General features: G+C 55.7%; 45 protein-coding genes and 1 rRNA gene. 22 read left to right on the top strand and 24 right to left on the bottom strand.

The genetic code is table 11. The annotated features are described in order from the left end of the window. Window positions 1–235: 235 nt before the first annotated feature. Window positions 236–742 carry a phenolic acid decarboxylase gene (locus tag APT89_RS00290; RefSeq protein WP_028014722.1) on the bottom strand — a complete coding sequence of 169 codons (507 nt, stop codon included), beginning with the start codon at window positions 740–742 and terminating at the stop codon, window positions 236–238. 99 nt (window positions 743–841) lie between these two features. Between APT89_RS00290 and APT89_RS00285 the strand changes: the two genes are divergently transcribed. Continuing rightward, complete coding sequence (locus APT89_RS00285) at window positions 842–1,723, top strand: LysR family transcriptional regulator (protein ID WP_060571566.1); 882 nt, start codon at window positions 842–844, stop codon at window positions 1,721–1,723. Between the two features lie 32 nt (window positions 1,724–1,755). Further along, window positions 1,756–2,550, top strand: a complete 795-nt coding sequence (locus APT89_RS00280) for an SDR family NAD(P)-dependent oxidoreductase (protein ID WP_060571565.1) — start codon at window positions 1,756–1,758, stop codon at window positions 2,548–2,550. Between the two features lie 5 nt (window positions 2,551–2,555). Here APT89_RS00280 and APT89_RS00275 read toward each other — a convergent pair whose 3' ends face one another. Continuing rightward, window positions 2,556–3,083, bottom strand: a complete 528-nt coding sequence (locus APT89_RS00275; protein WP_028014725.1) for an NlpC/P60 family protein — start codon at window positions 3,081–3,083, stop codon at window positions 2,556–2,558. 240 nt (window positions 3,084–3,323) lie between these two features. Between APT89_RS00275 and APT89_RS00270 the strand changes: the two genes are divergently transcribed. Then, window positions 3,324–3,986 carry an HAD family hydrolase gene (locus tag APT89_RS00270; protein WP_028014726.1) on the top strand — a complete coding sequence of 221 codons (663 nt, stop codon included), beginning with the start codon at window positions 3,324–3,326 and terminating at the stop codon, window positions 3,984–3,986. Window positions 3,987–4,046: 60 nt separating this feature from the next. On the opposite strand, the gene APT89_RS00265 is transcribed toward APT89_RS00270, so the two are convergent. Beyond that, a complete protein-coding gene (locus tag APT89_RS00265) occupies window positions 4,047–5,072 on the bottom strand; it encodes a TerC/Alx family metal homeostasis membrane protein (protein WP_028014727.1) in 1,026 nt (341 codons plus the stop codon). 576 nt (window positions 5,073–5,648) lie between these two features. On the opposite strand from APT89_RS00265, the gene APT89_RS00260 reads away from it, so the two are divergent. The 5 genes from APT89_RS00260 to APT89_RS00240 all read left to right on the top strand — a co-directional run bounded on the left by APT89_RS00260 (window position 5,649) and on the right by APT89_RS00240 (window position 12,473). Next, window positions 5,649–6,203 (top strand): fimbrial protein, encoded by a 555-nt coding sequence (locus APT89_RS00260; RefSeq protein ID WP_041911870.1) that lies wholly within the window; start codon window positions 5,649–5,651, stop codon window positions 6,201–6,203. A gap of 55 nt (window positions 6,204–6,258) precedes the next feature. Continuing rightward, window positions 6,259–6,942: a fimbrial biogenesis chaperone gene (locus APT89_RS00255; RefSeq protein ID WP_060571564.1), complete on the top strand. Its 684-nt coding sequence runs from the start codon at window positions 6,259–6,261 to the stop codon at window positions 6,940–6,942. Between the two features lie 37 nt (window positions 6,943–6,979). After that, complete coding sequence (locus tag APT89_RS00250) at window positions 6,980–9,487, top strand: fimbria/pilus outer membrane usher protein (RefSeq protein ID WP_041911868.1); 2,508 nt, start codon at window positions 6,980–6,982, stop codon at window positions 9,485–9,487. 11 nt (window positions 9,488–9,498) lie between these two features. Then, window positions 9,499–10,542 carry a fimbrial protein gene (locus APT89_RS00245; RefSeq protein WP_041911867.1) on the top strand — a complete coding sequence of 348 codons (1,044 nt, stop codon included), beginning with the start codon at window positions 9,499–9,501 and terminating at the stop codon, window positions 10,540–10,542. A gap of 107 nt (window positions 10,543–10,649) precedes the next feature. Further along, window positions 10,650–12,473 carry an integrin alpha gene (locus APT89_RS00240; RefSeq protein ID WP_041911866.1) on the top strand — a complete coding sequence of 608 codons (1,824 nt, stop codon included), beginning with the start codon at window positions 10,650–10,652 and terminating at the stop codon, window positions 12,471–12,473. A 53-nt stretch (window positions 12,474–12,526) separates the two neighbouring features. Here APT89_RS00240 and APT89_RS00235 read toward each other — a convergent pair whose 3' ends face one another. After that, window positions 12,527–13,723 carry an NAD(P)/FAD-dependent oxidoreductase gene (locus APT89_RS00235; RefSeq protein ID WP_041912099.1) on the bottom strand — a complete coding sequence of 399 codons (1,197 nt, stop codon included), beginning with the start codon at window positions 13,721–13,723 and terminating at the stop codon, window positions 12,527–12,529. A gap of 228 nt (window positions 13,724–13,951) precedes the next feature. Here APT89_RS00235 and pitA point away from each other — a divergent pair, with 228 nt between their 5' ends. Then, window positions 13,952–15,451, top strand: coding sequence for an inorganic phosphate transporter PitA (gene pitA / locus APT89_RS00230; RefSeq protein WP_028014734.1), 1,500 nt, complete (start codon window positions 13,952–13,954; stop codon window positions 15,449–15,451). 53 nt (window positions 15,452–15,504) lie between these two features. Here pitA and uspB read toward each other — a convergent pair whose 3' ends face one another. Further along, window positions 15,505–15,840, bottom strand: a complete 336-nt coding sequence (gene uspB / locus APT89_RS00225) for a universal stress protein UspB (protein ID WP_003861224.1) — start codon at window positions 15,838–15,840, stop codon at window positions 15,505–15,507. A gap of 283 nt (window positions 15,841–16,123) precedes the next feature. Between uspB and uspA the strand changes: the two genes are divergently transcribed. Next, window positions 16,124–16,561 (top strand): universal stress protein UspA, encoded by a 438-nt coding sequence (gene uspA / locus APT89_RS00220; protein ID WP_003861223.1) that lies wholly within the window; start codon window positions 16,124–16,126, stop codon window positions 16,559–16,561. 60 nt (window positions 16,562–16,621) lie between these two features. Here uspA and rsmJ read toward each other — a convergent pair whose 3' ends face one another. Next, the gene (gene rsmJ, locus APT89_RS00215) at window positions 16,622–17,374 is read right to left on the bottom strand and encodes a 16S rRNA (guanine(1516)-N(2))-methyltransferase RsmJ (protein ID WP_041911864.1); all 753 of its coding nucleotides are present in this window, start codon (window positions 17,372–17,374) and stop codon (window positions 16,622–16,624) included. 7 nt (window positions 17,375–17,381) lie between these two features. Further along, the gene (gene prlC, locus APT89_RS00210; protein WP_060571563.1) at window positions 17,382–19,424 is read right to left on the bottom strand and encodes an oligopeptidase A; all 2,043 of its coding nucleotides are present in this window, start codon (window positions 19,422–19,424) and stop codon (window positions 17,382–17,384) included. A gap of 179 nt (window positions 19,425–19,603) precedes the next feature. Between prlC and APT89_RS00205 the strand changes: the two genes are divergently transcribed. From APT89_RS00205 to APT89_RS00195, 3 genes are all read left to right on the top strand, one after another. Continuing rightward, entirely contained in the window at window positions 19,604–20,446 is an 843-nt protein-coding gene (locus APT89_RS00205) for a 23S rRNA (adenine(2030)-N(6))-methyltransferase RlmJ (protein ID WP_041911862.1), read from the top strand. Between the two features lie 71 nt (window positions 20,447–20,517). Continuing rightward, a complete protein-coding gene (gene gorA, locus APT89_RS00200) occupies window positions 20,518–21,870 on the top strand; it encodes a glutathione-disulfide reductase (RefSeq protein ID WP_041911861.1) in 1,353 nt (450 codons plus the stop codon). A 183-nt stretch (window positions 21,871–22,053) separates the two neighbouring features. Continuing rightward, window positions 22,054–23,703 carry an alpha,alpha-trehalase gene (locus tag APT89_RS00195; RefSeq protein ID WP_028014741.1) on the top strand — a complete coding sequence of 550 codons (1,650 nt, stop codon included), beginning with the start codon at window positions 22,054–22,056 and terminating at the stop codon, window positions 23,701–23,703. Window positions 23,704–23,750: 47 nt separating this feature from the next. Here APT89_RS00195 and APT89_RS00190 read toward each other — a convergent pair whose 3' ends face one another. Beyond that, window positions 23,751–25,343: an STY4199 family HEPN domain-containing protein gene (locus tag APT89_RS00190; protein WP_060571562.1), complete on the bottom strand. Its 1,593-nt coding sequence runs from the start codon at window positions 25,341–25,343 to the stop codon at window positions 23,751–23,753. Window positions 25,344–25,490: 147 nt separating this feature from the next. Between APT89_RS00190 and APT89_RS00185 the strand changes: the two genes are divergently transcribed. Together APT89_RS00185 and APT89_RS00180 are read left to right on the top strand one after the other, a co-directional pair. Next, window positions 25,491–26,030, top strand: a complete 540-nt coding sequence (locus APT89_RS00185; protein ID WP_028014743.1) for a GNAT family N-acetyltransferase — start codon at window positions 25,491–25,493, stop codon at window positions 26,028–26,030. A gap of 71 nt (window positions 26,031–26,101) precedes the next feature. Then, complete coding sequence (locus tag APT89_RS00180) at window positions 26,102–26,440, top strand: lysozyme (RefSeq protein ID WP_028014744.1); 339 nt, start codon at window positions 26,102–26,104, stop codon at window positions 26,438–26,440. On the opposite strand, the gene APT89_RS00175 is transcribed toward APT89_RS00180, so the two are convergent. Both APT89_RS00175 and APT89_RS00170 read right to left on the bottom strand, forming a co-directional pair. Continuing rightward, the gene (locus APT89_RS00175) at window positions 26,419–27,021 is read right to left on the bottom strand and encodes a response regulator transcription factor (protein ID WP_041911858.1); all 603 of its coding nucleotides are present in this window, start codon (window positions 27,019–27,021) and stop codon (window positions 26,419–26,421) included. The genes APT89_RS00180 and APT89_RS00175 overlap by 22 nt on opposite strands. Before the next feature lie 173 nt (window positions 27,022–27,194). After that, window positions 27,195–27,953: an SDR family NAD(P)-dependent oxidoreductase gene (locus APT89_RS00170; RefSeq protein WP_028014746.1), complete on the bottom strand. Its 759-nt coding sequence runs from the start codon at window positions 27,951–27,953 to the stop codon at window positions 27,195–27,197. Between the two features lie 119 nt (window positions 27,954–28,072). Here APT89_RS00170 and APT89_RS00165 point away from each other — a divergent pair, with 119 nt between their 5' ends. The 3 genes from APT89_RS00165 (at window position 28,073) to APT89_RS00155 (ending at window position 31,633) form a co-directional block, all read left to right on the top strand. Beyond that, the gene (locus APT89_RS00165; RefSeq protein WP_028014747.1) at window positions 28,073–28,972 is read left to right on the top strand and encodes a LysR family transcriptional regulator; all 900 of its coding nucleotides are present in this window, start codon (window positions 28,073–28,075) and stop codon (window positions 28,970–28,972) included. Between the two features lie 51 nt (window positions 28,973–29,023). Next, window positions 29,024–30,049: an inner membrane protein YhjD gene (gene yhjD, locus APT89_RS00160; protein WP_060571561.1), complete on the top strand. Its 1,026-nt coding sequence runs from the start codon at window positions 29,024–29,026 to the stop codon at window positions 30,047–30,049. A gap of 261 nt (window positions 30,050–30,310) precedes the next feature. Beyond that, window positions 30,311–31,633: an MFS transporter gene (locus APT89_RS00155; protein WP_047363569.1), complete on the top strand. Its 1,323-nt coding sequence runs from the start codon at window positions 30,311–30,313 to the stop codon at window positions 31,631–31,633. 59 nt (window positions 31,634–31,692) lie between these two features. On the opposite strand, the gene APT89_RS00150 is transcribed toward APT89_RS00155, so the two are convergent. Further along, window positions 31,693–33,735: an AsmA family protein gene (locus APT89_RS00150; protein WP_060571560.1), complete on the bottom strand. Its 2,043-nt coding sequence runs from the start codon at window positions 33,733–33,735 to the stop codon at window positions 31,693–31,695. A 65-nt stretch (window positions 33,736–33,800) separates the two neighbouring features. After that, window positions 33,801–34,574, bottom strand: a complete 774-nt coding sequence (pdeH, locus tag APT89_RS00145; protein ID WP_041911854.1) for a cyclic-guanylate-specific phosphodiesterase — start codon at window positions 34,572–34,574, stop codon at window positions 33,801–33,803. Window positions 34,575–34,803: 229 nt separating this feature from the next. Between pdeH and APT89_RS00140 the strand changes: the two genes are divergently transcribed. Next, window positions 34,804–35,733: a sugar kinase gene (locus APT89_RS00140; protein WP_060571559.1), complete on the top strand. Its 930-nt coding sequence runs from the start codon at window positions 34,804–34,806 to the stop codon at window positions 35,731–35,733. Between the two features lie 47 nt (window positions 35,734–35,780). Here the strand turns inward: APT89_RS00140 and APT89_RS00135 are convergent, their stop codons facing one another. The 9 genes from APT89_RS00135 to bcsR form a co-directional block, all read right to left on the bottom strand. Beyond that, entirely contained in the window at window positions 35,781–37,274 is a 1,494-nt protein-coding gene (locus tag APT89_RS00135; protein WP_041911852.1) for a M16 family metallopeptidase, read from the bottom strand. Between the two features lie 226 nt (window positions 37,275–37,500). Continuing rightward, window positions 37,501–38,787, bottom strand: a complete 1,287-nt coding sequence (locus tag APT89_RS00130; protein WP_028014754.1) for a dicarboxylate/amino acid:cation symporter — start codon at window positions 38,785–38,787, stop codon at window positions 37,501–37,503. A 159-nt stretch (window positions 38,788–38,946) separates the two neighbouring features. Continuing rightward, window positions 38,947–40,953: a biofilm formation regulator HmsP gene (gene hmsP / locus APT89_RS00125; protein WP_028014755.1), complete on the bottom strand. Its 2,007-nt coding sequence runs from the start codon at window positions 40,951–40,953 to the stop codon at window positions 38,947–38,949. A 119-nt stretch (window positions 40,954–41,072) separates the two neighbouring features. Beyond that, window positions 41,073–44,555, bottom strand: coding sequence for a cellulose synthase complex outer membrane protein BcsC (bcsC, locus tag APT89_RS00120; protein ID WP_060571558.1), 3,483 nt, complete (start codon window positions 44,553–44,555; stop codon window positions 41,073–41,075). After that, window positions 44,537–45,643 (bottom strand): cellulose synthase complex periplasmic endoglucanase BcsZ, encoded by a 1,107-nt coding sequence (gene bcsZ / locus APT89_RS00115; protein ID WP_060571557.1) that lies wholly within the window; start codon window positions 45,641–45,643, stop codon window positions 44,537–44,539. Before bcsZ ends, bcsC begins: the two co-directional genes overlap by 19 nt. A gap of 6 nt (window positions 45,644–45,649) precedes the next feature. Further along, window positions 45,650–48,070 carry a cellulose biosynthesis cyclic di-GMP-binding regulatory protein BcsB gene (gene bcsB, locus APT89_RS00110; protein ID WP_060571556.1) on the bottom strand — a complete coding sequence of 807 codons (2,421 nt, stop codon included), beginning with the start codon at window positions 48,068–48,070 and terminating at the stop codon, window positions 45,650–45,652. A gap of 10 nt (window positions 48,071–48,080) precedes the next feature. Next, window positions 48,081–50,696, bottom strand: coding sequence for a UDP-forming cellulose synthase catalytic subunit (gene bcsA, locus APT89_RS00105; protein ID WP_060571555.1), 2,616 nt, complete (start codon window positions 50,694–50,696; stop codon window positions 48,081–48,083). Continuing rightward, complete coding sequence (gene bcsQ, locus APT89_RS00100; protein ID WP_028014760.1) at window positions 50,693–51,445, bottom strand: cellulose biosynthesis protein BcsQ; 753 nt, start codon at window positions 51,443–51,445, stop codon at window positions 50,693–50,695. Before bcsQ ends, bcsA begins: the two co-directional genes overlap by 4 nt. Before the next feature lie 11 nt (window positions 51,446–51,456). Next, window positions 51,457–51,645, bottom strand: a complete 189-nt coding sequence (gene bcsR, locus APT89_RS00095; RefSeq protein ID WP_028014761.1) for a cellulose biosynthesis protein BcsR — start codon at window positions 51,643–51,645, stop codon at window positions 51,457–51,459. Between the two features lie 174 nt (window positions 51,646–51,819). Between bcsR and bcsE the strand changes: the two genes are divergently transcribed. Genes bcsE through bcsG form a run of 3 tightly spaced genes read left to right on the top strand, consistent with a single transcriptional unit; the run spans window position 51,820 to window position 55,245 of the window. Further along, a complete protein-coding gene (gene bcsE, locus APT89_RS00090) occupies window positions 51,820–53,382 on the top strand; it encodes a cellulose biosynthesis c-di-GMP-binding protein BcsE (RefSeq protein WP_060571554.1) in 1,563 nt (520 codons plus the stop codon). Continuing rightward, window positions 53,379–53,573, top strand: coding sequence for a cellulose biosynthesis protein BcsF (gene bcsF, locus APT89_RS00085; protein ID WP_072201618.1), 195 nt, complete (start codon window positions 53,379–53,381; stop codon window positions 53,571–53,573). The genes bcsE and bcsF overlap by 4 nt, the downstream gene beginning before the upstream one ends. Next, window positions 53,566–55,245 carry a cellulose biosynthesis protein BcsG gene (gene bcsG / locus APT89_RS00080; protein ID WP_060571553.1) on the top strand — a complete coding sequence of 560 codons (1,680 nt, stop codon included), beginning with the start codon at window positions 53,566–53,568 and terminating at the stop codon, window positions 55,243–55,245. The genes bcsF and bcsG overlap by 8 nt, the downstream gene beginning before the upstream one ends. Before the next feature lie 194 nt (window positions 55,246–55,439). Here the strand turns inward: bcsG and birA are convergent, their stop codons facing one another. The 3 genes from birA to rrf form a co-directional block, all read right to left on the bottom strand. Then, the gene (birA, locus tag APT89_RS00075; protein WP_060571552.1) at window positions 55,440–56,402 is read right to left on the bottom strand and encodes a bifunctional biotin--[acetyl-CoA-carboxylase] ligase/biotin operon repressor BirA; all 963 of its coding nucleotides are present in this window, start codon (window positions 56,400–56,402) and stop codon (window positions 55,440–55,442) included. Beyond that, entirely contained in the window at window positions 56,399–57,427 is a 1,029-nt protein-coding gene (gene murB, locus APT89_RS00070) for a UDP-N-acetylmuramate dehydrogenase (RefSeq protein WP_060571551.1), read from the bottom strand. Before murB ends, birA begins: the two co-directional genes overlap by 4 nt. A 124-nt stretch (window positions 57,428–57,551) precedes the next feature. Then, window positions 57,552–57,667 (bottom strand): 5S ribosomal RNA (gene rrf / locus APT89_RS00065). Window positions 57,668–57,671: the final 4 nt, after the last annotated feature.

Below are 57,671 nucleotides of genomic sequence, written 5' to 3'. Positions count from 1 at the left end.
AGGTATCGTTCATTTCTTAGGGAAAAATTAAGATGCGTAATTAAGATGTAACTAAATCAATATTAATTCATTTATAAACAATAGCTTATGTAATTATGAATTATTTATTTCGTGATCAAACTCAATTTTTACAAAATGTTATTTTAAACCAAACATCAACAAACAAAAAAAATCCCGGTTATTTCTGTAAAAGCAGAAATAACCGGGAACTTTTCTTTTTAGTTAATTGTCGCGCTTATTTTAAGTTATCGGGAAAGTTTTTCGGTAACTCGCTGGCCGCGCAGGCAATCACGCTTTCGTTGTTCGCACCGCAGTCGCGTACAAAGGTGATGGTGGCAAATTCGTCAATCACTTCTGTTGGATATGCAGGCCCCGCATCGCGATAGCTGTTCATCAGCGGAATATGGTCGTTCTGGAAGCAGACGGTTTTTTCCGGGTTGTTCATGACCCAACGCGGGAAGAAGATGGTGCCGTGGAACAGTTTGTCGCCCAGGTTCACAATCAGGCTAACGTCCGTACCGGTTGGCTCGGTCCAGGAGATTTTATAGATGCTCTCCCCTACCCGCACGATGTAAGCCTGCTGATCTTTAACCCAACGGTTCGCCACCAGACCGCTGTGAATACGGTAGTCGAGAGTAGTCTCGTTTTTGACGTAAATTTCGTAATTCCAGCCGTTGTCATAGGTATAAACCAGATGTTTGCCAACGAAGCCGCTTAAGTCGTGTTTATCGAATGTGTTCATAAGATGTCTCCTTCGTTTTGATGAGACGATCTTAAGCCTTCAAAAAATGAATGAATAACGCTATGTTTTAATCAAATCCATCCAAATTTTAGATAAATTATGCACAAGACGACGCTGGAACAGTGGGCCTTACTGGAAAAAGTGGTGGATGCGGGCAGCTTTGCCAAAGCTGCGGTAGAAACCCACCGCAGTCAGTCCTCGGTGAGCTATAACCTGTCGCTGCTGCAGGAGCGGCTGGGCGTGGCGCTGCTGGCGCCGGAGGGGCGCAGGGCGGTGTTGACCCCGGCCGGAGAACTGCTTCTCGGCCAGGTGAAACCGCTGCTGAAAGCGTTTTCGTATGTCGAGACGCGCGCGGCGACCCTTCGTAACGGGATGCGCACGCGGCTGGACCTGGTGGTGGACTCGATTTTCCCACGCCGCCGCCTGTTCGCCATTCTGCGTCAGTTCCAGCAGCAGTATCCGCAAACTCAGGTCCGCCTCACGGAGGTGCTGGAAAATACCCGCGCCGATGCCATGAACAACGAGGCCGATGTGATGGTTTTAACCCGCCGCCAGGACATTACCGGGCTCGGCGAATGGCTGATGAACATTGACTTTGTCGCCGTGGCGCATCACCGGCATCCCCTCTTTAGCCTCGACGCGCCGCTGAATGATGAGATGCTGCGCCCGTGGCCGCTAATCCAGATTGCGGACAGCCAGAACGCCGCGCGGGCTGCCGGCGAGTCGTGGACGTTCTCGACCATCGACGCTGCCATAGAGGCGGTCGTCTCGCAGGTCGGCTACGGCTGGCTGCCAGAGGAACGCATTCAGCCCCAGCTGGAGCAAGGCGTACTGAAACTCCTCCCGCTGAGCCACGGCGTTCGTCGGGCCACACCGCTGCATCTGATCGTGAAGCGCACCCTCGCCCCGCTGGATGAGCAGGTCGAAACCCTGCTGCGCCTTTTTAGCCAGGAGCCGTCATCATCACCTGCTACGCTTTAAGGTCCGAACGTTAAAACGATAAGGAGCTGATGATGAAAATCGACTTTGCGGGGAAAGTGGCCCTGGTCACCGCCTCAACCGGCGGGATCGGGTTTGCCATTGCCAGAGGCCTGGCAGAAAGCGGCGCGGAAGTGATCGTTAATGGCCGCAGCACCGACTCGGTGAACAAAGGTATTCAGCAGCTGCAGCAGGTTGTGCCTGGCGTGCAGGTGCGTGCCGCCATTGCCGATCTCAGCACCGCGGAAGGGGTTGAGTCGCTGCTGAAGGTCGCGAGCGACGTCGATATTCTGGTGAACAACGCCGGGATTTACGGCCCGCAGGATTTCTATGGCACCGACGATGAAACCTGGGAGCGCTACTGGCAGACCAACGTGATGTCCGGCGTGCGCCTCTCCCGCGCCCTGCTGCCGGGCATGGTGAAAAAAGGCTGGGGCCGCGTGGTATTTATCTCCTCCGAGTCAGCCTGCAATATCCCGGCAGACATGATCCACTACGGGGTGACCAAAACGGCACAGCTTTCGCTGGCGCGCGGGCTGGCGAAGTTCGTGGCGGGAAGCGGCGTGACGGTGAACAGCGTGCTGCCGGGCCCGACGATGTCCGACGGTTTCGCTGAAATGATGAAAGATGAAATCGAGAAAACCGGTAAATCGCTGGAGCAGCTGGCGAAAAAATTTGTCATGACCAACCGCCCCAGCTCGGTTATCCAGCGCGCCGCCACCGTTGAAGAGGTGGCTAATATGGTGATTTATGTCTGTTCGCCGCAGGCCTCCGCCACCTCGGGCGCGGCATTGCGCGTCGATGGTGGCGTGGTGGATGACATTATTTAATGTCGTCAGGCGGCGCTGCCCGCGACACGACGGGCGGTAATGTAACGATCCTGCCAGTAGTCATCAGTCAGGGTTGAGACCGTTACGCCCTGGCTGCTGGAGGCATGAATAAACTGGCTGTTACCGATATACACGCCAACGTGTCTGCGGTTCGGTCCCGTCTGGAAGAAGACCAAATCTCCCGCCTTCAGACGGTATTGCGCTACCTGTACACCGCGATGGATCTGCTCACTCGTCGTGCGCGGCAGATAAAGATGCGCCGCATCGCTGAACAGATGCTGCATAAGCGCGGAGCAATCCACTCCGCGGTGCGTGGTGCCGCCCCACTGATAGTGAGTCCCTTTCCATTTCTGGTATTGATCCAGTATCCGGGAGCGGAGTGGGCCTGTCTCCTGGTGAAGCAGGGCCGACTTCACCGGCGATTCCGCAAATGTGCTATCGGCGGAGATCATCGATGCGGGCAACTGAAAACTCAGTGCGGAAAACGAAGCAAAACTTAACGTGAGGATTGAAATAAGCGATCTGAATGTCATATCTAAACAGGAGCTAAGAGTGAATTTTTCCTTACCTGTGGAGGCCAACGTTCCCCCGAAATATCTTTCGATGTGGCGATAATATAGACTACTCACTTTTTCACCAATCATTATTGAGGCCAAAATTGGACTCACTTTCAGATCGCAAGATTGAGAAAAAAAAGGGTGGTGATGTAAGGACTGTTCAGATAAAGCAGGTAAACTGATCGACAGAATGTGTAATTCAGCTAAGACGTATTTATGACCAATATGATTGCCGACGAGACGGTGGCGAAATCCAGCGTGCTCTCTGTCTTTGACTTTGACGGGACGCTCACGCACCACGACAGCTTTATCCCTTTCCTGCGTTTTGCCTTTGGGAAACGCTACTTTGCGGGTCGTCTGGTGCGCATGGCGCTGCCCACGCTCCACTGCGTGCGCCGCAAGCTGACGCGTGATGAGCTGAAGGAAGTGCTGATTAAAACGTTCCTGACAGGCGTGGACGAACACTGGCTACGCCAGCAGGCGGAAGCCTTTTGCGAAAAATACTGGAACAAGCTGATGCGCCCCGAAGGGGTTCTGGCGGTGGCGGCTGAGGTGAATTCCGGCGCGGAAGTGACGATCTGCTCTGCGTCGCCGGCGCTGGTGCTCCAGCCGTGGGCGGACAGGCTCGGCATTAAGCTGATTGGCACGCAGCTGGAAGTGAAGGACGGCAAGCTGACGGGACGCATTACGGGCAATAACTGCCGCTGCGCCCAGAAAGTGGCGAGGCTGGAGAAGGTGTATGGCGATCTGAACGACTATCATCTGCGAGCCTGGGGCGACACCCGCGGCGACCACGAACTGCTGGCCGCGGCGCAGGATCCTCACTGGCGGCACTTCCATCACCCACGCAAGCGCCGGAATTCACCGATTAAGGGTTAGGTGCGGTCTGTTGCCCTCACCCCAGCCCTCTCCCACAGGGAGAGGGAGAAAAGCGGTGCATCAGGCCTCACGTTTCCCCGGGAACATCACGCTCGCAATAATCCCCAGCGCCAGCACACCCAATACCACAAACAGGCTGGCCGTCGCGCCAATGCTGTAACCGTGGTGCCAGAAGTGATCGGTCGCATTCAGACCCAGCTTGAACGCCACGAAGAACAGCAGCAGCACCACCGCTTTCTCCAGGTGCACCAGATACTGCTTGAGCGCTTCCAGCACAAAGTAGAGGGTACGCAGGCCGAGAATGGCGAACATCATGGCGCTGTAGATAATCAGCGGCTCGCGGCTTACCGCAATAATCGCCGGTACGGAGTCAAACGCGAACATCACGTCAGAGAGTTCTACCACCGCCACGCAGAGCAGCAGCGGCGTTGCATAGCGCTTCGCCTTCTTCACGCGGCCAACCGTTACGTCCTGGTTTTCCGGCTTTTCAAGCTCCGCATCCACCTCTTTCTGCGTCAGGATAAACGCGTTGCTGCTGATTTTGGGCCAGACGGGATAGAAGCGTTTCACCAGGCGATAGGCAAGGTGACCCGAGTAATCTTCCACTTCGTCACTCTCTTCATTGCGCTTGAGCATCATCACCGCCGTCCAGCCGACGACCAGCGCAAAAATAACCTCCACGTACGGCCCCAGGCTCAGCAGGCTGGTGCCGATCGCCACGAAAATACCGCGGAAGACAATCGCCCCAAGCACGCCCCAGTAGAGCACACGGTGACGGTACTTATCCGGCACGCCGAACCAGGCAAAGATCGCCATCATCACGAACAGGTTATCGATGGAGAGCACCTCTTCCAGCGCGTAACCGGTGAGGAACAGGCTCGCCATCTCGGCGCCGTGGTGGATGTACAGAAAACCGGCGAAGGCCATCGCCATCGAGAACCAGAAAACGGACCACATGGCCGCACTTTTCAGCGAAACAGGTTTATCGTGACGGTGCATGAAGAGGTCGATAAACATCGCCCCAACGGCCATCACCACAAAGACAACAACGGTTTCAGTAGGGAAACCGAGATGAGCAGAAGCCATGAATCTATCCTTAACCTTCATCTGCGCGCTGGCAGAGGCAACGTTTGCAACAAAAAAAAGAAAACGCCCGTATCACCGGGCAAGAGAATAATAATAACACTTCTTGACGCCAGCCCGGCAATGTAAATGTGATGTTAAAAGCGCCAGGATTCCCCTTACATCTTCCGGGAAGGCAACGTGTTCTTCCGGAGATTATTCTTTCATTATTATGAAAGTTTTATTATCTGAGCTGAACCTGACATACGGCAAGTAGTAAATAAGCCGTAAAATTCTCACACTGAATTGCTGATAAAACCCTGATAAAAACAACATAACTCATTGATTTTAAAACAACCAAAGACAAATCATGATGTTCTCACTTTATTTTTTTTAAACGCTTGTTAACCTGACCCAGAAAAATATTCAGACTTCTTGTGATGGAAGTTTTTCACATGGACTGGTAAGCGATGATGAATATCCACCTTAATGTTTCATATTAGCGGAATATCCACATCCCGTGACCACAACAACGCTTTCGAGTGACTAACCCGAAATAATACTGTTCTACCTTTTACACACTGAGGAATATTTTAAAAAATGAATAAATCCGTTATTACCATGGGATTTTTATTGGCTGCAATTGCCAGTCCTTCCAGCCATGCAGCGCCAGGTAAAGGCGCAGGGACCATTGAATTCACGGGTATGATTACCGCGAGCACCTGTGATGTCGATATTAACGGTCAGGGGGGGAACCCAACGATCGATATGGGTACCATCTCGTCTTCAGCATTTAAAGAAAAAGGTGACGTTGCGGGTATTCACCGTATCCAGATAGAACTGTCTAACTGCGATACCGCCGTCCTTAAATCAGCCGGAGCACGATTTGGCGGTGCCTATGATGCTAATGATAATAATCTGCTCGCGCTTAAAACCGATGGCGACGCTGCAACGGGTTTGGGTATTGAATTCCTGAATGAAGATGGAACATCGTTAAAACTGGGCGACAACCCGAATAAATTTGTTCCTATTACCGGTGATGGCACCACGGGGGCAGCCACCCTGCTGTATTCAGCCCGTTATAAAGCATCCCTGGATGCTGTGACCGCCGGTAAGGCAGATGCGGTTGCGGATTACACCATTATCTATAAATAAATCATTCAACTCAGTTCCGGGCAATGAATAACAGCCCGGAACGCAAGGACGTTTTATGTTAAGGAAACGCTATCTGACGCTGCTGGCTCTGCTCTTTGGCTCTTGTATGTCACACGCCAGTGTGACCTTATCCAATACGCGAGTGGTATATCATGCGGACAAGAAAGAGAGCAATATTACAGTCAGAAATAATACTGCCAGCCCGTTCCTGGTACAGAGCTGGGTACAGGGCAAAGATTCACAGGGCACCAAAGCCCCGTTTATTGTGACGCCACCGCTTTTTCGCATGGATGCAGGTAAGACCAACGCGCTACGTATTATCTATAACGGCGCGCCTTTACCGCAGGATCGCGAGTCGCTTTTCTGGATCAACGTAAAATCGATCCCCTCCTCTTCCAGAGAGGATATTAATAAACTGCAGATAGCGGTAAATACCCGGATCAAATTATTTTATCGTCCGTCAAATTTAATGGATGAACCCACGGATATTAGTAAGAATGTGCAATGGTCTGTTAAAAATAACGAACTCATTGTACGCAACAACTCGTCTTATTACATTTCCTTTGCGGAGGTGAAGATCAATAACAAAGCATGGTCAGAGATTGACATGCTCGCGCCTAAAAGCAGCACAACATTCACGCTCAGGAACACGCCTTTGAAAAACAATGCCACCGTGCAATGGAAATATATCAATGATTATGGCGGCAACAGCCAGTTAATCACACAAAAAATAGAATAACGATTTTAAAACAATAACCTCACAGGGGTATTTTTTCATGACTATATTTTGGGGCATTCGTCCAGCGCTTTGCTTTGCCTGGATATTACCCAGCGCATTATACGCCAGTGATTACTTCGACCCGGCCTTTCTGGAAACGGGTGGCGCGCCGCGTACCGCCGTCGATCTTTCTCTCTTTGAGAACAAAGAGAGCCAGACACCCGGCGTTTATCGTGTTGACCTGTTTATTAACAATAAAATGTTCGACACGCGCGATATCACGTTTCGACTCGAAGAGAACGCGCAGCATAAAAATATCCTCGCACCGTGCCTCAGCGAGGAGACGCTCCAGTCGTTTGGTGTTAAAACGGCGGCATTCCCGTTGCTCCGGGACGATACCCAGGGCTGCGCGAATCTGTCGGCGATCCCTCTCGCAAGCAGCGAATTTGACTTCAGCGAGCAGGCGTTAAGGCTCAGCATTCCCCAGGCGGCCCTGGACAGCCACGCTCACGGCTACATCGATCCTGCGCGTCGGGAACAGGGTATTCCGGGCCTGATGCTCAGCTACAACTACAGCGGCGCCACGTGGACCTCGCACAACGGGACGGGAACCGATAGCCAGTACCTCAGCCTGCGTCCGGGACTGAACGTTGGACCCTGGCGTTTACGCAATTTCTCGACCTGGAGTAACAGCCAGGGGCAAGCTGGGCGCTGGGAATCGGTATATACCTATCTGCAGCGTGATATCAGCGCCCTGAATAGCCAGCTGATTGTCGGGGATAACAGTTCTACCGCAGAAGTCTTTGATAGCACCCCGTTTCGCGGCGTTCAGCTTTACTCGGATGAACAGATGCTTCCGGGCAGCCTGCGAGGCTACGCGCCGGTGATCCGCGGTATTGCTCGTACTAATGCCCAGATCACTATTTTTCAGAACGGCTACAGCATTTATCAAAGCTATGTCCCGCCCGGCGAATTTGTCATCAACGATCTTTACCTCGGCAGCAGCGGCGAGCTGAAAGTTGTGGTGAAAGAGGCGGATGGCAGCGAACAAGTCTCTTTAGTGCCTTATGCGTCGTTAGCGGTTATGCAGCGGGAGGGGCAATACAAATATGAAGTCATTAGCGGCAGCTATCGTTCCAGCAGCAGCGATGCTGAGAATGCCCTGTTTTCACAAGGGAGCCTGATTTACGGTCTGCCGTGGGAAACCTCGATATACGGAGGCATGCAGGCTGCCAGTCAATATCAGTCCCTGCTTTTTGGCATGGGTAAAAACATGGGCGATTTTGGCGCACTGTCATTTGATATTACCCAGGCCTGGGCCACCACTAAACAGGCAGAGAAAAACCGGGGACAGTCGCTACGCCTGCGCTATAACAAAAATTTGCTGTCTACCGGCACTAACGTTGCGATTGCGGGCTATCGCTACTCGACGTCCGATTTCTACACGCTCGGTGAAACCCTGAGCAGCTATCACTCGCAACCCTCGCGCCTGGATCGACGCCGTAGCCGTACAGAACTGACGCTAAACCAAAACCTGGGAGAAAACCTCGGCTATCTCTCCGCCATGCTGGTCAGCGAGGACTACCACACGAGCCAAAAACGCACGACCTCCGCCACGCTGGGCTATGGCAACAGCTGGAACGGGATCAGCTATAGCCTGAATTACAACCACTATCTGAACGTGACAAAAGAGGATAACCAGCGTCTCTATAACCAGGACAATCTGTTCAGCCTGAGCGTGAGCGTCCCTCTGGACAAATGGCTCCGCTCCACACGTGCCGGTTACACCTTCTCTGCGGCGGAAAAACGCTCGCCAGGCCACAGTGTTTCCCTGAGCGGCAGCGCCCTTGAGGACAATAACCTGAACTGGAGCGTACAGCAGAATATCAACCCAGGGAGCCAGGCAAACAGCAGCGATGCCTCGCTAAGCTATAACGGACGCTATGCGCAGGTTGGCGCCGGGTATGGCTATAGTCGGGACGCGCAGCGGCTGAATTACAGCCTGCGCGGGGGCGTGCTGGTTCATCCTCATGGCGTCACGCTGGCGCAGTCGCTGGGTGAAACGGTCGCTCTGGTTGAAGCGCCGGATGCCGCAGGTGTCAGCGTCCGTAACCACACTGGCGTGCGCACCGACCCCTGGGGCTATGCGGTGGTGCCTTACCTGACACCTTATCAGGAGAGCAATATCCAGCTGCGTCCCGATACATTACCTGACGATGTCGAGCTGGAAAGTAACAGCCATAAAGTCGTTCCCACCCGGGGGGCTATCGTTCGGGCACGTTTCACCACGGCGGTGGGTAAACGCCTGATGATGACGCTGAAAGATGCGCAGGGCAAACCCGTTCCGTTCGGTGCCATTGTTTCTCAGAATACCACCACAAGCATTGTGGGTGATGAAGGCAGCGTATTCCTCACCGGGATGGCAGAAAAAGGGACGTTAGACGTGAGCTGGGGTAAGAAACCCGATCAGCGTTGCCAGGTTCACTATCAGCTTTCTGGCCAGGAACCCACGATTAGCGGAATTGTGCAGTTAACGCAGACCTGCAAATCATCCGTTAATAAATAAAGGAATTAAAAATGAAAAAATTAACGTTACTCGCATGCCTGGCAGCAGGGGGATTGATGGGCGCGCCAGCTTATGCTGATGTTGTAGGAAGCTGCTGGCCGACATCAACCGTATCTGGCCAGGCGCACAAGTTTGATATTATCGAAAACCTTACTGCTGACGACGTACCCGGCACAACCCAATCCACGTGGAATAATAAAGGTAATTTTAATGGTATCTGCCTCTGTCAGGACTCCAGCGTGCCAGAAAGTATCTTATTTCGATTTACCAGTGCGAAACTGGGTACAGGAGGCGGCAAACGTAACGCAGACTTTATCTATTATCCTCTGGATGCGGAAAAAGGTATTAATATCGGTATAAATGTCGTTCTTGGTGGCGAGGATGAATTGCGGTATATCCCGGTTGATTTGAGTAATACCGCCGGTGTTGATAATGGACGTCCTGCGACAAATAACTGTGATGATAAAAACGACCATACTCTGTTCGCAACCGGCTCCAGCGGGACTGTCTCTCTGGAATTAACTAAACCGCTTCCTTCAGGCCGCATTGATATTCCTATGCAGGAATTAGTGACCATTTTTGCTAAAAAACAGACGGGGAGTTATGACACCTCCAGACCTTTTGTCACACTTAATTTCCAACTGTCAATTGATATTCCACCACAATGCATGATTAATGACGGGCAAACCATCAAGGTTCCGTTTGGCAGTATTACCGCGAATGAATTTAAGCCCGAGGCCACCAGTAAGCAAAAAAACGTGGATATTCGTGTGACTTGCAAAAACCCTGAAGATGAAAGCAAGGTGAGTATTAAGTTCCGCGCGTCCGATTTTAATGGCTCTGGTTTTATCAAGACCCATAATGATGAAGGTGAGCGCAATGATTTAGGGATAAAACTTGAACACAACGGGAATAAAATTGATGGCAGCAGTTCGGCCGTACCAACGCAGGAGGGGAATGTCACTATTATAGCAACACCTGTCCAACAAGGAGAAAAGTCTCCACAACCGGGAAAATTTGAAGCCACATCCACGCTGGATTTCGAGTTTAAATAAAGAAAAAACTTAATACAGCGTAGAAACCTCTTATTTCCCGGCAGCACATAGCGCTATACAAATGAGTTGCCGGGTATGAAAAATGGATTTGTATAAGGATATATACTATGAAACTCAAAACGAAAACGCGTGTAGCGCTTTGCGTTGCAGCTTTATCAGGTACTGGCATCACGGCATCACAGGTTATCGCCAGCGATATCGAGCCTTATTCTGTCCCTGTATCTATTAAGGGTGAAAAACAAAAAGACTATTTCGGTATGACGATGACCACGATCGGTAAGTTTTCCGATAAGGACAATGGTTCGCATATCGCGGGTGAAGATATTGTCATTACGGCTCCCTGGGGGGATGGCGCAAAAGGGATCGCGTACGTCATTTTCGGGACTTCCGGTGGGAAACCCATGCAGCAAGTCAATAACGTAGGTGAATTCGATCCGCAAAACGCGCTTAAAATTATCCACAGCAATAAAGCGAATAAGCCTGGCTCAGTGACGACAAAATGGATGGGCGTCGCGGTACGTAAAATAGGTGATATTAACGGCGATGGATATGATGATTTAGTCATCGCCTCCCACTGGCATGATCAGGTCTATATTATCTGGGGCGGACCGCATCACCGTACCGGCGCGCGTCTTTCTAATCAGATTGACCTCAATGATATCGACAACGGCGACGCTCGCCTGGGTATTCGCATCCGTACGGTGAATTCTTCAGGCAATGCGAATACCGGCGGCTGGTTTGGCGCCGCGGTAGGCCCAATTAAGTATAAAAATTCTGCAGTGGCTAACAAGATGGTCGATCTTGCTATCGGCGATATCGAAGGCACGGGCGGACGCGGCGGCGCCGTCATTATCTACGGCGCTCAAAAGCCAGGCGATCAGTGGCAGAACATTGATATTAAGCGCAACAACCTGGGCGACTGGGAGATCCCTGCCGCGACCGGCGCCTATATTCGTCCGCAGATGACCGCCACCAACGGTCCGGATAAACCCCTTAACTACAACCTTGGGCAGCAGATCAGCGATGTCGGGGATATTAACGGCGACGGCTTCAGTGATTACCTGATCGTCGACCCGGAATCGGTCAATGAAGGCCGTAAATCAGAGAACAGCGGCACTGATGGACGCGGCACGGCCTATCTCGTCTACGGCAGCAGCTTCAACCAGGGGAATCTCGACATCGCCTCGCTAAACTCGACGCAGGCAACCCGCATTCACGGTATGGGGGCGGCTTTCCTGGGTGGTCAGTCCGGCGGAGGTGAAGGAAGTAACGATCATAGCGCCTATACGCAGGATAAGCCCAATAACGGCACCATTACGCCATTAGGTAACTTCCTGAATGCTCACGCTAACGCTTTTGCGATTAGCGCCCCTGCCGACATGGGTATTGATAAAAAACGTTCCGGGCTGGTCTGGATTATTAAAGGTAAGGCCGACGGCAGTAAGCTGCCATCGTCTCTGTTCCTCGATGCGGCGCACACCCGACTGAACTACAACAAAACATTTAGCGTACATGATGGCTATGCTATTTACGCCGACAGGCCTGGCAGCAAGCTGGCAGGGTTCGGGAACAGCATTCTCGGTAATGTGGACTTGAACGGCGACGGTAAAAAAGACCTGGTGATCGGCGATCCGAATGCGGTGAACGGCAGCGGCACGCAGGTGGGCGCCGTGTACGTCATCAACGGCGGTAAAAGCCTGGATGACTACGCTGACGATGAAGAAGGCATGATCAATATTAATACGCTGGTGAGAGAAGGCGTTGCGAAAGTCTACTGGGGTAAAAATCAGTATGAAAAATTCGGCGCCTCCATTGCGGCCGGGAGCTTCAATGGCTTCACTCAGGACAGTCTCGCCATTGGTTCTTACCGTGATAACACCTGGACGGGCAAGGTCACCTTCCGCATTGCGGATTACGCCATACCGGATTAATGCTTACATCATCTGAATGGGCATCACCGCCGGGGAGGAGACTCCCCGGCAATTTATTGCGCACCTTGCAGCGCCTGCGCGCACGCCCAGGCGCTCGACCACGCCCACTGGAAATTATATCCGCCGAGCCAGCCGGTTACGTCCATTACTTCGCCAATAAAGTAGAGCCCCGGCACGTTGCGCGCTTCCATCGTGCGTGAAGAAAGCTCATTCGTATCAACGCCGCCCAGCGTCACTTCCGCCGTGCGATACCCCTCGGTGCCGTTTGGCTGAACGCGCCAGTTCGTTAGCGTATCCACCAACGTCTCCTGCTCGCGGCTGTTAAGCTGCTTGAGCGACACATCCGGGATTTGCCCCAGCCCCTGCAAACACTCCACCAGACGCTTCGGCAGCTGCATCGCCAGGGTATTTTTCAGGCTCTGATTCGGGTGCGCGGTACGCTGTTCGTTGAGGAACGCGTTCAGATCGCTGTCCGGCAGCAGATTCACCGAGACAAATTCCCCCGGCTGCCAGTAGCTGGAGATTTGCAGGACCGCCGGGCCGGAGAGACCGCGGTGGGTAAAGAGCAGGTTTTCGCGGAATACCGTCCCGTCTTCGGCAGTAATAACGGAGGGAACAGAGACGCCGGACAGCGTCTGAAGCTGCTCCAGCAGCGGCTTATGCAGCGTGAACGGCACCAGCCCGGCGCGGGTTGGCAGCACCTTCAGGCCAAACTGCTCGGCAATCTTGTAGCCGAACGGTGACGCGCCCAGCCCCGGCATCGACAGACCGCCGCTGGCGATCACCAGATTATCGGCGCTGACGGTTTCACCGTTCAGCAGCAGCGTGTAGCCCTGCTCGTCGCGGGCCACCTCCAGCACTTCAGTGCGCAGGCGCATGACCACGCCGCCCTTCTCGCACTCGGCCACCAGCATATCGACAATCTGCTGCGCGGAGTCGTCGCAGAAGAGTTGCCCGAGCGTCTTTTCATGCCACGCGATGCCATGCTTACCCACCAAGTCGATAAAGTCCCACTGGGTGTAACGCGCCAGCGCAGATTTACAAAAATGGCGGTTCTGGCTCAAATAGGCCGCGGGTTCGACATAAAGATTGGTGAAGTTGCAGCGCCCGCCGCCTGACATCAGGATCTTGCGGCCAGGCTTTTTCCCGTTGTCCAGCAACAGCACGCGACGACCCGCCTGTCCGGCCATCGCCGCACAAAACATACCCGCCGCACCGGCGCCAATAACCACGGCATCAAACCTTTCCACGTCAAAACCCTCTTCGTTAACTGCCGCGGATTGTAAAGTTTCCTCTGTGGTCACACCAGCGTAAAAAGATATTACAAAGCCATTCCATTGAAATTTAACGATTATCCTTTCAGGCACTTTTCCCAAATCAGGTGGTATGTCAAAAAAAGTCTATATTTCACTTTGCCCGTTGCGCATTTGTCCTGGATAATGCGCCGCGTTCATGTCCTCAAAATGGCGTAACGTCCTATGCTACATTTGTTTGCCGGCCTGGATTTACATACCGGGCTTTTACTATTGCTTGCTCTGGTTTTTGTACTGTTTTACGAAGCGATCAACGGCTTCCACGACACTGCAAACGCAGTAGCAACGGTTATCTACACTCGCGCAATGCGATCGCAGCTTGCGGTTGTTATGGCGGCGGTATTTAACTTTTTTGGTGTCCTCCTGGGCGGACTGAGCGTTGCGTATGCGATTGTGCATATGCTGCCAACGGATCTGCTGCTTAACGTGAGTTCCGGTCATGGCCTCGCCATGGTGTTCTCAATGCTGCTTGCTGCCATTATCTGGAACCTCGGTACCTGGTATTTTGGCCTGCCTGCATCCAGCTCTCACACTCTCATCGGTGCGATTATCGGTATCGGGTTAACCAACGCCCTGATGACCGGGACATCGGTTGTTGATGCGCTGAATCTGCCTAAAGTACTGGGCATTTTCGCTTCTCTCATCGTCTCCCCTATCGTGGGTCTGGTGGTTGCGGGTGGATTGATTTTCATCCTGCGTCGCTACTGGAGCAACACGAAGAAACGTGCGCGTATCCACCTGACGCCAGCAGAGCGTGAGAAGAAAGACGGCAAGAAAAAGCCGCCATTCTGGACGCGTATCGCCCTGATCATTTCCGCTATCGGCGTGGCCTTCTCTCATGGCGCGAACGACGGGCAGAAAGGCATTGGTCTGGTGATGCTGGTTCTGATCGGTGTCGCACCGGCGGGCTTCGTGGTGAATATGAACGCCTCGGGTTACGAAATCACCCGTACCCGTGATGCGGTCAACAACGTTGAAACCTATTTCCAGCAGCACCCTGAGCTGTTGAAAAAAGCGACCGGCGTTGACCAGCTGATCCCTTCTCCGGAAGCCGGTGCCACCACCGCGCCTGGCGAATTCCATTGCCATCCGGCTAACGCGATTAACGCGCTGGAACGTGCCAAAGGTATGCTGGGCAACATCGAAAGCTACGATAAACTGGCCGTTGAACAGCGTGGTCAGCTGCGTCGTATCATGCTCTGTATCTCCGACGTGACCGATAAAGTTGCGAAGCTGCCAGAGGTGAATGGTGACGACAAGCGTCTGCTGAAGAAACTGAAAAGCGATATGCTCAATACCATTGAGTACGCGCCAATCTGGATCATCATGGCCGTCGCGCTGGCGCTGGGTATCGGTACGATGATTGGCTGGCGTCGTGTGGCGACCACCATCGGCGAGAAGATCGGTAAGAAAGGCATGACCTATGCGCAGGGTATGTCCGCGCAGATGACGGCGGCAGTGTCTATCGGTCTGGCGAGCTACACCGGTATGCCGGTATCCACCACCCACGTACTCTCCTCGTCCGTGGCAGGTACCATGATTGTTGACGGCGGCGGTCTGCAGCGCAAAACCGTGACCAACATTCTGATGGCCTGGGTGTTTACCCTTCCGGCTTCTATCCTGCTGTCAGGCGGGTTGTACTGGATTTCGCTGAAGCTGATTTGATTGGCTGAAGGCGACAAAAAGCGGGTCAGGAAACTGACCCGCTTTTTTTATGCTCAGTGCCAAATCATCAACGCAATCATACTGACCACGACCAGCCCACACAGGGCGCTGGTCAAAATGAACTGACGACGCAGACGCTCGCAGCGACGGATAAACTCTTCATCGTGATGATCGCGGTAGCGCTGGTAGTAGATATACCCCACCAGACGCATCTGCTTGCTGGGCTGTCCATGCGAGGTGAAGAACCCTCCACCGTCCACATACTGATACAGCAACGGATCGCAACCACGAAGTACCACTAACAGCGCACGTAACGATGAGAAGTAGCGCGCCATATTCACTATGCAAACTACGCATAACGCCCAAAACAATGCGACGGTGCTAATCATACATCCTCCCCGGCGTCCGCCCACGAAGCAAGGCTCCTGAGCTACCGCACCCCAATGCCCTGACAGACAGTTCAGTGAAAGAATGACTAAAAGTCGATCCGGTTCGCGTTTTAATATCCGAACGGCTCATTAAATAGTGTAGGAGATCCGTTAATTTTTTTGCCACAAGGTTAATCGTTATCAACACCAAAGCTTGAAAAATATGTTTAACTGGGCCGTAATGAAAGCATCAGACGACGGCTTTCCCATTTAGTCATCGATAACTTAAGGAAGGAGTAACACTATGGCTTACAAACACATTCTTATCGCGGTAGATCTCTCCCCGGAGAGCAAAGTGCTGGTTGATAAAGCGGTATCTATGGCACGTCCCTACAACGCGAAAGTCTCCCTGATTCACGTTGATGTGAATTACTCCGACCTCTACACCGGTCTGATCGACGTCAATCTGGGCGATATGCAGAAACGCATCTCTGAAGAAACGCATCACGCGCTGAGCGAGCTCTCCACCAACGCGGGCTATCCGATCACCGAAACCCTGAGCGGCAGCGGCGACCTGGGTCAGGTGCTGGTTGATGCGATTAAGAAATACGATATGGATCTGGTGGTATGCGGTCACCATCAGGACTTCTGGAGCAAGCTGATGTCTTCAGCACGCCAGCTGATTAACACCGTTCACGTGGACATGCTGATTGTTCCGCTGCGCGACGAAGAAGACGAGTAAGTGCAAAAAAAGCGGCACTGAATGTAGGCCGGGTAAGGCGAAGCCGCCACCCGGCTTTTTTTATTCTGGCGTACCCGAATAAATATCAAACCGATGCCCTTTCGTGGTCACCGCGTTGGTCGTAGCAACGTCCGCCAGCGGCGGCGCGTAATCCGGACGCTTCACCACCACCCGCTTCGTCGCGAGCTGACGAGCAGGCTGCAGCAGGCCATCTGCGTCTAAATCCGGCCCCACCAGCGACTGAAATACCCGCATCTCTTTCTTCACCAGCGCGCTTTTCTGCTTATGCGGGAACATCGGGTCGAGGTAGACCACCTGCGGACGCGGGGTGATGTCCGTCAGCGCCGTCAGGCTTGACGCGTGGATAAGCTGCAATCGCTCCTGCAGCCACGGGCCGATTTCCGGGTCCGCATAGCCTCGCGTCAGCCCGTCGTCGAGCAGCGCGGCGACAACCGGATTACGCTCCAGCATCCGCACATGACAGCCCACCGACGCCAGCACAAACGCATCGCGTCCCAGCCCCGCCGTGGCGTCCACCACGTCCGGCAGATAGCTCCCCTTAATGCCGACCGCTTTGGCCACCGCTTCGCCGCGACCGCCGCCGAACTTACGCCGGTGCGCCATCGCGCCGCCAACGAAGTCGACAAAAATCCCGCCGAGCTTCGGTTCATCGCGCTTGCGTAATTCGAGATGTGCTGACGTCATTACCAGCGCCATCAGGTTCTCTTCATCGTGCTCCAGCCCCCAGCGGGCCGCCAGAACAGATAAGGCGCCGTCTCCGGCGCCCGTTTCATCCACTAAGCAGATCTTCACGTAACAATCAGCCTTTGATCCCGTAATGCTCAAGCATCGCATCCAGCTGCGGCTCGCGGCCACGGAAGCGTTTGAATAGCACCATTGGCTCTTCAGAACCGCCGCGGGTCAGGATGTTGTCAAGGAACGACTGGCCGGTTTCGCGGTTGAAGATCCCCTCTTCCTCGAAGCGAGAGAAGGCATCCGCCGCCAGCACGTCGGCCCACAGGTAGCTGTAATAGCCCGCCGCGTAGCCGCCCGCGAAAATGTGGCTGAACGCGTGCGGGAAGCGGCCCCAGGTAGGCCCTGGAATAACGGCAACCTGCTTTTTAATCTCGGCCAGCGTTTCGAGGATTTTCGCCCCCTGCTCCGGGCTGAACTCGGCGTGCAGGCGGAAATCGAACAGGCCGAACTCCAGCTGACGCAGGATAAACATCGCCGCCTGGTAGTTTTTCGCCGCCAGCATTTTATCCAGCAGCTCTTTGGGCAGCGGTTCGCCGGTCTCATAGTGGCCGGAGATAAACGCCAGCGCGTCCGGCTCCCAGCACCAGTTTTCCATAAACTGGCTTGGCAGCTCGACCGCATCCCATGGCACCCCGCTGATACCGGCGACGCCGGCGGTTTCGATGCGGGTCAGCATGTGGTGCAGGCCGTGACCGAACTCGTGGAACAGGGTGATCACTTCGTCGTGGGTGAACAGCGCAGGTTTGCCGCTTACCGGACGGTTGAAGTTACAGGTCAGATAGGCGACCGGTTTTTGCAGGGAACCGTCTGCTTTACGCATCTGGCCCACGCAGTCGTCCATCCACGCCCCGCCGCGCTTGTTCTCACGCGCGTAGAGATCGAGGTAGAAGCTGCCGCGCAGCTCGTTTTTCTCGTCATACAGTTCGAAGAAGCGCACGTCCGGATGCCAGACGTCAATATCAGTACGCTCTTTAGCGGTAATGCCGTAAATGCGTTTCACCACTTCAAACAGGCCGTTGACGGCTTTGTTTTCCGGGAAGTACGGGCGCAGCTGCTCGTCGCTGATGCTGTAGAGGTGCTGCTTCTGTTTTTCGCTGTAGTACGCGATATCCCACGGCTGCAGCTCGTCCACGCCAAACTCCGCTTTCGCGAAGGCGCGCAGCTGGGCCAGCTCTTTCTCACCCTGAGGACGAGCGCGTTTGGCCAGATCGGTCAGGAAATCGAGCACCTGCTGCGGGTTCTCGGCCATTTTGGTGGCGAGGGATTTATCCGCGTAGCTGTCGAAGCCCAGCAGCTGAGCCAGCTCGTGACGCAGGGCGAGGATTTCCGCCATCACCGGGCTGTTATCCCATTTGCCCGCGTTCGGCCCCTGATCGGAGGCGCGGGTGCTGTAGGCGCGGTACATCTCTTCACGCAGGGCCTGGTTGTCGCAGTAGGTCATCACCGGCAGATAGCTCGGGATATCCAGCGTTAACAGGAAGCCTTCCTGCTCTTTCGCTTCGGCCTGGGCTTTCGCCGCCGCCAGGGCGCTTTCCGGCATACCCGCCAGCTCCGTTTCGTTGGTAATCAGCTTCGTCCAGCCCATGGTGGCGTCAAGGACGTTGTTGCTGTACTGGTTACCCAGTTCGGACAGGCGCGCAGCGATTTCACCGTAGCGAACCTGCTTCTCTTTTGGCAGACCGATACCGGACAGTTCGAAATCACGCAGGGCGTTATCAACCGATTTTTTCTGCGCCGTGTTCAGTTCGGCATAATGGTCGCCGTCGCGCAGGTCGCGGTAGGCTTTGTACAGCCCTTCGTGCTGACCGACCCAGGTGCTGTACTCAGAGAGCAGCGGCAGGGTTTGTTCGTAGGCTTCACGCAGCTCCGGGCTGTTTTTCACCGAGTTCAGGTGGCTCACCGGGGAGAAGATACGCCCCAGCACGTCGTCCACTTCGGCCAGCGGCTGACACAGATTCTCCCAGGTGTACGGCGCGCCCTGCGCAACCACGCTTTCTACCGCCGCGCGGCAGTTGTCCAGCGACTGGGTAACGGCTGGAACCACATGCTCAGGGAGGATTTTAGAAAACGGTGGCAACGAAAAAGGCGTCAGTAATGGATTGGTCATAAACGCTGTCCTGTTGAAATAGGTGAATGAAGCGCGCATCCGGCGCTGTGCATATTGTTTTCAGTAATGGGGTTAAGTGTAGAGGATTTCAATAGCTGCGCTTACCGGGCCTGCGGGTAATCTGTGCCGTTCTGCTGTAAACTGTGGCAAATCGTCAATTCAGCGGAATACCATTACCCATGCTCAGTTATCGCCACAGCTTCCACGCTGGCAACCATGCCGACGTCCTCAAACACACCGTTCAGAGCCTGATCATTGAATCGCTTAAAGAGAAAGAGAAGCCGTTTCTCTATCTGGACACCCATGCGGGCGCGGGCCGTTATCAGCTGAGCGGCGAGCATGCCGAGCGTACCGGCGAATACCTTGAGGGCATCGCCCGCATCTGGCAGCAGGACGACCTGCCCGCCGAGCTGGAGCCTTACATTGGCGTGGTGAATCACTTCAACCGCAACGGCCAGCTGCGCTACTACCCTGGTTCACCGCTGATTGCCCGCCAGCTGCTGCGCGAGCAGGACAGCCTCCAGCTGACCGAACTGCACCCGAGCGACTTCCCGCTGCTGCGTTCGGAATTTCAGAAAGATAACCGCGCCCGCGTCGACAAAGCCGACGGCTACCAGCAGCTGAAAGCCAAGCTGCCGCCGGTTTCCCGTCGCGGCCTGGTGCTGATCGACCCACCGTACGAAATCAAAACCGACTATCAGGCGGTAGTGACCGGCATCAACGAAGGCTACAAACGTTTTGCGACCGGAACCTATGCCCTGTGGTACCCGGTGGTGCTGCGCGCGCAAATCAAGCGCATGATCAAAGACCTTGAGGCGACCGGCATTCGTAAAATCCTGCAGATTGAGCTGGCGGTACGCCCGGACAGCGACCAGCGCGGCATGACCGCTTCCGGCATGATCGTCATTAACCCGCCGTGGAAGCTGGAAGCGCAGATGAACAACGTGCTGCCGTGGCTGCACAAAACGCTGGTGCCAGCCGGAACGGGCCACGCCACCGTCAGCTGGATCGTGCCGGAGTAATTGCAGCCATCGGTGGAAACTATTGATTTCAGGTATACAATCGCGGCAATTCACGATTAAGGACAAAAGCTATGACTAAGCATTATGACTACATCGCCATCGGCGGCGGCAGCGGCGGCATCGCCTCCATCAACCGCGCGGCCATGTACGGCCAGAAATGTGCGCTGATTGAAGCCAAAGCGCTGGGCGGCACCTGCGTGAACGTGGGTTGTGTACCGAAAAAGGTGATGTGGCACGCGGCGCAAATCCGTGAAGCGATCCATATGTACGGTCCGGACTACGGCTTTGACACCACCATCAACAATTTCGACTGGGACAAGCTGATCGCCAGCCGTACCGCCTACATCGACCGCATTCACACCTCGTACGACAACGTGCTGGGCAAAAATAACGTCGACGTGATTCACGGCTTCGCCCGCTTTGTGGACGCGAAAACGATCGAAGTGAACGGCGAGACGATCACCGCCGATCATATCCTGATCGCCACCGGCGGCCGCCCGAGCCACCCGAATATTCCGGGCGCGGAATACGGCATCGACTCTGACGGCTTCTTCGAGCTGCCTGCCTTGCCTGAGCGCGTTGCCGTGGTGGGCGCGGGCTACATCGCGGTTGAGCTGGCTGGCGTGATTAACGGCCTGGGTGCAGAAGCGCACCTGTTCGTGCGTAAACACGCACCGCTGCGCAGCTTTGACCCGCTGATCGTCGATACGCTGGTTGAAGTGATGAACACCGAAGGCCCAACCCTGCACACCAACGCCGTGCCTAAAGCGGTCGTTAAAAACGCGGACGGCAGCCTGACCCTTGAGCTGGAAGATGGCCGCAGCCAGACCGTTGATTGCCTGATCTGGGCGATTGGCCGTGAACCGGCGAACGACAGCTTTAACCTGGCGGTGACCGGCGTGAAAACCGACGAAAAAGGCTACATCGTCGTCGATAAGTTCCAGAACACCAGCGTACCGGGCATTTACGCCGTCGGTGATAACACTGGTGCGGTTGAACTGACGCCGGTGGCCGTTGCGGCGGGCCGTCGTCTCTCCGAGCGTCTGTTCAACAACAAGCCGGACGAGCATCTGGACTACAGCAATATCCCGACCGTGGTCTTTAGCCACCCGCCAATCGGCACCGTCGGCTTAACCGAGCCGCAGGCGCGCGAGCAGTACGGCGACGACCAGGTGAAAGTGTATAAATCCGCGTTCACCGCGATGTATACCGCCGTCACCTCTCACCGTCAGCCGTGCCGCATGAAGCTGGTCTGCGTGGGTCCGGAAGAGAAGATTGTCGGTATCCACGGCATCGGCTTCGGCATGGATGAGATCCTGCAGGGCTTTGCGGTGGCGCTGAAGATGGGTGCGACCAAGAAAGACTTCGACAACACCGTGGCGATCCACCCTACGGCGGCGGAAGAGTTTGTCACCATGCGATAATGCAGAAGCCCCTCTCCGGAGGGGCTTTTTTTATTCACATACATAAATCGTTGCAAAACGAATGCTCCGAAAAGAGTGATCTACCGCACATATCCCTCCACATCTACCGAAGCGAATGTCTACGCTTATAGGACGCCCGGAGAAACCTGTCTTCAGAACACACAACCGGAGGTCCCTATCACCATGTTCAACCAGAAACTACAGGCTACCGAGAACATCGAATTCGAGATTGCAGAAGAGCTGCGCTACGAGACCGATCCCTGCGAGTTAAAACTGGATGAGATGATTGAGGCGGAGCCGGAACCCGAAATGATCGAGGGGCTACCCGCCTCCGATGCCCTGACGCCCGCCGATCGCTACCTCGAACTGTTCGAGCACGTACAGTCGACGCGGCTGTTTGCGGACAGCAAAACCTTCCCCGACTGCGCGCCGAAGATGGATCCGCTGGATATTCTGATCCGCTACCGCAAAGTCAGACGCCACCGGGATTTCGACCTGCGCCAGTTCGTTGAGAACCACTTCTGGCTGCCTGAAACCTACAGCACGGAATATGTCTCTGACCCCGGCCTGTCGCTGAAAGAGCACATTGATAGCCTGTGGCCCGTCCTGACGCGCGAACCGCAGGACCATATTCCCTGGTCGTCCCTGCTGGCGCTGCCGCAGGCCTATATCGTGCCCGGCGGGCGATTCAGCGAGACCTACTACTGGGATTCTTACTTCTCCATGCTGGGGCTGGCGGAAAGTGGCCGTAACGATCTGCTGAAGTGCATGGCGGATAACTTCGCGTGGCTGATCGAACGCTACGGCCATATCCCTAACGGCAACCGCACCTATTATCTCAGCCGCTCGCAGCCGCCGGTCTTTGCCCTGATGGTGGAGCTGTTTGAAGAGGACGGCGTGCGCGGCGCGAAGCGCTACCTCGACCACCTCAAAATGGAGCATGCCTTCTGGATGGACGGCGCGGAGTCGCTACTGCTTAATCAGGCCTACCGCAGCGCGGTGCGCATGCCGGACGGCTCGCTGCTGAACCGCTACTGGGACGACCGTGACACCCCGCGCGACGAATCGTGGATTGAAGACGTAGAAACCGCCCGCCACTCGGGCCGTCCGCCGAATGAGGTCTATCGCGATCTTCGTGCGGGAGCAGCGTCTGGCTGGGACTACTCCTCCCGCTGGCTGCGCGATCCGGCGCGGCTCGCCAGCATTCGCACGACGCAATTTATCCCCATCGATTTGAACGCCTTCCTGTTTAAGCTGGAGAGCGCGATTGCCAATATCTCGGCGTCGAAAGGGGATAAAGAGACGGCCGAGCTGTTCCGCCAGAAGGCCACCGATCGCCGCGCGGCGGTGAACCGCTATCTGTGGGACGAGGAGAGTGGCTGTTACCGCGATTACGACTGGCGACGCGAGCAGATGGCGCTGTTTTCTGCCGCCAGCATTGTGCCGCTGTATGTTGGAATGGCGACGCACGAGCAGGCAGAACGTTTATCTGACGCGGTAAAAGCGCGTCTGCTGACGCCGGGTGGAATTCTGGCAACCGAGTACGAAACCGGCGAGCAGTGGGATAAACCCAACGGCTGGGCGCCGCTGCAGTGGATGGCGATTCAGGGGTTCAAGCAGTACGGTAACGACTCGCTGGGGGATGAAATCGCCTGGAGCTGGCTGCATACGGTGAACCACTTCTACAAGACGCACCACAAGCTGATTGAGAAGTACCACATCGCCAGCAGTACGCCGCGCGAAGGGGGCGGCGGGGAGTATCCGCTACAGGATGGCTTCGGCTGGACGAACGGCGTGGTGCGACGGTTGATTGGGTTGTATGGGGAGCCTTGAGAGGGGTGCGATCTGGCCCCTCTCCCCTCTGGGGAGAGGGGAAAACGTTAACGAATCACCTCATAAATGGCGGTCTGAATAGACTGCCATTTTTTCGTGGTGGCATCCGGCTGTGACTGCGCCCGTCGCGTTGCCATCTCAAGATCGTGCTTCTGGCGCTTCACCACGGCCGGCACGGTACAGAAGGCTTTCAGATACTCTTTACGTATTGACGTCAGGGACTCGCCGCTTGACATGGCGTGGCTGAGCGTATTGATGAAACGACGACACGGCTTCTCTTCTGCCATGTTCTGCCGATAGCGCAGCATAAGCTCCAGAACGTCGTCATAGCCTGCCGACATCGCCTCTTCGGTCCATGACAGCTTCCAGTCCATCCCACCCTGCAAAAAGAGCAGCGCCACGCGGGTATCGTTGCGGTTAATCGCCGAACGGAAATTACTCTCGTCCCAGGTCACTCCCATGCGCGTCAGCGTCTCGCGCGAGGAAGGGGTTTCGCGCATCTCCTGCGGCGGAGCCGCCGCTTGCGCCGTATTTTCGGCCGCAGGCTGCGGTTTGCTGCTGGTCACCAGCCAGAAGCCGCCTACCACGATGGCAATCACCATCACGCCGACCGCTCCCCATAGCGCACCGGAGATAAGCTGCTCACGCTGTTCGGGCGTGCGCGGAGCGCGTTGGGTCGGCTTTTCAATCGTGTCGCGGACTTCAAACAGATCCCCACCGGTAACCCGATCCATTTTTTGCGCCTTTTCCCAGAACGCGTGCAGCTCGCTGGCATCCACCGCCATGAATCCGGCCGGGTTGACGCGCGTTCTCCCCTCCTCAAACGCGCGTTGAACCGGACGGGAGATCTGCATGTAGTAGTTATCCAGCAGCTGAATTTGCGCCGAACTTAACGTTTTCTGCACCGTAATGCTGTTGCGGATTTGCCGGATGTCGTCGAGGAAGGTTTGCAGCGTTTTGCGCGGCTCCACCATGAGCGTCAGCATGGACGGGTCGTTAAACAGCGAGGCGTAATAGCGGCTGAACTCTTTTTTATCCACCAGCATTTGCGCCAGTTCACTGAACATCATGCCGCTCAGGACATCGTTGATTTCGCCATGCTTCAGCCAGCGCCGTACGCGGTCAGCGTTAAATAAGGTTTTAAGATGATTATTGAGCCGCACCTGATCGGGCCAGGCCTGCTGAATGAGGCCTTTAATCATTAACTCAATTGCGCGTACCTGCTTGTGCGCCTGCTGTTGCTGGAGTTCACTTCCCGGGGCCAGCTCGGTGCTGTAGGTCAGAAGCGGCTGCTGCAGACGAAGATGTTCCAGCGTAGTCACAAACCGCATCGCCGCAATAAGCTGGTTTTCACTGACATCCTGCCCGCTTTCGTACTGCGGGACGCGCTGCTGCAGCAGGCGCAGCTGCAGCGTAAATTCCGACATCTCGGCATCATTCAGGTTAAGCTTCTTCGCAACCGTAGCCCATCCCCCAAGGCCTAAACGCGCGCTGTCCAGCTGTTCCAGAAACCAGCGTGGATCTTTTCCCTCAGAAACATGTACATTCAGAAGAAGCAAGATTTCCACCGACGCCTGGCGAATGACCGCCAGACAGTGTTCAAACTGTTCGCGGATATGATGTGATGTGCTGAGAGTCATTGTTTTCCTTAAGCGACAGCGAAGACATCCGGAATGGGCACTAACGGCCGTTTTTCTTTTTATTTATACGCGCTTAACCATACCTGACTTTCTGTTGAAATAAAGTGACAACCCTAAAATCATTTAAAATGCTTCAGGAGAATCTTAATGCCAGTTTTAATGACCTCACGCCTGAACTGCTCGCCCCTGCAGGAACAAGACTGGCCCTTTTTTCTGGCGTTGCAGCAACACCCCGAAGTCATGCGCTTTGTGGCGGAGAACCGCCCCGTCGCAGCGATCCGGGAGGCGTTTGATTCGCGCCTAACGCCCTGGACGCCAGGCAGCGCGCACTGGCTGTGCCTCGTCGTACGTGATGCCCTCTCACAGGCCCCGCTGGGCGTTACCGGGTATATTCATCGGGAAGAAGATTGCGCCGAAGTGGGCTTTCTTTTTGCCCCCGAGGCGCAGGGCAAAGGTTACGGCTTCGAATCCCTGCAGGCGCTTTGCGATTACGCCTTTCATCAGGGCGGTATTCGTCGGCTCACCGCCACCGTCACCGCGGGAAACGTCGCCTCCAGGCGCCTGCTGGAAAAAGCTCGCTTCCAGCTGGAAGGCGAGCTACGTGAAAGCTATTACCTTTCCGGTCGCTGGCAAAATGACTGGTTATTTGGGTTATTACGGCAGGAATACCTGAACAATAATTCCTGATCAACAGCCATTTGGCGGATATTGCTCGTACCGCGATTCCTCTACAGTATCGCCATTAAGAGGAAACGAATATGAACGGTCATGCGCTAAATATATCTTCTGCCGCCATAGAATTAATAAAGAAACATCAAGGGCTTTCACTGGAGAAATATCGTGATGAAAAGGGTGTATGGGTTATCGGCTATGGGCATGTGATCCGCGAACGGGAAAATTTTCACGGCCTTATCACGCCTCTTCAGGCGGAATATTTACTCCATGAAGATATTCAGCTTTGTGAAACGCTGCTGCGGGAAAAGTGTATACATCCATTAACCCAGCAGCAGCATGACGCGCTGGTACTGATGATACTGAGTTTCGGCGTGACGTCTTCACTCCCGAAAGCGCTGCTTCAGGCCGTCGCCCGGGTGTAGTACATGGCTGCCTGGGTTCGGTTTTTTACCTCCAGCCGGCGAAAAAGCGCTTCCAGATGCGCTTTTACCGTGGCCGCACTAATGTTGAGATTGCGACCAATCTCTTTGTTTGATTCGCCCGCCGCCAGCAGCTTCAGCACCTCACGCTGACGCTCGCTTAAGAAAAGTAACGCCTGCGCTGACGATTGCTGGCTGACCCACTCAGCGGGAAAGCAGACCATCCCTCTGGACACGGAATCCAGCACGGCGGCAAACCGCTCAGGGTTAGCGTTACGGGGGATAATAGCCATCACGTTTCGCTGCATGAGTTGTTCAACCCATCGGGTCTCTTTTTTTGCCAGAACCATCATCACCCGTACCGACGGGAAGCGATGCATGATTTCATCCAGGAAAGAACTCCCCTCATCCTGAATTAAATTGCCGTCAATCATGACGATAGCAGACGGTGACGCGGATATTTGCGTCCATAAATCATCTGCCTGACAAGCCCCCGTTATATTTATTTCAGGAATTAATTTCTGCAAACCGTGTATCGCTCCATGAATAAATATCGACTGCCTGTCAAACATGATTACTCGCATCGTATTTCTCCCTCTGAGAATAGCGAAGGGGGATTCTACATAGACGCTATTTAAGAAAAAACTCAATGAATGGAGAGGTTACAAATCCACCAGTGGTTTTTATATTTATCCGCATTTTGACACATCCATATTAAGGATTTCCTTAAGGGGTTCCCTCCCCTTAACATCAGACATCACAGGAACATACCGCCTGACACTTCAATACGTTGCGCGTTCATCCAGCCAAGCTTATCGCTAAGCAGCGCCGCAATGGCATCCCCGATATCGTCCGGCAAACCTACCCGCCCCAGCGCCGTCTGCGACGCCAGCATCTGGTTAAGCTGCGCGTTGTCGCGCACGCGCCCACCGCCAAAGTCGGTTTCGATCGCGCCTGGTGCGATAATATTGACTGAGATACCGCGCGCTCCAAGCTCCTTCGCCTGATAGCGGGTGAGCACTTCCATCGCCCCTTTCATGGCCGCGTAGGTTCCTGAGCCTGGCTGGGTGAAGCGGGCCAGTCCGCTGGAGACATTGAGGATCCGCCCCCCGTCATTAAGCAGAGGCAGCAGGCGCTGCGTCAGGAAGAAAGGCCCTTTGAAGTGAATGTTCAGCGCCTCATCAAACTGGGCTTCCGTCGTTTCGGTATAGGGTGCGTATAAACCCGTTCCGGCATTGTTTAATAAATAATCAAATGTTTCGCGCTGCCAGACGCTCTTCAGGATCTCCTGAAGCTGTTGAGCAAAATTTTCGAAACTGGCGATATCCCCGACATTGAGCTTTAATGCCGCCGCCTTGACGCCTTTTTCCTGAATTTCGCGCACAACTTCCAGCGCTTCCTGCTGGCTACGATTGTAGGTCAGGATAATTCCTGTGCCGTCAGCAGCCAGCTTTAACGCAGCGTTTTTACCTAAGCCGCGGCTACCACCCGTCACTAATGCGATACGTTCAGTCATCATAAACCTCGTTTTGGCTGTTATGGAGATTGAGAAAGAGCTTATTAGGTGATAGAAGATCAATAAAGATGGGTAATAACGCTTCACTGTTTCATTGCAAACAACAATGAGCTTCATCTATGGATAAAATTCACGCAATGCAGCTGTTTGTTCGCGTCGCGGAACTGGAGAGTTTTTCCCGCGCGGCAGAGACATTAACGCTGCCGAAAGGCAGCGTTTCCCGGCAAATTCAGGCACTGGAAAACCGGCTTGGCACCCAGCTACTGCACCGCACCACCCGCCGCGTCAGCCTGACGCAGGACGGCATGGTCTATTACGAACGGGCAAAAGATCTGCTGGCGAACCTGGATGAGCTGGACGGTATGTTTCAGCACGATCCCTCCAGCATCAGCGGAAGGCTGCGCGTGGATATGCCCGTTGGCGTTGCTCGAAATGTCGTCATCCCCAAACTGCCTGCGTTTTTACAGCAGTATCCGGGTATCGAACTGGAGCTCAGCAGCAGCGATCGTCTGGTGGATGTGGTCCGGGAAGGGTTTGATTGCGTCGTCCGCGTGGGTTCCCTGAAGGACTCAGGGCTGATAGCCCGTCCGCTGGGCAAGCTGTCGGTGATCAACTGCGCCAGCCCGGATTATCTGGCGCGTTTTGGCTACCCTGACACGCTGGACGATTTGGGCTCGCACGCCGTGATTCATTATGCCGCGATGCTGGGAAGCCGCCCTCAGGGCTTTGAATTTTATAACGGTAGCACGACGCAGTGGATAAAAACGGGCGGGGTGCTAACCGTCAACAGCACGGAAACTTACCAGGCCGCCTGCCTTGCCGGGCTGGGGATCATTCAGGCCCCGCGCGTTGGGGTGCGCGACCTGCTGCGCGCAAAGAAACTGATTGAGATCCTCCCGCAGTATCGCGCGGAACCGATGCCTGTCTCCCTGATTTACCCCCACCGGCGCAACCTCTCTCGCCGGGTTCATTTGTTTATGGAGTGGCTAACCGAACTCACAAAAGCTTACGTGGACTAGTCGCAAGCTATAATTCAGTAACATCCAGCCAAACGAAAAAGGAAAAGACGCGTGACGCCGGAAAATAACCCGCAACGACCCACCCAACATTTAGATTATGAACCCATCAAGAAGATGGAAACCGAGCCGGAAGAGGCTAAAGCCCCTGGTACCGCCAGCAAGGCGCTGGGCACCGTTACCAGCCTGGCGGAGAGAATTCAGCAGTTTCCCATGGTTGCGCATCTAATACGTGCGACCGAGCGCTTCAATGACCGCATGGGGAACCAGTTCGGTGCCGCGATCACCTATTTTTCGTTCCTGTCGATGATCCCCATCCTGATGGTGTCGTTTGCAGCAGCCGGTTTTGTGCTCGCGTCGCACCCAACGCTGCTGCAGGATATCTTCAACAAGATCCTGAATAACGTCAGTGACCCAACCCTCGCCACCACGCTGAAAAGCACGATTAACACTGCCGTTCAGCAGCGCACCACCGTCGGGATCGTCGGTTTGCTCATCGCCCTTTACTCCGGCGTTAACTGGATGGGCAACCTCCGCGAAGCTATTCGCGCCCAGTCGCGCGAGGTGTGGGAGCGTAAACCGCAGGATCAGGAGAAAATTTGGGTTAAATATTTCCGCGACTTTATTTCGCTGATTGGCCTGCTTATCGCGCTCGTCGTCACGCTCTCCATTACCTCCGTGGCGGGCTCCGCGCAGCAGATGATTATTTCTGCGCTCTATCTTGATTACATCGAATGGCTGAAGCCCGCCTGGCGCAGCATCGGGCTGGCGATTTCCATCTTCGCCAACTACCTGCTGTTCTTCTGGATTTTCTGGCGCTTGCCTCGGCATCGTCCGCGTAAGAAGGCGCTGCTCCGCGGCACATTGATTGCGGCGATCGGCTTTGAAGTGATTAAGATCGTGATGACTTACACCCTGCCGTCGCTGGTGAAATCCCCATCCGGCGCGGCATTTGGCTCGGTGCTCGGGCTGATGGCGTTCTTTTACTTCTTCGCGCGTTTAACCCTGTTCTGCGCGGCGTGGATTGCCACCGCCGAGTACAAAGGCGACACGCGAATGCCAGGAAAAACACATCGTTAATTCCGCTCTCGGGCTGATATTTCAGCCCGACTCATCATTTCAGCATATAAATCCAGTCCGTAACTTTTATTTAACCGAAAACCAGTTTTATCCACCAATATTTAAAAAACGTGAAGCATTTCATGGAAGCATTTTGGCTGGCCTGAACATTATCCGCTTTTTGTTGATTTTATAATCAGGAAGCGACTTTGTTACAGATTGAAATGTCGCTTTTGCTGTGCGTAATATGGCCTTTCGTTCGACAAAAAATAAGAAAATATTATGCAATCAACAGCCACAACACTCGACTCTGGTGCGGAAAACGTCCCGGTAAACTCGCGCAATAAAGTTGTCGTCGCATCGCTGATTGGCACCGCCATTGAGTTCTTCGACTTTTACATTTACGCCACCGCAGCGGTCATCGTTTTCCCGCATATTTTCTTCCCGCAGGGAGACCCGACGGCGGCGACGCTACAGTCTCTGGCGACCTTTGCTATCGCGTTTGTGGCGCGTCCGATTGGCTCCGCGCTGTTTGGACACTTCGGCGATCGTATTGGGCGCAAGGTCACCCTGGTGGCCTCGCTGCTGACGATGGGCATCTCCACCGTGGCGATCGGCCTGCTGCCGACCTACGAAACCATCGGCATTCTGGCGCCGGTCCTGCTGGCGCTGGCGCGTTTTGGTCAGGGTCTGGGGCTGGGCGGTGAATGGGGTGGCGCGGCGCTGCTGGCGACCGAGAACGCCCCGCCGCGTAAACGCGCGCTGTACGGTTCATTCCCGCAGCTTGGCGCGCCGATTGGCTTCTTCTTTGCCAACGGGACCTTCCTGCTGCTCTCCTGGCTGCTGACGGACGAACAGTTCATGAGCTGGGGCTGGCGTATTCCGTTTGTCTTCTCGGCCGTGCTGGTGCTGATTGGCCTGTATGTGCGTGTTTCCCTGCATGAGACGCCGGTGTTCGCAAAAGTAGCCGCGGCGAAAAAACAGGTAAAAGTGCCGCTGGGCACCCTGCTGACAAAACACGTGCGCGTGACCGTGCTGGGCACGTTTATCATGCTGGCGACCTACACGCTGTTCTACATCATGACGGTGTATTCCATGACCTACAGTACCGCTGCCGCACCGGTTGGGCTGGGCCTGCCGCGTAACGAAGTGCTGTGGATGCTGATGATGGCGGTGATTGGGTTTGGCGTGATGGTACCGATTGCCGGCCTGCTGGCGGATAAGTTTGGTCGTCGTGCGAGCATGATTACGATCACCACGCTGATCATTCTGTTTGCTCTGTTCGTCTTCCCGCCGCTGCTGAGTTCAGGTAGCCCGGCGCTGGTGATGGCGTACCTGCTGGTTGGCCTGAGCCTGATGGGGCTGACCTTCGGCCCGATGGGCGCGCTGCTGCCGGAGCTGTTCCCGACGGAAGTGCGTTATACCGGCGCGTCGTTCTCCTATAACGTCTCGTCTATTCTGGGCGCGTCCGTGGCACCGTATATCGCCACCTGGCTGCAGGCAAATTATGGTCTGTTCTACGTGGGCGTTTATCTGGCGGCCATGGCGGCGCTGACGTTGATTGCGCTGCTGCTGACGCATGAGACTAAGCATCAGGCGCTGTAATTCATTGCGGCCTGATGCCCTCACCCCGGCCCTCTCCCACAGGGAGAGGGAGAAAGGCGTTACTTCTTCATCTGCGACAAAATCGTCCGGCATTGATTCGCCTCGCCTTCTGACGGCGAAATCAACGCCAGCAGCGCGGCGGCCGGGGTGACCAACGTCGCGAGGGCTGCGGCCACCGCGCCACGCGCAATCAGCGGCCCGGGCTTGACGCCCGCCTGCGGATTTTTGAAGGTCCCACGCACGTAAAGCGGCGAGCGCAGGGTAATAATACGAATCCCCTTACTTTCCGGATCGATAGTCAAATCCAGCTGCTCGGAGGCCATGCTGGCGGTACCGGTCACGTTAATCACCGCGTTTTCTGTGTCGAAGGCAAAAATCTGCGGACGCGCCACGCCGTTAACCAGATCCACATTCGCCGCCGCGCAGTTCACCCGCACCTCGTCATCGCCAAAGATTTGCCCGATGATAAAGTTACCGACGTTCAGCCCCAGGATCTCCATTAGGTTGCGGCTAACCAGACCGTCGTTCATTAGCAGTTTCAGGTTACCGTTGCCGCTGCCCAGCAGTGCCGCCACGGAATTCCCCACCCCGCGAATGTCCGCATCGCCGTTCATTTCACCGAGGGTTTTCTGCATCAGCTCCACGTTCGGCATCAGCTCTTTCAGCTTCAATCGACGCGCCTGGATCTCCGCCCGCCCCTGCATCGGCTTTTTATCGCCTTCCAGGTGAATGTTGGAGGAAATCGTCCCGCCCGCCATACCAAACTTCAGCGGCTGCAGGCGCAGGTCGGCATTTTTCAGGATGATATGCGTCGAGAGATCGCTCAGCGGTAGCGTGCTGCCATGCTCAATCTTGCGCCCTTTGAAGCGCACATCCGCATCCATCACGTCCCACTTATCGGTTTCAAAGCGATCGTAAGGCAGCACTTTTCCCGCAGGCTGAACGTCCTTTTTAACCTCTTTTGACTTTGTCCCTTTGCCCGAATCCACGCCTATCAGCGGGCCAAGATCGGCCAGACGCAGCTGGCGGGATTCGACATCCCCTTCCAGTTTTGGCCGTGGTTTTCCGGTGGTGTAGGTCAGCGTGCCGTGAATATCGCTGTCGCCGATGCGGCCGTTGAAATCCCGGTAGTCAAAAACGGACGATTTTTCGGTATCAATTTTGGCAACCAAATGCCCGTCCGTTTCGAACGGCGGGGTATCCGGCAGCAGTACGCCGGTCAGTTCATACAGTTCGCCAAGCGAGTCACCGGCGAACTTGAGCTGCAGGTCGACGCCCCCCATGTTCATCGGATCGTTGACCGTCCCCACAAACGCCACGCGCGTATTCCCCGAGCGGAAATCCGCCTGCACCGGGAACGGCGTGCCTTCGCTCCGAAGCGCCAGCATGCCGCCGATTTTCCCTTTCCCGTTAAGCGGCTGACCGTTGTAGCGCCCTTTTGCCGTCAGGCCGAAGACATAATCACCCGCTTTGGCGCTATCGCCTTTCGCTTTATTGCCCGTGACTTCGCTAAACGGCAGCGGTTTACCCAGCGGATCGACCAGGATCTCCACGTCTGCCTTGCTGACCTTATCGTTGATGGCGATCCGCCCGCGATCGAAAAGAATATTGTCCAGACGGAATGACCACGAAGAGGGCTGGGCATTCGGATCTTTTTCGCCGTCGCTGGCAAGGTTAAACGTCCAGTTATTGTTTTTTTCAGAGAGGCGGATCAGGCGCGCATCGGGCTGCTGGAGCTTGATCCACGGTAGATAGACGGTTTTGGTCAGGAGCGCTAGCGGCGCCAGCGTGGCTTCCACGCGCGGCAGATGCACCATGGTCACTTCGGGGATATCCGGCGGGTTGCCGAGAATAATGTCGTCGGCGTGGACGTGCGGCCAGGGGATCCAGCTTCGCCAGCCGGTCTCCTCTTTCTGACGCTCCCATACCACACCCAGATCGCCACGAATGGCGAAGGGACGGTTCAGCTCAGTTGAGACTTTCTGGTTGATGGTCGGCTTAAGGCGGTTCCAGTCAAACGTCGCGATAATGATGACGACGATCGCGATCAACAACAAGAAAATCCCTGTAATCCAGGAAATGACCCTGGTTGTTTTTGTCATTGTTATCCCCTTTCCTGATGACCTTTCCTGTAAAACTATAGTCCAGACAAAGGGAAACGGGGCTATCAGAGGGTCGTTCTGGCGCTTTCGAGGAGATCCATCGGCACGGGGCGAGAGAGGAAATAGCCTTGCGCCGCCGCTGCGGGAGAGTTTTGCACATCACGCCACTCTTCCAGCGTTTCCACGCCTTCAACGATCACCCCCTGGCAATAGCGATTCATCAACTGCAATAACAGCGTAAACAGATTCCGCCCTTCCGGGGTCTGGCGCAGCATGATGAACAGATCGCGAGCCACCTTGATATAGTCATAGCGCACTTCGCTGAGGGCCGAGAAGTTCGCCATACCGGTGCCAAAGTCATCCAGCCACAGCGGGCCAAATTCACACATTGACGCAAACGAGGAATCCTGCGGCAGGCGCACGTGCTCCACCAGCTCAAAGCGCAGCCACGGCAGGGTGGCGATCAGCTCCTGCAGCTTCGCGTTCTGACGCAGCGCCAGCAGAGTTGGGCCATCCACGTTCACCGAGGCGAGGATCGTATGCTGCTCGAAAAAGGCCTGTTTCGTCGCCAGCATACGGAGCTGCTCTTCCAGCACGTCCAGACGCTGGCGAACGGCAACTTCGGCAAAATAGCGATCCGGCGCGATGCGCTGAGTAGGGTTTGAGGGATGCGTAACGACGGTCAAAATTTCAATTGCCATCAGCCGACCGTCCGTTCGATAGATCGGCTGCCAGGTGTACGCGCGCTCACATTGCAGCCAGTAGCGATGCTCCTGCAAGTTCTCAATACTTGCCTCAGGCGTAGTGCTCAGCCGCTGGATAACCTGCTCTGACTTCATTTCAGATGTCCTGTTGTTGGGATAGCCTTTCTGGACTCGTCACAGGATTATCGGCGCGATAATTGAGAACTTTATGTTCAATTCACCGTGAAAATGAAATTAAGATGACAGAAATTTGCCGGAACACGCGCTGGCTCAAATAAAATAATGGAACACCGTTTTAATATAGTTGACCATCTAATTCACTCGGCGCACACTGCTGAAAATTCTTCTGTTCAGGTTCACGACTATGTCCAAAAAAATTGCCGTGATTGGCGAATGCATGATTGAGCTGTCACAAAAAGGCCCGGAAGTCAGCCGCGGATTTGGTGGCGATACGTTAAACACCTCGGTTTACATTGCCCGTCAGGTTGCGCCTGAGGCACTCACCGTGAACTACGTCACCGCCCTCGGCACGGACAGCTTCAGCCAGCAGATGCTGGAAGCCTGGCAGAGTGAACATGTTGACACCTCGCTTATACAGCGTATGGAAAACCGCCTGCCTGGGCTTTACTACATCGAAACTGACAGCACCGGCGAACGCACGTTTTATTACTGGCGTAACGAAGCCGCGGCCAAATTCTGGCTGGAGAGCGACGCCGCTGGGGCCATCTGCGAAGAGCTGGCGACGTTTGACTATCTCTATCTGAGCGGCATTAGCCTGGCGATTTTAAGCCCGACCAGCCGCGAAAAGCTGCTCTCGCTGCTGCGCGAATGCCGCGCCAACGGCGGGAAGGTGATTTTTGATAACAACTACCGCCCGCGCCTGTGGGCCAGCCGCGAAGAGACGCAGCAGGTTTATCAGCAGATGCTGCAGTGCACGGACATCGCCTTCCTCACGCTCGATGATGAAGACGCCCTGTGGGGTGAAAAGCCGGTTGAGGACGTGATTGCCCGCACGCACGCAGCAGGCGTGAGCGAAGTGGTGATTAAGCGCGGCGCGGAGTCGTGCCTGGTCGCGATTGCGGGTGAAGCGGTGATTGAGGTCCCTGCGGTGAAGCTGGACAAAGAGAAAGTGATTGATACCACCGCGGCGGGGGATTCCTTCAGCGCGGGCTACCTGGCGGTACGCCTGACGGGGGGAACGCCGGAAGCGTCGGCACAGCGTGGGCACCTGACGGCCAGCACCGTGATTCAGTATCGCGGGGCGATTATTCCGCGCGAGGCGATGCCTGTTTAGTTTCCCCTAACCCTCTCCCCAAAGGGGAGAGGGTCAGCGTGAGGGGGTTACTGCCCCTGCGGAATATCCGACGCGTCCTGGTGTAGATCATCAGCCGTTGCAGCCTGCGCCGGCTGCGACGCGGTGGCCATAATGGAATCCCAGGTCTTCTGAAGTTCCTTCATGTCATATTCCGGCTCGCCTTTCGGCTGCAGAAGGATCAACGCCATATCCTGCGACAGCTGCTGACGTAAATCCTGATTCAGCATATTCACAGTCAGACCGTTCAGGAAGTCCTGACGCAGCTTCTGGTACTGCTCAGGCGCAATGTCGACAACCTGATTCTGCAGGGAGCGAATCCGCTGGCTGATCAGAATGTCGGTATCGGCGCGAGCGTAGGTGGCAAACAGTTTCTGCAGCTCCAGTTTTTTCTGGGCCAGCAGCGCGTTGAACTCCTCTTCAGAGAGCCCCTCTTTACGCACTTTTGCCAGCTCTTTCGCCACCACACCCAGGTTCGCATTCAGTTTATCGCCCGGCGATTCAACGTTAATGGCACATTGCGCACGCTGGAACAGCACGCGGCAGTCAAAGCCAAGGCCAATGTTCTTCACGTTGTTTTTGCTGAGCGTCTGCTGAACGTGCCAGAACAACGCTTCACGCGCCAGATCGGCACGCCAGTAGCGCAGCAGCGCCGCAGACTCGCGAATAGGCTGCCAGGCGTTATCCCACATCACGGAGAGCCTGTCCTGGCGCACGGTGTCCGTCATAATGCTGACAGGCTCGGCGCGCAGCGGAGAGAGCGTCGGGACAGGGGCTGGCGTTTCACGTTTGCCCTTCAGATCGCCAAACGCTTTGTTGATCTGCTCAACCACCGCGCGGCTATCCACATTGCCGACAACGATCAGCGTCATCGCGTCCGGGGTGTACCATTTCTGGTAGAACGATTTTACCTGTTCAACGTCCACCGGCTGCTTCAGCGGCTCTGCCGGATCGTGCCCCAGCAACGTTGAGCCTTTCAGACGGTAACGCCACCAGCCCTCTTTGGTATCCGCAGGCCAGGTCGCCACCATGTCGCCGTTGCTCAACGCATAGTTCACGGTGTCTGGCGTAATCGCCAGGTTGCCAGAGGCATCGGAGAGATAGGTAAGGGCTTCTTTAAGCAGGTCGTTACGGTTATTTGGCAGGCTCAGGTTAAACATGGTGTAGTCATAGGAGACCACAGCCGGAGGAAGGGGGCGTTTCGGATCGATGGCCTGTTGCCACAGCGAACGCACCTGTACTGCCTGCAAGCTGCCGCTCTGCGTGAGCGCCAGACGGGGAATAAAATGGCTAAAACCGGTTTGCTGAGTGCTTTCCGTAAGGGAGCCGGTATTTACGGACAGACGGATTTCAATACGATCGCTGGGACGCTGTGGAGTAGATAACACCTGCCACTGAAAACCGTTCGCTAGCGTGCCTTGTTGCCAGGCCGGGTCTGGCTGGAGCGCATCTGCCTGCACATAACTGGCTGCTGCCATCATCAGCAAACCGCCGGTTAAGAGTCGAATTTTTGTGCCCTGCATGTGAACCCCTGATCAACATTCCTGGTTAAAAAGAGTGTCTCGCGACGCGCTGCACTCTAAAAGATGACGATGAAAACACGTCGATTAGACCGCGCGTTCGGCAAAACGTCACGGTCCGAAGTGAAATATACCCAAAAAAAATCTTGTCGAATTATGACAGGTATGAACAGTTATTATGCGCAGGAGCCCGCATCCCGACAAGGGAATGCGGGCAATTGTGACAAGATTAGGAGGTTAAACCAGGATTTTTGCTATCAGACGCGCGATTATTCAGCGTATCGTTGAGCTTCTTGTGATCCAGCTCTTTCACCCATTTCGCGACTACCACCGTGGCCACGCCGTTACCCACCAGGTTGGTAAGGGCACGCGCCTCAGACATAAAGCGGTCAATACCAAGAATCAGTGCCAGACCCGCCACCGGCAGATGCCCCACCGCAGAAATGGTGGCCGCCAGCACGATAAAGCCGCTGCCCGTCACGCCCGCAGCCCCTTTAGACGACAGCAAGAGCACCACCAGCAGGGTGATTTGATGGAAAATATCCATATGGCTGTTGGTCGCCTGGGCGATAAACACGGCCGCCATCGTCAGGTATATCGAGGTACCGTCAAGGTTGAAGGAGTACCCCGTCGGGATCACCAGGCCGACCACCGATTTACGGCACCCCAGCTTTTCCATCTTGTCGAGCATACGCGGCAGCGCCGATTCTGAAGAGGAGGTCCCCAGAACAATCAGCAGCTCTTCACGGATGTAGCGGATGAATTTGAAAATGCTGAAGCCTGTCGCACGGGCGATGGAGCCCAGCACCACCACCACGAAAAGAATACAGGTGATGTAGAAGCAGATGATCAGCTGACCCAGCTGCACCAGCGTGCCAACGCCATACTTGCCGATGGTGAAGGCCATCGCACCGAAGGCACCGATCGGCGCCAGGCGCATGATCATATTGATGATGCCAAAGATGACCTGCGAGAAGCTTTCAATCACGTTGAAGATAAGCTGGCCCTTGCTGCCCAGACGGTGCAGGGCGAAGCCAAACATCACGGCAAACAGCAGCACCTGCAGAATGTTTCCGCTGGCGAAGGCGCCGATGACGCTGCCAGGGATGACGTCCAGCAGGAAGGCCACCACGCCCTGATCCTTCGCCTGTTCGGCATAGACCGCAACCGCTTTGGCATCCAGCGTAGAGGGATCAACGTTCATACCCGCGCCAGGCTGTACCACGTTGACGATGACCAGACCAATAATCAGCGCAAGGGTACTGACCACTTCAAAGTAGAGAAGCGCCACTGCACCGGTACGGCCCACCGCCTTCATGCTTTCCATGCCAGCGATGCCCGTTACCACCGTACAGAAGATCACCGGGGCGATGACCATTTTAATGAGCTTAACGAACGCGTCGCCAAGCGGTTTCATTTGCGCGCCCAGCTCCGGGTAATAGTGACCCAGCAGAATACCGATGGCGATGGCTGTCAGGACCTGGAAATAAAGACTTTTGAAGAGTGAGGTTTTCATAGGGTGTCCTTGGGAAGAAAAACCACAGGCTTTGTAAGGTTATGGTTAACCTGCGGCTCTAAAATAACACCCGTATAACAGGACAGAAATAAACCCGGTTCAAATTTGAAACACAAATGTTAAGAACTTTGAACTGGCTCGCACAAGCCAGCAACAAAATTACACTTTTGCGTTATGGTCAGCGCCAGAAAGGTATCGCTGCTCGAAGACATCCGGCGGCACCGCGGGGGCAAAAAGGTATCCCTGGCCGCTCTCGACGCCCGCCTCTGCCAGCCAGACGCGTTGCGCTTCGGTTTCAATCCCCTCGGCAATAAGATGCACCTTGAGGCTGCGCGCCATCTGGACGATGGCCTGCACCATGCTGCTGTCCTCCGGCAGCCCGTCGACAAACGATTTATCGATTTTGAGCACGTCCACCGGCAGGGCTTTCATGTGCTGAAGCTGGCGCAGCCCGGCGTAGCCCATACCAAAATCGTCCAGCGCGATGCGAATGCCGGCATTGCGCAGCGGCTTCAGGATGGCCACCGCGTCGTTAGGATCGTCAATGCGCCGGCTCTCCGTCACTTCCAGCGTCAGCGTATCAGGCTTGATCCGGTAGCGGTGGATCAGCTCCAGCATCTCGGAGACCATCGTCGGATGCATAAGCTGCAGGGCAGACAAGTTGACCGACAGCGGCAGCGTTACGCCGCGCTCCTGCCAGGCGGCAAGCTGGCGGCAGGACTCCTCCAGTACCCAATAGCCAACGGTGACCATCAGCCCGCAGGATTCGATGCGCTCAATCAGCCCCTCCGGCAGCTCCCAGGAGCCATCCGGCTGCTGCAGGCGGAGCAGCGCCTCGGCGCTTTTCACTTCCCCCGTCTGTAAATTCACCTGCGGCTGTAGCCAGAGGGCGAACTGACGGTTATCCAGCGCGGTCAGGATATCGCTCTCTTCCGTCAGGCGCTGCTGCGCCTTTTCCATCTGCTCCGGGTCAAAGAACTGGATCTGATTTTTCCCTTTGCGCCGGGCGGTAAACGCCGCCGAGAATGCGCGGCGGTACAGCTGCTCCGCCGTTAAATCACCGTAGTACATGGCGATACCGATACTGGCGCTCGGACGAAGCTGGATGCCCTGCACGGGCAACCGCTCATTTATGACAGTAAGTACTTGCTGACCTAATGTGATGGCGTGCCACGGCTCTTTCACGCCGTTGGCAATCACCACCAGGTCGTAACCACTGACCTGGGTCAGCACCATGCGCGGGGCAAGGACAGACTTCACCTTTTCCACCAGCGTCAGCAGCAGCATTTCACGCTGGCTCTCCTTGAGCACGCCCGCCGTGTCCTGCAGGGTTTCACAGGCAATCACCATCAGCGCCGTGGTTTGCTGCCGCGCAACGGTCTGCTCCAGCATTGCCATCAGAAACGCTTTATTAGGTAGCTCCGACACCGGGAAGCGCGTGGCGCTGTTGTTTAGCTCATCCTGATGACGCTGGATGCGCTGCTGGTTGAGGTTGTAGCTGCGCACCAGCATACCGATCTCATCGTCTTGATGCAGACGCGGCAGCTCAAGCTGGTGCCCCAGTTGATCCTGCGGCGAAAGCCCGTTCAGCTCGCGGGCGATACGGCGCAGCGGATGGACAATGAGGCGGTTTATACACCACGTCAGCGCTACGCTGATGATCAGGGTCATAAGTAAGCAAGTGGTCACTAACGTAACCACCCAACTCATGACGAATTTATACATCCGGTACGAGTCCGCCTGCAGAACCAGGTAGGCCAGTGGCTGCGGATTGGCAGGACGTTCCAGCGAATAGAGAGGCAGAGAAATTTGCACCGGCAGCTCAAACAGGCGCATCACCATCATCGGGACGGGACGCTCCGGGATAAAACTCATCCGCAACGCCTGGAACTGGTTGGGTAAGACGACATCGGCGCGGCTAACGACGCCGGCAGGCTGAATGCGCTTTAAGATGGTTTCCGCTTCGGGAATGTCCCCTTTCAGGATCGAGGCGGAGAGCGGGCCGCGCACCGAGCGGGCGATACTTTCTAACTGCGAAGCCGTGTTATAGCGATTCTGCTGTACGGAATGAAACAGCAAAATTACGCAGAAGAGCAGTACAAACAGCATAGTGACGGCAGAGACCATCGCCATTTGTTTGATCGTTAAGGAACGGCTGACACGCAAAATGACTCTCCACAAAACTCGAAGCGCAGGGCGCGCCAGGGTGTAAACCTGGCGCGCCTGAGTATACCCGATTGCCGCGCTATTAAGAGAGACTTACAAATGGATTAAGGAAAATCCGATTACCAGTCCGCATAAGGAATAAGCGGCTGCGGCGGTAAGTCCATATCGCCCTGCCAGCCTGCAGCAGAGTAGCGCACATAAATTAGCGCATGGCTTGGGGTGTAATCTTTCGCTTCCTGAATATCTACGCCCATGCCCACAAACCAGTTGGAGGTGACCCGGCGTTCGATAATTGCCCGCGCGGTATAACCCGTCCCGGAGGAGGAGCTGCCGGTTTCCATCGCGCCACGGTCGGTATAGCGGCCTGGCTCATCGGTCGGGATCAGGCTCTGGATCGGGTAACGCAGCTCGTCTTTGGTTTTGGAGTGGGACCAGGACACCGAGCCACCCAGCTCCCAGGACCAGTTTTCCGTACGCTTACGCCAGGTCACCGGCAGCGCGAAGGAGACATACTCCTGCGGGCTGTAGTAGCCGCCCTGACCGAGGGAATAGCCGCTCAGATCCTTATCGTAGTGCCAGAGCATATTGGAGACGCCGACCGTCAGGCGCTCGTTGTTTTTATTAATGAGCTTGTAGTAATAACCCGTCATCCAGCGGACGCGCCAGTTATCTTCCACATTTTTACCGGTCAGCGTTTCCGCGTTCAGGCTTGACCAGACGCCGTTCGCCTCGCCTTTGTCATAGCTGATGCTTACCCCGCCGCCGGTCGCGCGCACGCCGCCCCAGGTGGTGCCGGTATTGGTATCTTTTTGCCCGGCGAACGCCAGCAGAGAGCTGGAGATAGGCCGACGATGGGCGTTGACGGTATAGCCGATGGGGCCTAAATCGCTGCTGTAGCTGATACCGCCCACCACGTCGACGACGTCAAAGCCCATTGGCGTGGTACCAATATCCATCGCCCAGGTTTTATTCTGCCAGCCAACGGCGACGCTGGCGCCGCTGTCGCTCTGGCTGGTGTTGCCGCTACACGGCGTGTCGTAGCAGGTCCCCCATTTAGGGTCGTAAGTTCCGTTATTGTTATCAAAGGTGCCGGCGTCCATGTTGACCAGATCGCTTCTGAAGAACATGCGCCCGTCAGAGAGCGGGGCGTCCAACTGGAGCATGGTGGTATGCGCTTTCAGGTCGGAATAGCCGCCCGTGCCGCTGGAGCCCCAGTAGTCGTGCTGGAGCGTGACGTTAACATCCTGCTGACGGTACAAATCACCGGCGTCACTGCGCACGCCGCGCTTCAGCCAGTCATCTTTTTCATCGTTACGCGTCAGACGGGTGAAACTGTCATTGTCCACCGGACGCGTCGTGGTGATGCCGGACGACACCATCGCATCTTTATACGTCTCCAGCGCCTGCTGCGGCTGGCCGTTTTGCGTCTGGAAGCGGGCAGCATCACGCAGCACCAGCGCGCTTTCCATGGAGGCGGGCTGTGATTTAGCCTGCGGAATGATTTTGCTGAAGGTCTGTTCTGCGGCAGCGGAATCGCCCAGACCTGCCTGCGCCATCGCGATCCGGCGCTGCATATTGAGCGACAGCGGCTGGCCGTTTTGCGCGGCGGGCAGTTTCGCGAGCTCTGCACGGGCGGCATCTTTGTTACCTTCCGCGCTGTAAATTTCGGTCAAACCGAGGATCGCGTCTTCGTTCTGCGGCTCACGCTGCAGGACGGCGCTGTACGTCGTTTTCGCCGCGTTCAGATCGCCACGCTGCTGCGCCCAGTCCGCCAGCGTGAGGTCGATGCGGGTGGAGGCAGGCTGCTGACGCAGAAGATTTTCCGCCTCCTGCTCTTTGCCGCTGTCGCGCAGGCGGTTGGCGGTTTCCAGCACCTGATTGCTTTGCAGACGGTCGGCAAGTTCCTGAATATTGCCGTTCCACTGGCTGCGCGGCAGGGTATTCAGATGCGCCAGCGCGGCCCGGTCCTGATCGTTTCCGGACAGGTAGAGCCCGTTGGCATACACCTGCTCCGGGTCAGACGGTTTCTGGCTGGCAAGCTGGCGCATCAGGGTATCCGCCTGGCTGCGCTGGCCCGCGCTGTAGAGATCGCGCGAGAGACGATACGTTATCCAGACGTCACCGGGCGAGAGTGCCAGACGGCGACGCTGAATGTCTGCCGCCTGAGCGTATTTCCCCTGACTCTCCAGCTGTTCTGCCTGGGCGGAAAGCTGCTCGTTAGTCAGGCTACGCTCAATATCATCAATACTCCGGCGCTGGCTGGCGGAGAGAGACTGGATAAACTGCGAGGCTTTCTCCGGGGACTGCGCGCGGTAAACATTGGCAAGGCCGCGAACCGCATTGCTGTTGCTGCTGTCCATACGTAACGCCTGGCGGTAATAACGCTCCGCCGCGTCGTTATCTTTACGCGCCGCAGCGGCATCTCCCAGCCCCAGCACCGCATAGCTGTCGGTGTTGTCGACGTTGCGCGCCTGCTGATAGTAACGCTCCGCCTGCGCCGGGTTATTCGCCTTCAGCGCCGCATCCCCCTGCTGGATCAGCAGCCAGTAGCGGTTAACCTTCAGCAAGCTGTCCCATTTACCGCGGTTATCGCTCTGCGGATCGAGGGCAATCGCCTTTTCAAACTGTGCCACCGCGCGGGCGCGATCGCCTTTCTGGGAATAGGCCTGCCCCAGAGCCCCCACCGCTTCACTGTCGGCATGGTTGGCGCTGACGGCTTTTTGCAGCTCCGCCACCGCCTTACTCCCCTGCCCGGCATCCACTGCCGCCAGCCCTTCCGCTTTCGCGCGGAACGCCGGGTCAGCGAGCTGCTTTTGCTGCGCCTCAAGCTGGGCGCGCGCCGCCGCGACGCTATCGCCGTCGCTGAAGACGGTCAGGTATTTTTGCAGCGCGGTGACGCTGGCGCTGCTGGCAGGCTGGTCTTTGATCTGCTCATACCACATGTCAGAGGCCTGGCCGCGGCCGCCGGTGGATTTAGCCATATCCTGCAGCACCGCAAAGCCTTCATCACGGCGTCCGCTCTGGAACAGAAGCTGGGCCAGCGTCGTCTGGAGCTGGGTATTCCCGGGGCTGCTGCTGTTTATTTTTTTCAGCTGGTTAATGGCCGCATTGCGACGGGCAGGATCTTTCGCCACCACATTCCAGTATTCCGTCGCCACGTCGCCGCCCGGCGGGTTGCCGTCAAAGAGCTTGTCATATGCGGCAATCGCCTCCTGCGTGTGCCCTGTCGTAGCGAGTAAGCGCGCCTGCTGAAGCTGCTGGCGGCCATCCGGGGTGGAAAGCAGCATGGTATTGCGTGAGGACTGGTACGCGCCGGAGTCAGGGGCGATCCCCTTCAGGCGGTCCAGCTCTTTTTGCGCTCCGGCGTTATCGCCCTGGCGCAGCAGGTAGCGAAAGCGGGCGGCAATGACGTCAGGGTTGTTCGGATCGATCAGCTCAAGACGGTAGAGCGACTGACGAACCAAATCCTCGCGATGTGTCGATTCGCCCAGCCGAACCTGCTCCAGCAGCTGTTTCTGCTGCGGAGAGTTAACGGCCTGCGCCAGCGGCATCAGTGCCAGCCCAAGCGATAGAGTGAGTAGATTTACTGTGAACTTGCGCATTCCTGGCCCCAATCCGGTATTAATTCACCCTTAGCGGTGAAGCGAAAACGATGCTGATCCCATCCCTGACCAAAAAGAGTCAATACATAGCTGTAGTAGGCATTGTTATCGGGAAAATGATCTGCCACGCGCTGGCGCTGAACCGCCTGGGCATCGCGCTGCTGTAAAAACGGCAGCATCGCGGCAGAGAACCCGACCGGGCCATTGCCGGTGTGTTTACCCGTCGCTACATCCACTTTCTCCGGCGGCACGCCCTGTTTGATTGTCTTTGCCGCCATCGGCTGGAAGCGCGTCAGCAGCCGGGCTTTTTGAGGATCTTTATCGCTCATCATGCCCACCCAAAGATAGACACGGATGGCGTCATAGCCCCCTTCCTGCGTTTTATCCTGCTGTAGCTGCCAGCCTTTGTTTTTCTGATACTGCACCCAGTTCGGCGAGAATCCCTTCGGCGCGCTTTCCAGCAGCAGCCGCAGATTGGTTTCACGCAGCGTGGTCCACGGGGCACCGTAGCGGGTGAAATAGCTCGCTAACTGTGGAGGAAGGTAGCTGGGGTTAAAGCGCCAGGCGTTTTCTTCGGCAAAACCGACTTTACCGGGAAGCAGCATTGAGCCGAGCCCCGGCACTTTCACCACTTCCTCGCTGGCAATGCGTTTTAGCAGTGCCTTGCCCGTTTGGGTATAGTCCGGGTCTTTCCATAACCGGCCCGCTTCGAGCAGCGACCAGGCAATCCAGACATCGGCATCTGAGGCGGAGTTGGTATCAATCACTCCCCAGTTTTCTTTGTCTTTCTGTCCCCAGAGCCAGGCGGGTAGACGATCGTTGAGATTGCCGCTGGCGAGGTTATCGCGCGTCCACGTCAGCAACTGGTCAAACGCCTTGCGATCGTTAGCGGCCAGGGCAAAGAACAACGCATAGCTTTGCCCTTCCGACGTTGTAATTTTACGCGTGTCGCTCGGATCGATGACGCGCCCGCCCTCGCTGATGTAATCCTTTTTAAACTGCTCCCAGGCAGGCCAGGTACAGGCGGCGCGAAGAGGGATCGCCGCCAGCATCAACGCTGCGACTACACACCAGCGAAAGGCTTTCATCACGTCTTACTCATCCGGGTTAAGGCGACGACGGCTGATGATGCGCAGCAGACGCCACAGCACCCATGCCAGCAAGACCACGCTGACCGCAGCCAGGATGGCGAGCAGAACCGGATGGTTCGACAGCGCATACCACAGGCGCTCGAACCACGGCAGATGGCCGACGTAATATACATCACCCACGCGCAGGCTGTTGACGCCGGACTCGCGGATCACCGACACAGAACCAAACATCGCGGCACGTTTGCCGCTGTCGTTCATCGCGGTATTCAGCAGCTCATAGCCACGCGGGCTGTCCGCCAGCAGGGCTATCACGCTACGCTGATCGTTGTAAGGAGACTGGAAGCCCACCACCGCAGCCATCGCCCCCTGAGAGGTTACGGCCGTCTGCGCGCTGGCCTTACGGTCGTTCACGTCCGGCATAATGCTTGGGAACTCGGTCTGGCGAAGCGGCGTGTTAACCCACGACTCGGTGGCTTTCACCAGCAGGTCGATACGTTTTTCATCCTTCAGCTTGTCCGGGATGGTGCCGATCACCATGATATCCGCATCTTTGTTCTGGATCTGACTGCCATCGTCCGTCAACGTGACGTTAACTGCCGGTAATCCGGTTTGCGCGCCTACGGTTGCCATGGTGTCGAGCAGGGTCGTCACCTGGCCTTCGTTTGGCGCTTTTGGCATCACCACAATGGATTCAGAGAGATCGGCCATGCGGCTGAACGGGAAACCCGCGTTAGCAAAGGCACGCAGATCCGGCATCGCCAGGAAATGGTAGTACTTCGAGAAGTCGATGGTCGACTCATCGCCGATCACAACGTGGTTTTGTACCGGCTGGAAGGTGATGCAGTTATCCACCGAACCGCCAGGCGTAGGGTTCATGTACTGGAAATCAAAACGCAGCTGGTTGATCGCGCCAAGCTTCAGCGCCGGAATAGAGACGTCCGTTTTTCCGTCCAGCAGCCCCTGCAGCACCGGCAGGCGGAGCATCAGACGGTTGGTGTCCTGGGTACTTTGCAGGCTGAACGATTGCAGGAACTGGTTGTTCAGGCTGATATCCATGCGCGAGCTGTCTTTCGTCGCTGGCGCGGTATAGCGGTAGTTGAGATTGATATCAATGCCGTTGGTGCGAAGCAAGTACAGATCCGGCGGCAGGTTCAGCGACAGGCTAATCGGCGATGGCTCAAGGCCGGAGGCCTGCAGCTGCTCTTCATAGGTTTTCAGTTCACCAAACGTCACGGCGCGGTCGGTACGCACCCAGTTTGGCGCGTCATAAGGTTTACGCGCCAGCAGCGGCTTAACTTCGTCCACCACCACGCTGTTGCCGCGGAAAAGGACGTTGCCCTGAGCAATCGCCTTCGCGGCCTGGACCAGATCTTTATCATCACGACCAAAGACCACCAGCAGCTTCACGTACGGGTTATCAGGGTGACTTACCATCTCAATGGTTGGCGCTTTGACTTCCGGGTGGTCGCGCAGGAAGCTCGGACGCTTCGCGTTGGTTGCAAAGACAATCGCGTTCCTGTCCGGCATTTTGTCATACATTACCGGGAAGTTCTGACCGCGCCAGCCGGAGCGGGAGCCAAACCAGGAGGCCACAATGGTCGCCGCCAGCTGCTCGGTCACGTCAGGGGACGATGCAAACACCATCGGCAGCGTGAGCGGACGGTTATCACGCGGGTCGAAGAACGGAACCGGGAACGCCGACAGATCGTTTTTCAGCGCCAGCGGCTGGTAGGTCATCTGCAGCGAGGAGTTACGCCCGACGTCCAGCCACAGCGTGTTGCTGGCGGGGTTTTCGCAGACATCGCGGTAGTGACCAACAAACTCCAGACGGATACGGTTAAAGTCGGTGATGAACAGCGGGTTAATCGGCACCTGCGCCTGTGTTTTCTTACCCAGCTGCTCTTTGGTCACCGGCAGAACGTCCATCAGTTCATCGTTCAGGTAGACCTTCAGCTGAGACTGCGTCGGCAGCAGGGATGGCGACGGGGTGTATTCAAGGTTCAGTACCGCATTTGAAACAACCTCATCGCTGCGCATACCAAATTCAATGCTGCCGTTAGGGTTGACGCCGCGCAGCACCATGCTGCCCGGCGGCGGCGCGATTTGCGCGAAGGTCAGCTTCACGTCCCGCGACGGCACATTATCCGCGACAACGGGCGCGTTAGCCCCCCGCACGCCCGGCATCACCTGCCCGATGACCGGATTCTCGACCGGCAGGGTGTTCCCCTCCGTTGGCTGGTTCGGAATGATGTTTTCTGTTTGACCGGGTGCCGCCGTAACAACCGGATCGGTTGCCTGCGCGACGACAGGTACCGTCGGCGCAGGCGTCGCCGCTGCGTTACCGGGTGCTGCGTTAGCCATTGTTGCGGGAAGTGCACTCACTCCCATTGCCACTGCACATAACCAGGAAAGTTTTGTTTTCATCGCGTTATCATCATTGTTGAGCCATAACCGGGTCCGCCTGCTTCGTCTCATCCCGCTCGGGACGACGAGGAATGAACGACACGACCCAGGAAACCAGCGAAGTAAGTGACCGGAAAATTAATTTCACCGACGACGGGGCAAATTCTGCAAGGTGACGATAGCCACGGAACCCCAGCTTCAGAATATCCAGCAGGCTTTCCAGAGGTTTATCTTCCGGGAAGCTGTCCTGCCAGAGAGCCCATGTATCCGCACGGGCAAACGTACACTGCACAAAATCAATGTGTTGCTTTTTGGTCAACGGCATCAGCTGCAGACCCACTTCACTGCCTGCCACACGCACAACCTGCGTCGGGAAAACATACTCCTGCTGACCGCGCTTAAGCAGCAGGTTAACCTTCTGCCCTTCCAGCACTTTCGCCTGGCCGTTGATTTTGATCCCCAGGCCACCGTCAGAGAAGTCGTGCACCGTACAGGAGAAGAGGTGACCATCTTCACGAGCGATCGCCGCAGGCATGCAGATTTCAACGCGATGCGCGCGACGAACCTGTTTACTCTCTACCGACACCGCCACCGCGCCGCCGAGGATAATCAGGTTGTAGAACACCCAGGCCATACTTACAAAGACGGTCAGGATTTCGTTTTCCGGGCCGTAGAAGTAGCGCCAGATACCGGCGATCACGCCGACAATATTCAGCAGCACGAGGAAGATATACGGGCGGGAGATCACCCAGTCGACGTACTCTTCTTCCACCAGACCGCCCTTCGCGGTGACGTTGAATTTCCCTTTGTGCGGGTTAATCAGCGCGACCATCGTCGGCGGCGCGATGTACCACGCCAGCACCGTTTCGTAGATTTCACTCCAGAAGGAGTGCCGGTATTTGCCCTGAATCTTCGAGTTCGTCAGGCTCGCGTGGATCATGTGCGGCAGAACGAACAGCGCAATCATCAGCGCGGGGGCGTAAATGATATAGGCGTGAAGGAGCAGGAACGCCAGCGGCGCGGTCAGGAAGATCAGCCGCGGGATGCCGGACAAGAAGTGGAACATGGCGTTGACGTAGCAGAGACGTTGCGCCAGCTTGAGCCCTTTGCCTATCAGCGGGTTATCGAGGCGGAAAATCTGCACCATGCCGCGCGCCCAGCGAATACGCTGACCGATGTGTGCCGAGAGAGATTCCGTCGCCAGACCGGCGGCCTGAGGGATACGCATATAGGCAGAGGTATAGCCCCGACGGTGCAGGCGCAGCGAGGTATGCGCATCTTCCGTTACCGTTTCAACGGCTATTCCGCCGATTTCATCCAGCGGCTTACGGCGGATAACCGCGCAGGAGCCGCAGAAGAAGGTGGCATCCCACATGTCGTTCCCGTCCTGCACCAGCCCATAGAACAGCGTGCCTTCGTTCGGGGTTTTGCGGAAGCGGCCAAGGTTACGTTCAAACGGGTCCGGCGAGAAGAAGTGGTGCGGCGTCTGCATCATCGCCAGCTCTTTCTCTTTCAGGAACCAGCCCATGGTCATCTGCAGGAACGAGCGCGTCGGCACGTGGTCACAGTCAAAAATCGAGACGAACTCCCCGGAGGCATACTTCAGGGCGTTGTTGATGTTCCCCGCCTTAGCGTGTTCATGCGTCGGGCGGGCGATGTACTCAACGCCGACCTCTTCCGCAAACTGGCGAAACGCCGGGCGGTTGCCGTCATCCAGGATCCAGACTTTGAGCTTATCTTTCGGCCAGTCGATGCCCAGCGCGGCATAGATGGTGTTTTTCACCACGCTCAGGTCTTCGTTGTAGGTCGGGACGAAGAGATCGACGGTCGGCCACTGCGTGGTGTCTTTAGGCAGCGGAACCGGCTGGCGGTTGAGCGGCCAGATCACCTGGAAATAGCCTAGCACCAGCACAATCCACGCGTAGGTCTCAGCAAACAGCAGCACCAGACCGCACACGAGGCTGACCGGGTCGTCCCAGTTCAGCGTTGAGGTGTAACGCCACCAGATGTAGCGGCAGGAAACCGTCAGCGACAGCACAATCAGCATCAGCGCCGAGAAACGGCCCGGAATACGACGAACCAGCAACGCCACGCCCCACAGCAGGATCAGGAAGATGAACTGCGCCAGCGGGTTGAAAGGTTGCGTAATACAGACCAGCGCCAGAATGAGCGAGAACACGACAATCACGCCGAGAATAAAACGCCGCAAGCCTGGGTGGAGATGCCCAAGCTCTTTATGGTTATCCAGATGGCTGGTCTTATCGCTGACGTTAGCGGGCAGTTTATCCAGCCACTGGTGATAGCGTTCACGTAACTGCTGTACGCGGGAATAGCTGCGCCAGTGCGGCGTTATTTTCTCCGTTCGGGATGACGATATTGCCAGCCAGACGGCCTGAATAAGATAGCGCGCCGGGTCCAAAGGCCGTGGTCGGTCGGGGTTAATGTGTGGGAATAATTCGCCGTGACGCGCACGGATGCGCTGCCAGCGCGGGTGCTCGAGTGGAACGAACGTCCAGGCCAGAATCAGCCAGAAACAGCCGAGCGCGGCGCTGAATGCCGGAGCACCATGCCGGCGAAAGTGCCGGTAATGGTCGCTCAAACGCGAACTGACCGGCGGGATGAGAAGCCAGCTGGCGAGTCGACTCATACCGAACTCCCAGCAGGCTCCGCCTTGCTGGCGAAGTTCAGCAGACACCAGTTCGCCAGCGTCAGGATCTCTTCTGCTGCCAGCGAGTCGCTGCGGTATTCACCCAGCGGCTGCTTGGAGGCGAGGCATTCCGCCATCCCCTCATCCCGATGAATCACAATGGGAAGCAGGCGGCGCTGGCTTTGCAGCCACACCTGATAGAGATCGTCCTGGATTTGGCTACCGATACGTAAATCGTTAATCAGGAGATGTGCGTTCTGAGGCAGTCCCTGCTGATGCAGGCGAATATGGCAGTTCGCATCGACGTTCACCACGGAAAGTACATGATCGCACTGGGCGATGAGCTGCCGGGTCAGCGTCCCGGCGCCGTGCGGCAGATCCAGCAGGATCCACTGGTAGTGCCCCTTTTCTTTCAGGCTCTGCAGCGCAAGCGTGAACTGCGAAAACAGACGCTGATAGGCGGCTTCATTCTCGCGTTCTGTGGTGGTCAGTTGGCCAAAAGGCAATAAATCCAGCTGGGAGGTATAGCGTAGCCCCGCATCCCGCCAGTCTTTGTCATCAAGCAGCGCGCGGGCCCAGCCCTCTTCGCGAGTGAAATCGACGTTGAACGACATACGCAGCAAATTATCGGCGCAGGCGTCAATCACCAGCACCGATTCACCTAAAAGCTGTAATGACCACGCCAGCGCCGCGGTAACAGATGTGGTACCCACACCGCCACGGACGCCCTGTAATCCGAGTATGGCCATCAATGGCTCCCTTAATGTTGATGGGCGAATTCAGCTAATAACGGCCAGCGTTTAATAGCAGCAGCCAACTGTTCCCGCTGGGAAATATCGGTGTAATCTATTTCAGGTAGAGAAAAGGCCTGCGCCAGCGCCAGAAAATCGTTTTGGAATGTGTAACCCAGAGTCGAGTCGACTGGGGTTGCAGGTTCGTTATTATCCATTCTTATTCCATCCCTTTGAGGAAAATCGCACGCTCGGAAGTTGCAGGGCATCCTGCCCTGACAAATTTCATTTACATGCTAAATCTGATGTTCTTTAATTTCAATGTTAGGTTTATTTCTACGCTTTCGCTAGTAAACTGAGATACAGGCAAATTAGACGAAAAGAGGGACATCGTGGACTCCATATTTTCTATTGGCATCCAGTCATTATGGGACGAATTGAGCCACATGCCAGTCGGTGGAGTCTGGTGGATTAATACGGATCGTAATGAAGACGCTATCAGCCTGGTAAACCAGACAATTGCCGCTCAGGATAAGGATTCCCGCGTGGCCGTCATTAGCATGGGCGAAGAGCCGAAGAAAATAATTACGCTCGAAAGCGACAGCGGCCCCCAGAAAGTACGTTTGTTTTCTATGTCAGCGGAAGCGGATAGTCTATACTTTTTGTCCCGCGACGTTCAGTGCTCTATAGATCCGGATCACTATTTAGTGATTCTTAAATGTGCAAATAACATACTGCAAAATATTCCTGCTGAAAAACTGCTGTCGTGGCTGGAAAAAATCAATAAATGGGCAAAGTTTCAAAATTGCACGCTATTGGTCGTCAACCCCGGCAGTAATAATGACAAGCTGTTCTCACTTTTGATGGGCGAATATCGCTCCCTGTTCGGACTGGCAAGTCTTCGTGACCAGGCAGGCAGCTATCTCTACGATATTGCCTTCTGGTGCAATGAAAAGGGCGTGAGCGCCAGGCAACAGCTGACTCTTAAACATATTGAGGGGAAATGGCACCTGGCACAGCAGGAAGAAACCGTGGTGCAGCCGCGCAGCGATGAAAAGCGCATCCTGAGCCATATTGCGGTTTTAGAGGGCGCGCCCGCGCTTTCGGAAAACTGGACACTGTTTGAGTCTAACGAAGCGCTTTTTCATGAAGCCCGCACCACCCAGGCAGCCACCCTCGTTTTCTCGTTGATGCAGAATAATCAGATTGAAACGCTGGCGAGACAAATTCACACCCTGCGCCGCCAGCGCGGCAGCGCGTTAAAAATTGTGGTGCGCGAAAATAATACCAGCCTGCGCGCTACCGATGAGCGTCTGCTTCTGGGCTGCGGGGCAAATATGGTTATCCCCTGGAATGCGCCACTGTCACGCTGCCTGACGCTTATTGAAAGCGTTCAGGGTCAGCAGTTCAGCCGCCATGTCCCGGAAGATATCTCCACGCTGCTCTCCATGACCCAGCCGATGAAGCTGCGTGGCTACCAGAAATGGGATACGTTCTGCGATGCCGTCGGCAACATGATGAGCAACACGTTACTTCCGGCGGACGGGAAAGGGGTTATGGTTGCCCTGCGGCCGGTCCCGGGCATTCGCGTTGAGCAGGCGCTCACCCTGTGTCGCCCGAACCGTACAGGGGACATCATGACCATTGGCGACAATCGCCTGGTGCTGTTTTTGTCGTTTTGCCGGGTCAACGATCTTGATACCGCGCTTAACCACATCTTCCCCCTGCCTACCGGGGATATTTTCTCGAACCGTATGATTTGGTTCGAAGATAATGCTATCAGCGCAGAGCTGGTGCAAATGCGCGCTCTCCAGCCTGAACAATGGGTTAAACCGCTCGCAATCACGAGCGATGTAAAACCGATCCTCAATGCCAGACATGACGGACATGTCTGGCGTCGGGTTCCGGAACCCCTTCGCTTATTAACTGAGAACGGGGAGAACGCACCATCATGAATATCAGCGATATCATCCAACTGGTCGTATTCTGCGCGCTGATCTTTTTCCCGCTTGGCTACTATGCACGCCATTCCATACGCCGTATCCGTGATACGGCCAGAGTGATGTTTGTAAAACCTCGCTATGTAAAACCAGCCGGAACACTGACACGGGCATCACACGTCAAGGCAGACCGTAAACATGACTAATTCTTCCTATACCGCTTCGTCACCCTCGCCGCTCTGGCAATACTGGCGCGGCCTTTCCGGCTGGAACTTCTACTTTCTGGTGAAGTTTGGCCTGCTTTGGGCAGGTTATCTGAATTTCCATCCCCTGCTTAACCTGGTGTTTATGGCCTTCCTGCTGATGCCTCTGCCGAACATCAGGCTGCATCGTTTACGCCATTGGGTGGCCATCCCCATCGGCTTTGCGCTGTTCTGGCACGATACCTGGCTGCCTGGTCCGGAAAGCATAATGAGCCAGGGATCGCAGGTCGCGGGCTTCAGCGCAGACTATATGCTTGACCTGGCTGAGCGTTTCATTAACTGGCAGATGATTGGCGCCGTCTTTGTCCTGCTGGTTGCCTGGCTGTTCCTGTCTCAGTGGATCCGCGTCACGGTGTTTGTCGTCGCCATTATGATCTGGCTTAACGTGCTGACGCTGGCGGGGCCAAGCTTTTCGCTGTGGCCTGCCGGCCAGCCGACGACAACGGTGACCACGACGGGAGGAAGCGCAGCGGCTACCGTTACAACAGCAGGCGATACGCCGGTGGTGGGCGATATTCCAACTCAGACTGCACCGCCGACCTCCACCAATCTTAATGCCTGGCTCTCCAGCTTCTATACCGCTGAAGATAAGCGACAGACGAAATTCCCGGATGCGCTGCCAGCCGATGCGCAGCCGTTTGAGCTGCTGGTGATTAACATCTGTTCCCTCTCCTGGGCTGACGTGGATGCCGCCGGTTTGATGTCTCACCCGCTGTGGTCCCACTTTGACATCCAGTTTAAAGATTTTAACTCTGCCACCTCGTACAGCGGCCCGGCGGCAATCCGCCTGCTGCGAGCAAGCTGCGGTCAGGCATCGCATAAAAACCTGTATCAGCCCGCTGGCAACCAGTGTTATTTATTCGATAATCTCGCGAAGCTGGGCTTTACGCAGCACCTGATGCTGGGGCATAACGGTCAGTTCGGTAACTTCCTGAAAGAGGTACGTGAACAGGGAGGCATGCAGGCGCCACTGATGGATCAAACCGGTCTTCCCGTTACGCTGCTGGGCTTCGATGGCTCGCCGGTTTATGACGATACCGCCGTGCTGCAGCGCTGGCTGCAGACCATCGAAAAAGACAGTAATCCGCGCAGTGCAACGTTCTATAACACCCTGCCGCTTCACGACGGTAACCACTTCCCGGGGGGGAGTAAAACGGCGGATTACAAAGTGCGGGCGCAGAAATTCTTCGACGAGCTGGACGCGTTCTTCACGGAGCTGGAAAAATCTGGCCGTAAAGTGATGGTGGTCGTGGTACCTGAGCACGGTGGCGCGCTGAAAGGCGACAGAATGCAGGTATCCGGTCTGCGCGATATCCCAAGCCCGTCCATTACCAACGTGCCTGCAGGCATTAAATTCTTTGGTATGAAGGCACCGCACCAGGGCGCACCAATTGAGATTACCCAGCCAAGCAGCTATCTGGCGATTTCAGAACTGGTTGCCCGCGCCGTTGACGGGAAGCTGTTTGTGGAAGATAGCGTGAACTGGGATCAGCTCACCAGCAACCTGCCGCAAACGGCTGAAGTCTCCGAGAACGCCAACGCGGTAGTGATTCAGTATCAGAACAAACCGTACGTTCGCCTGAACGGCGGGGACTGGGTACCGTATCCGCAGTAACTGATTTCCCCCTCTTCCCACAGGGGAGAGGGGATAGTCAGTGCGTCATTATTGCGCTGAAATCCACACCCGCATTTTCAGACTTGCCGAATCGTCGTCGTCTTTAGAGGTGATTTCGGGCTCGCCGGAAGGCTGCCCCATCGTTAAATGCCAGGGTAGCGCAGACGGATTTTCGCATCGTTCACTCCATCCGGTTATTCGGCGCTTCGCAGGGAAATCTCACCGCCCACCCAGGGCTTGATCGCGCCATCCTGCTCCAGAAGCAGCGCGCCCTGTGCGTCAATACCGCGGGAAATGCCGTAAATCTCTTTATCACCAATCAGCAGCTTCACCGGACGGTTGATGAAGTTATCCAGCTTTTCCCAACGAGACAGGAACGGTGCCAGGCCTTCATGTTCAAAAAGCGTGAGTGAACTGCGCAGCTCTTTAATCATGCGCACGGCAAGGGTGTTACGATCGATAACAATCCCCGCCTCCTGGAGATTGGTCCAGGCCTGATTCACCACATCATCCTGGACAGTACGCATCACCATATTGAGGCCCGCGCCAATAACAATTTGCGCCGCATCACCGGTTTTTCCCGTCAGTTCGACCAGAATACCGGCAAGTTTACGATCGTTAAGGTACAGATCGTTTGGCCACTTAACGCGGACCCGATCGGCACCCAGATCGTGCAGCACCTCCGCCATGACGATACCAATGACCAGACTCAGCCCAATGGCTGCGGCAGGCCCCTGCTCCAGACGCCAGTACATGGACAGATAGAGATTGGCGCCAAATGGCGAGAACCATTTGCGACCGCGACGGCCACGACCGGCCTGCTGGTATTCAGCAACACAGGCATCGCCGGATGAGAGTTCGCTCAGCCGATCCATAAGGTACTGGTTCGTCGAATCAATCACCGGCAGCACCGCAACGTTGCCGTGTCCAAGCTGGCTGCGGATGACGTCTTCATTCAGCAATTGAATTGGCTCCGGCAGGCTGTAGCCTTTTCCCGGCACCGTGAACACATCGACGCCCCAGTCGCGAAGCGTCTGGATATGCTTGTTAATGCCGGCACGGCTCATGCCCAGCTGCTCGCCCAGCTGTTCGCCAGAGTGAAACTCCCCGTCAGCAAGGATGCTAATCAGGGTTAACGGAATGGTATTGTCCTTCACGCAATGGTCTCCACGGCATTCACTTCACCTGTGCGGCCAATGAAGCGGACTTCTGGCTCCAGCCAGACGTTAAACTTTTCGCCCACACGTTGACGAACATAATGCGCCAGCTGGACAACATCATCGCTGGTCGCATCGCATTGATTAATCAGTACCAGAGCCTGCTGCTGGTGAACGGCAGCGCCACCTACGGACGTGCCTTTTAACTGGCATTGATCGATCAGCCAGCCAGCGGCCAGCTTCACGCTGCCATCTGCCTGAGGATAATGTGGCGCAGTGGGCCATCCTTCAAGAAAGGCTTTTGCATTTTCGCTGCTAATAACCGGATTTTTGAAGAAGCTTCCTGCATTTCCGTTTACTTTCGGATCGGGAAGTTTGGTCATTCGCATATGGCAAACTGAGTCAAATACGTCGCGGGGAGTGACGGTTGCTGGATCGAGACGCGTTAAATCGCCATAGGTCAGCACCGGCTGCCAGTTCTTTGGCAGACGCAGGCCCACGGCGACAATCACGTAGCGATCCTGATATTCATGCTTGAAGATACTGTCACGATAGCCAAACCGACACTGTTCTGCCGTTAAGCGCTTAGCCGTTCCGGTCGCCAGTTCGATGCAGTCGACATATTCACAGACATGTTTCAGTTCGATGCCGTAGGCACCGATGTTTTGGATGGGTGACGATCCGGCGCAGCCTGGTATAAGCGCCAGGTTTTCCAGACCCGGCATCCCTTTTTCGAGGGTAAATTGCACCAACTGATGCCAGTTTTCTCCGGCCCCCACGTGCAGATGCCAGCTATCGGCATGCTCTTCCACACCAATGCCCATGATGCGGTTAACGATCACCGTTCCCGCGAAATCGTCGAGAAACAGGACATTGCTTCCTTCGCCCAGAATCAGTACGGGTTCGTTATTTTCTGTTGCGCTTTGCCATGCATCCAGCAGCTGCTGTGCAGTATCGGCACGTACAATTTGATTAGCATTACGTTGAATGCCAAAGGTATTCCAGGGCTTAAGGGAGTGGTTCATAGACGCTATCCTGATGCAAAAACGCAGGTAGTTTACCGTATAAGCAGGGCGTTGGGGGATTAGTTTGTGCAGCGCAGAAACGCAAAAAGGCCATCCTTTCGGATGGCCTCTTCACTTATTTGATGCCTGGCAGTTCCCTACTCTCACATGGGGAGACCCCACACTACCATCGGCGCTACGGCGTTTCACTTCTGAGTTCGGCATGGGGTCAGGTGGGACCACCGCGCTAAAGCCGCCAGGCAAA

The sequence above is a fragment of the Enterobacter sp. 50588862 genome (assembly GCF_001462935.1).
Classification (GTDB): Bacteria; Pseudomonadota; Gammaproteobacteria; order Enterobacterales; family Enterobacteriaceae; genus Enterobacter; species Enterobacter bugandensis.
The sequence above is the reverse complement of the archived record's forward strand: the minus strand, read 5'-3'. Positions and strand labels throughout refer to the sequence as shown.

Bases quoted from the DNA above. Each gene is read 5' to 3' on its own strand.
- APT89_RS00270 (WP_028014726.1), top strand. From the start codon at position 3,324: ATGACCAATATGATTGCCGACGAGACGGTGGCGAAATCCAGCGTGCTC.
- bcsC (WP_060571558.1), bottom strand. From the start codon at position 44,555: ATGCGCAAGTTCACAGTAAATCTACTCACTCTATCGCTTGGGCTGGCA.
- bcsG (WP_060571553.1), top strand. From the start codon at position 53,566: ATGACTAATTCTTCCTATACCGCTTCGTCACCCTCGCCGCTCTGGCAA.
- APT89_RS00185 (WP_028014743.1), top strand. From the start codon at position 25,491: ATGCCAGTTTTAATGACCTCACGCCTGAACTGCTCGCCCCTGCAGGAA.
- bcsR (WP_028014761.1), bottom strand. From the start codon at position 51,645: ATGGATAATAACGAACCTGCAACCCCAGTCGACTCGACTCTGGGTTAC.
- APT89_RS00140 (WP_060571559.1), top strand. From the start codon at position 34,804: ATGTCCAAAAAAATTGCCGTGATTGGCGAATGCATGATTGAGCTGTCA.
- APT89_RS00165 (WP_028014747.1), top strand. From the start codon at position 28,073: ATGGATAAAATTCACGCAATGCAGCTGTTTGTTCGCGTCGCGGAACTG.
- murB (WP_060571551.1), bottom strand. From the start codon at position 57,427: ATGAACCACTCCCTTAAGCCCTGGAATACCTTTGGCATTCAACGTAAT.
- APT89_RS00130 (WP_028014754.1), bottom strand. From the start codon at position 38,787: ATGAAAACCTCACTCTTCAAAAGTCTTTATTTCCAGGTCCTGACAGCC.
- APT89_RS00170 (WP_028014746.1), bottom strand. From the start codon at position 27,953: ATGACTGAACGTATCGCATTAGTGACGGGTGGTAGCCGCGGCTTAGGT.
- bcsZ (WP_060571557.1), bottom strand. From the start codon at position 45,643: ATGAAAGCCTTTCGCTGGTGTGTAGTCGCAGCGTTGATGCTGGCGGCG.
- uspA (WP_003861223.1), top strand. From the start codon at position 16,124: ATGGCTTACAAACACATTCTTATCGCGGTAGATCTCTCCCCGGAGAGC.
- APT89_RS00135 (WP_041911852.1), bottom strand. From the start codon at position 37,274: ATGCAGGGCACAAAAATTCGACTCTTAACCGGCGGTTTGCTGATGATG.
- APT89_RS00250 (WP_041911868.1), top strand. From the start codon at position 6,980: ATGACTATATTTTGGGGCATTCGTCCAGCGCTTTGCTTTGCCTGGATA.
- pdeH (WP_041911854.1), bottom strand. From the start codon at position 34,574: ATGAAGTCAGAGCAGGTTATCCAGCGGCTGAGCACTACGCCTGAGGCA.
- gorA (WP_041911861.1), top strand. From the start codon at position 20,518: ATGACTAAGCATTATGACTACATCGCCATCGGCGGCGGCAGCGGCGGC.
- APT89_RS00205 (WP_041911862.1), top strand. From the start codon at position 19,604: ATGCTCAGTTATCGCCACAGCTTCCACGCTGGCAACCATGCCGACGTC.
- APT89_RS00265 (WP_028014727.1), bottom strand. From the start codon at position 5,072: ATGGCTTCTGCTCATCTCGGTTTCCCTACTGAAACCGTTGTTGTCTTT.
- bcsF (WP_072201618.1), top strand. From the start codon at position 53,379: ATGAATATCAGCGATATCATCCAACTGGTCGTATTCTGCGCGCTGATC.
- bcsQ (WP_028014760.1), bottom strand. From the start codon at position 51,445: ATGGCCATACTCGGATTACAGGGCGTCCGTGGCGGTGTGGGTACCACA.
- APT89_RS00190 (WP_060571562.1), bottom strand. From the start codon at position 25,343: ATGACTCTCAGCACATCACATCATATCCGCGAACAGTTTGAACACTGT.
- APT89_RS00245 (WP_041911867.1), top strand. From the start codon at position 9,499: ATGAAAAAATTAACGTTACTCGCATGCCTGGCAGCAGGGGGATTGATG.
- APT89_RS00150 (WP_060571560.1), bottom strand. From the start codon at position 33,735: ATGACAAAAACAACCAGGGTCATTTCCTGGATTACAGGGATTTTCTTG.
- APT89_RS00280 (WP_060571565.1), top strand. From the start codon at position 1,756: ATGAAAATCGACTTTGCGGGGAAAGTGGCCCTGGTCACCGCCTCAACC.
- APT89_RS00285 (WP_060571566.1), top strand. From the start codon at position 842: ATGCACAAGACGACGCTGGAACAGTGGGCCTTACTGGAAAAAGTGGTG.
- APT89_RS00175 (WP_041911858.1), bottom strand. From the start codon at position 27,021: ATGCGAGTAATCATGTTTGACAGGCAGTCGATATTTATTCATGGAGCG.
- APT89_RS00240 (WP_041911866.1), top strand. From the start codon at position 10,650: ATGAAACTCAAAACGAAAACGCGTGTAGCGCTTTGCGTTGCAGCTTTA.
- pitA (WP_028014734.1), top strand. From the start codon at position 13,952: ATGCTACATTTGTTTGCCGGCCTGGATTTACATACCGGGCTTTTACTA.
- APT89_RS00255 (WP_060571564.1), top strand. From the start codon at position 6,259: ATGTTAAGGAAACGCTATCTGACGCTGCTGGCTCTGCTCTTTGGCTCT.
- APT89_RS00195 (WP_028014741.1), top strand. From the start codon at position 22,054: ATGTTCAACCAGAAACTACAGGCTACCGAGAACATCGAATTCGAGATT.
- APT89_RS00180 (WP_028014744.1), top strand. From the start codon at position 26,102: ATGAACGGTCATGCGCTAAATATATCTTCTGCCGCCATAGAATTAATA.
- APT89_RS00290 (WP_028014722.1), bottom strand. From the start codon at position 742: ATGAACACATTCGATAAACACGACTTAAGCGGCTTCGTTGGCAAACAT.
- APT89_RS00275 (WP_028014725.1), bottom strand. From the start codon at position 3,083: ATGACATTCAGATCGCTTATTTCAATCCTCACGTTAAGTTTTGCTTCG.
- bcsB (WP_060571556.1), bottom strand. From the start codon at position 48,070: ATGAAAACAAAACTTTCCTGGTTATGTGCAGTGGCAATGGGAGTGAGT.
- prlC (WP_060571563.1), bottom strand. From the start codon at position 19,424: ATGACCAATCCATTACTGACGCCTTTTTCGTTGCCACCGTTTTCTAAA.
- APT89_RS00155 (WP_047363569.1), top strand. From the start codon at position 30,311: ATGCAATCAACAGCCACAACACTCGACTCTGGTGCGGAAAACGTCCCG.
- APT89_RS00260 (WP_041911870.1), top strand. From the start codon at position 5,649: ATGAATAAATCCGTTATTACCATGGGATTTTTATTGGCTGCAATTGCC.
- uspB (WP_003861224.1), bottom strand. From the start codon at position 15,840: ATGATTAGCACCGTCGCATTGTTTTGGGCGTTATGCGTAGTTTGCATA.
- bcsA (WP_060571555.1), bottom strand. From the start codon at position 50,696: ATGAGTCGACTCGCCAGCTGGCTTCTCATCCCGCCGGTCAGTTCGCGT.